47 protein-coding genes (1 of these 47 only partly in view) are annotated in these 57,213 nt (G+C 63.0%); 28 read left to right on the top strand and 19 right to left on the bottom strand.

The genetic code is table 11. The features are described 5' to 3' along the window. The 4 genes from UB48_RS25880 to UB48_RS25865 all read left to right on the top strand — a co-directional run. On the top strand, positions 1-96 hold the final stretch of the coding sequence (locus UB48_RS25880) for a class I SAM-dependent methyltransferase (RefSeq protein WP_045202108.1). The gene continues 663 nt to the left of window position 1, outside the view; the window shows 96 of its 759 coding nt (coding positions 664-759); its start codon lies off the left edge, out of view; it ends in the stop codon at positions 94-96. A gap of 51 nt (positions 97-147) precedes the next feature. Further along, positions 148-594, top strand: a complete 447-nt coding sequence (rnhA, locus tag UB48_RS25875) for a ribonuclease HI (protein ID WP_045202106.1) — start codon at positions 148-150, stop codon at positions 592-594. 88 nt (positions 595-682) lie between these two features. Continuing rightward, positions 683-1,429, top strand: a complete 747-nt coding sequence (dnaQ, locus tag UB48_RS25870; protein WP_256326779.1) for a DNA polymerase III subunit epsilon — start codon at positions 683-685, stop codon at positions 1,427-1,429. 78 nt (positions 1,430-1,507) lie between these two features. Next, positions 1,508-3,763 (top strand): Orn/Lys/Arg decarboxylase N-terminal domain-containing protein, encoded by a 2,256-nt coding sequence (locus UB48_RS25865; protein ID WP_045202104.1) that lies wholly within the window; start codon positions 1,508-1,510, stop codon positions 3,761-3,763. 6 nt (positions 3,764-3,769) lie between these two features. Here the strand turns inward: UB48_RS25865 and UB48_RS25860 are convergent, their stop codons facing one another. Then, positions 3,770-3,988: a hypothetical protein gene (locus UB48_RS25860; protein WP_038996154.1), complete on the bottom strand. Its 219-nt coding sequence runs from the start codon at positions 3,986-3,988 to the stop codon at positions 3,770-3,772. Between the two features lie 150 nt (positions 3,989-4,138). On the opposite strand from UB48_RS25860, the gene UB48_RS25855 reads away from it, so the two are divergent. After that, positions 4,139-4,693, top strand: a complete 555-nt coding sequence (locus UB48_RS25855; RefSeq protein ID WP_045202102.1) for an NADPH-dependent FMN reductase — start codon at positions 4,139-4,141, stop codon at positions 4,691-4,693. A gap of 49 nt (positions 4,694-4,742) precedes the next feature. Here the strand turns inward: UB48_RS25855 and UB48_RS25850 are convergent, their stop codons facing one another. The 3 genes from UB48_RS25850 to UB48_RS25840 all read right to left on the bottom strand — a co-directional run bounded on the left by UB48_RS25850 (position 4,743) and on the right by UB48_RS25840 (position 12,849). After that, on the bottom strand, positions 4,743-10,502 hold the full coding sequence (locus UB48_RS25850; protein WP_177329193.1) for an NEL-type E3 ubiquitin ligase domain-containing protein: 5,760 nt from the start codon (positions 10,500-10,502) through the stop codon (positions 4,743-4,745). 356 nt (positions 10,503-10,858) lie between these two features. Continuing rightward, positions 10,859-11,686, bottom strand: a complete 828-nt coding sequence (gene phnX / locus UB48_RS25845) for a phosphonoacetaldehyde hydrolase (RefSeq protein ID WP_045202100.1) — start codon at positions 11,684-11,686, stop codon at positions 10,859-10,861. 56 nt (positions 11,687-11,742) lie between these two features. Beyond that, positions 11,743-12,849, bottom strand: a complete 1,107-nt coding sequence (locus tag UB48_RS25840) for a 2-aminoethylphosphonate--pyruvate transaminase (RefSeq protein ID WP_045202098.1) — start codon at positions 12,847-12,849, stop codon at positions 11,743-11,745. A 112-nt stretch (positions 12,850-12,961) separates the two neighbouring features. Here UB48_RS25840 and UB48_RS25835 point away from each other — a divergent pair, with 112 nt between their 5' ends. From UB48_RS25835 to UB48_RS25800, 8 genes are all read left to right on the top strand, one after another. Then, positions 12,962-13,825, top strand: coding sequence for a LysR substrate-binding domain-containing protein (locus UB48_RS25835; protein WP_045202095.1), 864 nt, complete (start codon positions 12,962-12,964; stop codon positions 13,823-13,825). Positions 13,826-13,898: 73 nt separating this feature from the next. Next, positions 13,899-14,936 carry an AraC family transcriptional regulator gene (locus tag UB48_RS25830; RefSeq protein WP_045202212.1) on the top strand — a complete coding sequence of 346 codons (1,038 nt, stop codon included), beginning with the start codon at positions 13,899-13,901 and terminating at the stop codon, positions 14,934-14,936. A gap of 44 nt (positions 14,937-14,980) precedes the next feature. After that, on the top strand, positions 14,981-19,357 hold the full coding sequence (locus UB48_RS25825) for an NEL-type E3 ubiquitin ligase domain-containing protein (protein ID WP_156160252.1): 4,377 nt from the start codon (positions 14,981-14,983) through the stop codon (positions 19,355-19,357). A 133-nt stretch (positions 19,358-19,490) separates the two neighbouring features. Beyond that, positions 19,491-21,143: an AMP-binding protein gene (locus tag UB48_RS25820; protein WP_045202091.1), complete on the top strand. Its 1,653-nt coding sequence runs from the start codon at positions 19,491-19,493 to the stop codon at positions 21,141-21,143. 12 nt (positions 21,144-21,155) lie between these two features. After that, on the top strand, positions 21,156-21,923 hold the full coding sequence (locus UB48_RS25815) for an SDR family NAD(P)-dependent oxidoreductase (RefSeq protein WP_045202089.1): 768 nt from the start codon (positions 21,156-21,158) through the stop codon (positions 21,921-21,923). A gap of 18 nt (positions 21,924-21,941) precedes the next feature. Next, a complete protein-coding gene (locus tag UB48_RS25810; RefSeq protein WP_045202087.1) occupies positions 21,942-23,135 on the top strand; it encodes an acetyl-CoA C-acyltransferase in 1,194 nt (397 codons plus the stop codon). Positions 23,136-23,143: 8 nt separating this feature from the next. Then, the gene (locus UB48_RS25805; RefSeq protein ID WP_045202085.1) at positions 23,144-24,271 is read left to right on the top strand and encodes an acyl-CoA dehydrogenase; all 1,128 of its coding nucleotides are present in this window, start codon (positions 23,144-23,146) and stop codon (positions 24,269-24,271) included. 14 nt (positions 24,272-24,285) lie between these two features. Next, complete coding sequence (locus tag UB48_RS25800; RefSeq protein ID WP_010224326.1) at positions 24,286-25,059, top strand: enoyl-CoA hydratase; 774 nt, start codon at positions 24,286-24,288, stop codon at positions 25,057-25,059. Positions 25,060-25,100: 41 nt separating this feature from the next. On the opposite strand, the gene UB48_RS25795 is transcribed toward UB48_RS25800, so the two are convergent. Next, entirely contained in the window at positions 25,101-29,612 is a 4,512-nt protein-coding gene (locus UB48_RS25795) for a hypothetical protein (RefSeq protein ID WP_045202084.1), read from the bottom strand. Positions 29,613-29,814: 202 nt separating this feature from the next. Here UB48_RS25795 and UB48_RS25790 point away from each other — a divergent pair, with 202 nt between their 5' ends. From UB48_RS25790 to UB48_RS25765, 7 genes are all read left to right on the top strand, one after another. Next, complete coding sequence (locus tag UB48_RS25790; protein ID WP_045202082.1) at positions 29,815-31,335, top strand: aldehyde dehydrogenase family protein; 1,521 nt, start codon at positions 29,815-29,817, stop codon at positions 31,333-31,335. Positions 31,336-31,445: 110 nt separating this feature from the next. Then, positions 31,446-31,517 (top strand): pyrroloquinoline quinone precursor peptide PqqA, encoded by a 72-nt coding sequence (pqqA, locus tag UB48_RS27550; RefSeq protein ID WP_009394664.1) that lies wholly within the window; start codon positions 31,446-31,448, stop codon positions 31,515-31,517. A gap of 124 nt (positions 31,518-31,641) precedes the next feature. Then, entirely contained in the window at positions 31,642-32,805 is a 1,164-nt protein-coding gene (gene ercA, locus UB48_RS25785) for an alcohol dehydrogenase-like regulatory protein ErcA (protein ID WP_045202081.1), read from the top strand. After that, positions 32,789-34,456, top strand: coding sequence for a hybrid sensor histidine kinase/response regulator (locus tag UB48_RS25780; protein ID WP_045202079.1), 1,668 nt, complete (start codon positions 32,789-32,791; stop codon positions 34,454-34,456). Before ercA ends, UB48_RS25780 begins: the two co-directional genes overlap by 17 nt. Positions 34,457-34,739: 283 nt before the next feature. Continuing rightward, entirely contained in the window at positions 34,740-35,144 is a 405-nt protein-coding gene (locus UB48_RS25775) for a TraR/DksA C4-type zinc finger protein (RefSeq protein WP_045202077.1), read from the top strand. 165 nt (positions 35,145-35,309) lie between these two features. Next, a complete protein-coding gene (locus UB48_RS25770) occupies positions 35,310-36,908 on the top strand; it encodes a methyl-accepting chemotaxis protein (protein ID WP_045202075.1) in 1,599 nt (532 codons plus the stop codon). A gap of 114 nt (positions 36,909-37,022) precedes the next feature. Beyond that, positions 37,023-37,238, top strand: coding sequence for a hypothetical protein (locus tag UB48_RS25765; RefSeq protein ID WP_045202073.1), 216 nt, complete (start codon positions 37,023-37,025; stop codon positions 37,236-37,238). A gap of 12 nt (positions 37,239-37,250) precedes the next feature. Here the strand turns inward: UB48_RS25765 and UB48_RS27860 are convergent, their stop codons facing one another. After that, positions 37,251-37,460 carry a hypothetical protein gene (locus UB48_RS27860; RefSeq protein WP_045202071.1) on the bottom strand — a complete coding sequence of 70 codons (210 nt, stop codon included), beginning with the start codon at positions 37,458-37,460 and terminating at the stop codon, positions 37,251-37,253. Between the two features lie 319 nt (positions 37,461-37,779). Between UB48_RS27860 and UB48_RS25755 the strand changes: the two genes are divergently transcribed. Together UB48_RS25755 and UB48_RS25750 are read left to right on the top strand one after the other, a co-directional pair. After that, positions 37,780-38,250 carry a hypothetical protein gene (locus UB48_RS25755; RefSeq protein ID WP_045202070.1) on the top strand — a complete coding sequence of 157 codons (471 nt, stop codon included), beginning with the start codon at positions 37,780-37,782 and terminating at the stop codon, positions 38,248-38,250. Next, positions 38,247-38,453, top strand: a complete 207-nt coding sequence (locus tag UB48_RS25750; RefSeq protein WP_045202068.1) for a hypothetical protein — start codon at positions 38,247-38,249, stop codon at positions 38,451-38,453. Before UB48_RS25755 ends, UB48_RS25750 begins: the two co-directional genes overlap by 4 nt. A gap of 2 nt (positions 38,454-38,455) precedes the next feature. Here the strand turns inward: UB48_RS25750 and UB48_RS25745 are convergent, their stop codons facing one another. From UB48_RS25745 to UB48_RS25715, 7 genes are all read right to left on the bottom strand, one after another. Beyond that, entirely contained in the window at positions 38,456-38,821 is a 366-nt protein-coding gene (locus UB48_RS25745) for a Na+/H+ antiporter subunit G (protein ID WP_045202065.1), read from the bottom strand. Next, positions 38,818-39,096, bottom strand: a complete 279-nt coding sequence (locus tag UB48_RS25740) for a K+/H+ antiporter subunit F (protein WP_038996132.1) — start codon at positions 39,094-39,096, stop codon at positions 38,818-38,820. The genes UB48_RS25745 and UB48_RS25740 overlap by 4 nt, the downstream gene beginning before the upstream one ends. After that, complete coding sequence (locus tag UB48_RS25735; protein WP_045202063.1) at positions 39,093-39,581, bottom strand: Na+/H+ antiporter subunit E; 489 nt, start codon at positions 39,579-39,581, stop codon at positions 39,093-39,095. The genes UB48_RS25740 and UB48_RS25735 overlap by 4 nt, the downstream gene beginning before the upstream one ends. Continuing rightward, complete coding sequence (locus UB48_RS25730; RefSeq protein WP_045202061.1) at positions 39,578-41,263, bottom strand: monovalent cation/H+ antiporter subunit D; 1,686 nt, start codon at positions 41,261-41,263, stop codon at positions 39,578-39,580. The genes UB48_RS25735 and UB48_RS25730 overlap by 4 nt, the downstream gene beginning before the upstream one ends. Next, on the bottom strand, positions 41,260-41,604 hold the full coding sequence (locus tag UB48_RS25725) for a Na+/H+ antiporter subunit C (protein ID WP_010224297.1): 345 nt from the start codon (positions 41,602-41,604) through the stop codon (positions 41,260-41,262). The genes UB48_RS25730 and UB48_RS25725 overlap by 4 nt, the downstream gene beginning before the upstream one ends. Next, positions 41,604-44,519 carry a monovalent cation/H+ antiporter subunit A gene (locus UB48_RS25720; protein ID WP_045202059.1) on the bottom strand — a complete coding sequence of 972 codons (2,916 nt, stop codon included), beginning with the start codon at positions 44,517-44,519 and terminating at the stop codon, positions 41,604-41,606. Before UB48_RS25720 ends, UB48_RS25725 begins: the two co-directional genes overlap by 1 nt. Positions 44,520-44,668: 149 nt before the next feature. Further along, a complete protein-coding gene (locus UB48_RS25715) occupies positions 44,669-45,616 on the bottom strand; it encodes a DMT family transporter (RefSeq protein ID WP_045202057.1) in 948 nt (315 codons plus the stop codon). An 84-nt stretch (positions 45,617-45,700) separates the two neighbouring features. Here UB48_RS25715 and UB48_RS25710 point away from each other — a divergent pair, with 84 nt between their 5' ends. Continuing rightward, positions 45,701-46,264 carry a helix-turn-helix domain-containing protein gene (locus UB48_RS25710; RefSeq protein WP_045202055.1) on the top strand — a complete coding sequence of 188 codons (564 nt, stop codon included), beginning with the start codon at positions 45,701-45,703 and terminating at the stop codon, positions 46,262-46,264. A gap of 21 nt (positions 46,265-46,285) precedes the next feature. Here the strand turns inward: UB48_RS25710 and UB48_RS25705 are convergent, their stop codons facing one another. Beyond that, positions 46,286-46,843 (bottom strand): cysteine hydrolase family protein, encoded by a 558-nt coding sequence (locus UB48_RS25705; RefSeq protein WP_045202053.1) that lies wholly within the window; start codon positions 46,841-46,843, stop codon positions 46,286-46,288. A 107-nt stretch (positions 46,844-46,950) separates the two neighbouring features. Here UB48_RS25705 and UB48_RS25700 point away from each other — a divergent pair, with 107 nt between their 5' ends. Together UB48_RS25700 and UB48_RS25695 are read left to right on the top strand one after the other, a co-directional pair. Continuing rightward, positions 46,951-47,931, top strand: a complete 981-nt coding sequence (locus UB48_RS25700) for a GlxA family transcriptional regulator (RefSeq protein WP_045202051.1) — start codon at positions 46,951-46,953, stop codon at positions 47,929-47,931. A gap of 78 nt (positions 47,932-48,009) precedes the next feature. After that, positions 48,010-49,434 carry an FAD/NAD(P)-binding protein gene (locus UB48_RS25695; protein WP_045202049.1) on the top strand — a complete coding sequence of 475 codons (1,425 nt, stop codon included), beginning with the start codon at positions 48,010-48,012 and terminating at the stop codon, positions 49,432-49,434. On the opposite strand, the gene soxR is transcribed toward UB48_RS25695, so the two are convergent. After that, positions 49,431-49,895 (bottom strand): redox-sensitive transcriptional activator SoxR, encoded by a 465-nt coding sequence (soxR, locus tag UB48_RS25690; protein WP_045202047.1) that lies wholly within the window; start codon positions 49,893-49,895, stop codon positions 49,431-49,433. The two genes, UB48_RS25695 and soxR, sit on opposite strands and share 4 nt — an antisense overlap. A gap of 88 nt (positions 49,896-49,983) precedes the next feature. Between soxR and UB48_RS25685 the strand changes: the two genes are divergently transcribed. After that, positions 49,984-50,361, top strand: coding sequence for an antibiotic biosynthesis monooxygenase (locus UB48_RS25685; protein WP_045202045.1), 378 nt, complete (start codon positions 49,984-49,986; stop codon positions 50,359-50,361). On the opposite strand, the gene UB48_RS25680 is transcribed toward UB48_RS25685, so the two are convergent. Both UB48_RS25680 and UB48_RS25675 read right to left on the bottom strand, forming a co-directional pair. Next, positions 50,344-51,114, bottom strand: coding sequence for a S9 family peptidase (locus tag UB48_RS25680; protein ID WP_045202044.1), 771 nt, complete (start codon positions 51,112-51,114; stop codon positions 50,344-50,346). The genes UB48_RS25685 and UB48_RS25680 overlap by 18 nt on opposite strands. Next, entirely contained in the window at positions 51,101-52,210 is a 1,110-nt protein-coding gene (locus UB48_RS25675; protein WP_082075523.1) for a DUF3182 family protein, read from the bottom strand. The genes UB48_RS25680 and UB48_RS25675 overlap by 14 nt, the downstream gene beginning before the upstream one ends. A 220-nt stretch (positions 52,211-52,430) precedes the next feature. Between UB48_RS25675 and UB48_RS25670 the strand changes: the two genes are divergently transcribed. Next, positions 52,431-53,591 carry a cysteine desulfurase family protein gene (locus tag UB48_RS25670; protein WP_045202041.1) on the top strand — a complete coding sequence of 387 codons (1,161 nt, stop codon included), beginning with the start codon at positions 52,431-52,433 and terminating at the stop codon, positions 53,589-53,591. A 56-nt stretch (positions 53,592-53,647) separates the two neighbouring features. Beyond that, entirely contained in the window at positions 53,648-55,459 is a 1,812-nt protein-coding gene (locus UB48_RS25665) for an aminopeptidase P family protein (RefSeq protein WP_045202038.1), read from the top strand. A gap of 59 nt (positions 55,460-55,518) precedes the next feature. Here UB48_RS25665 and UB48_RS25660 read toward each other — a convergent pair whose 3' ends face one another. Together UB48_RS25660 and rhtA are read right to left on the bottom strand one after the other, a co-directional pair. Next, the gene (locus tag UB48_RS25660; protein ID WP_045202036.1) at positions 55,519-55,800 is read right to left on the bottom strand and encodes a hypothetical protein; all 282 of its coding nucleotides are present in this window, start codon (positions 55,798-55,800) and stop codon (positions 55,519-55,521) included. 185 nt (positions 55,801-55,985) lie between these two features. Further along, positions 55,986-56,873, bottom strand: a complete 888-nt coding sequence (gene rhtA / locus UB48_RS25655) for a threonine/homoserine exporter RhtA (RefSeq protein ID WP_045202035.1) — start codon at positions 56,871-56,873, stop codon at positions 55,986-55,988. Positions 56,874-57,213: the final 340 nt, after the last annotated feature.

Genomic DNA, 57,213 nt, shown 5'->3' with positions numbered 1-57,213 from the left:
GGCCTGCGGCCCCTGCGCCTGGAGCGCCGCGAGCCGATGGGCAAACTGCTGCCGCTGCCGATGGCCAAGGTCAACCGGCGCCATTCCGAACCCTGAGTTCCGGGCCCCAAGGGCGCGGGGCCAAATCATTGATGAAAAAGGCTGTAAATGAGCGATAGCGTCGAAATCTTCACCGATGGTGCCTGTAAGGGCAACCCCGGCCCGGGCGGCTGGGGTGTGCTGATGGTGTGCAAGGGCGTCGAAAAGGAGCTGTGGGGCGGCGAACGCGAGACCACCAACAACCGTATGGAACTGATGGCGGCGATCAAGGGCCTGGAAGCGCTCAAGCGCGAGTGCGAAGTGCTGCTGGTCACCGACTCCCAGTACGTGATGAAAGGCATCACCGAGTGGATGGTCAACTGGAAAAAACGCGGCTGGAAAACCGCCGCCAAAGAACCGGTAAAGAACGCCGACCTCTGGCAGTTGCTCGATGAACAGGTGGGCCGGCACAAAGTGACCTGGAAATGGGTCCGCGGGCATATTGGCCATCATGGCAACGAGCGTGCCGATCAACTGGCTAACCGCGGTGTTGACGAGGTCCGTGGTTTGCGTTGACTACACCGGCCGCCACTCGCCCTTGAGCTGAGGTAGAATGGCCGGCTTTTCACCAGACTGTACGCGGCAGGAGACCATCGGCGTGGAGATTCAGAACAACAGGTCGGTCGTCCTCGACACCGAAACCACCGGTATGCCGGTGACTGACGGCCACCGGGTCATCGAGATCGGTTGTGTCGAGCTGATGGGCCGGCGCCTGACCGGGCGCCATTTCCACGTCTACCTGCAGCCGGACCGCGAGAGTGACGAGGGCGCCATTGGCGTCCACGGCATCACTGACTCCTTCCTGCTCGACAAGCCGCGCTTTGCTGAAGTCGCCGATGAATTCTTCGAGTTCATTCAGGGCGCCCAGCTGATCATCCACAACGCGGCGTTCGACGTTGGCTTCATCAACAACGAATTCGCTTTGCTCGGCCAGCACGATCGCGCCGACATCTCCCAGCATTGCACTATCCTCGACACCCTGATGATGGCCCGCTCGCGTCATCCGGGGCAGCGCAACAGCCTCGATGCGTTGTGCAAACGCTATGGTGTCGACAACTCCGGCCGTGAGCTGCACGGCGCACTGCTCGACTCCGAGCTGCTGGCCGACGTCTACCTGAGCATGACCGGTGGCCAGACCAGCCTGTCGCTGGCCGGCCACGGTGCCGATGGCGAAGAGGAGGGCGACGACAACCGCGGCAGCGAAATTCGCCGCCTGCCTGCCAGTCGCCAGCCGGGGCGGATCATTCGCGCCAGCGAGCAGGAGCTCGAGCTGCACATGGCGCGTCTGGAAGCCATCGCCAAGTCCGCCGGTGGCCCGGCGCTGTGGCAGCAGTTGTCCGAAGCAAACTGAGGCAATTTGCCGCGCAGGGGCGCTGGCGACCTTCTACCCTGAGGTGACAGAGCTGTCACCCGGAGGAAGCGCCCGCCCATGTACAAGGACCTCAAGTTCCCCGTCCTCATCGTGCATCGCGACATCAAGGCCGATACGGTCGCTGGCGAGCGTGTTCGCGCAATTGCCCAGGAGCTGGCCCAGGACGGCTTCACCATCCTGCCGGCCGTCGATTACGCCGAAGGCCGCCTGGTCGCCGCCACCCATCACGGCCTGGCGTGCATGCTGATTGCTGCCGAAGGCGCTGGGGAAAACACTCACCTTTTACAGAACATGGTCGAACTGATTCGCCTGGCCCGGGTGCGTGCACCGCACCTGCCGATCTTCGCCCTGGGCGAGCAGGTGACCCTGGAGAATGCCCCTGCCGATGTCATGAGCGAGCTGAACCAGCTGCGCGGCATTCTCTACCTGTTCGAAGACACCGTGCCGTTTCTCGCCCGCCAGGTGGCGCGGGCCGCGCACAGTTATCTGGATGGCTTGCTGCCGCCCTTTTTCAAGGCGCTGGTGCAGCACACCGCGCAATCGAACTACTCATGGCACACCCCCGGCCATGGCGGTGGCGTGGCCTATCGCAAAAGCCCGGTCGGCCAGGCCTTTCACCAGTTCTTCGGCGAGAACACCCTGCGTTCGGACCTGTCGGTGTCGGTCCCTGAGCTGGGCTCGCTGCTCGATCACACCGGGCCGCTGGCGGCCGCCGAGGCGCGGGCGGCAAAGAATTTCGGTGCCGACCATACCTTTTTTGTGATCAATGGCACTTCGACCGCCAACAAGATTGTCTGGCACTCGATGGTCGGTCGAGATGACCTGGTGCTGGTCGACCGCAACTGCCACAAGTCGGTGGTCCACGCGATCATCATGACCGGGGCCATCCCTTTGTACCTGTGCCCGGAGCGCAACGGGCTGGGGATCATCGGGCCGATCCCGCTGAGCGAATTCAGCCAGGCCTCGATTGCCGCCAAGATCAGCGCCAACCCCCTGGCCCGGGGCCGGCCGCCCAAGGTCAAGCTGGCGGTGGTGACCAACTCCACCTATGACGGCTTGTGCTACAACGCCGAGCTGATCAAGCAGGAACTGGGCAACAGTGTCGAGGTGTTGCATTTTGATGAGGCCTGGTATGCCTACGCGGCGTTTCACGAGTTCTTCCGCGGGCGTTACGCCATGGGCACTTCGCGCAGTGCCGACAGCCCGCTGGTGTTCAGCACTCACTCGACCCACAAGCTGCTGGCTGCCTTCAGCCAGGCGTCGATGATCCATGTGCAGGACGGCGGCGCCCGCCAGCTGGACCGCGACCGCTTCAACGAAGCCTTCATGATGCATATTTCCACCTCGCCGCAGTACAGCATCCTCGCCTCGCTGGATGTCTCTTCGGCGATGATGGAAGGCCCGGCCGGGCGCTCCTTGCTGCAGGAAATGTTCGATGAGGCGCTGAGCTTTCGCCGGGCCATGGCCAACCTGCGTGAGCACATGGCCGCTGATGACTGGTGGTTCAGCATCTGGCAGCCGCCGCTGGCGGACGGTGCACGGCGGCTCGCCACCGAAGACTGGCTGTTGCAGCCACAGGCCGACTGGCACGGTTTCGTTGATGTCAGTGACGATTACGTGCTGCTCGACCCGATCAAGGTCACCCTGGTGATGCCCGGGCTCAGTGCCGGCGGCGCCTTGAGCGAGCATGGCATCCCGGCCGCGGTGGTCAGCAAGTTTCTCTGGGAGCGCGGCCTGGTGGTGGAAAAGACCGGGCTCTACACCTTCCTGGTGTTGTTCTCGATGGGCATCACCAAGGGCAAATGGAGCACGCTGCTGACCGAGTTGCTCGAGTTCAAGCGCAACTACGATGCCAACACCCGCCTGCTCGAATGCCTGCCCTGCGTCGCCCAGCTCGATCCAGTGCGTTACCAGGGCCTGGGCTTGCGCGACCTGTGTGACCAGTTGCACGCCTGCTACCGCAGCAATGCCACGGCCAAGCAACTCAAGCGCCTGTTCACGCGTTTGCCGGAAGTGGTGATGAAACCTGCCGATGCCTATGACCGGATGGTGCGCGGGGAGGTCGAGGCGGTGCCGATCGAGCAGTTGCTCGGGCGCATCGCTGCGGTGATGCTGGTGCCCTATCCGCCGGGCATTCCGTTGATCATGCCGGGGGAGCGCTTTACCGAGGCGACCCGTTCGATCATCGACTACCTGGCCTTTGCTGCTGCCTTCGACAGCGGCTTTCCCGGTTTTGTCGCCGATGTCCATGGGTTGCAGCATGAAACCACAGCGCAGGGACGGGTCTATACCGTCGATTGCATCAAGGCCTGAGCGGGCTCAAGGAATACGGATGATTTCCACGCCACTCTGGACCAGCTCAAAACGGTCTTCACCCAGGTGGTTGACCCGGTCACCGATTGCCAGCTTGTAGGTGGTAATGGGCAGGGATGCGGCGCTTCCGTCGGCCTGCAGGGTGGCTTCCTGGAACTCATGAACGGGATAGATGCGGCCCTCGGCGTCCCGTGCATGAAACTGTCCGACCAGTACTGCTGTCATTTACCGTACAACCTCTGAAGAAATAAGTATCTGTCAGGCATAGACCACTGTTTTGCCTGGTAAGTTTTGCCTGTATGGAAAAAAACTTCAGGGCCGTGCCGGATCATCTATACCTACAACTCCCTTTGTTCATCACATCAGGAATTTGCCATGAGCCAGGTGTATTCAGTCGCCGTCGTCGTCGGCAGCTTGCGCAAGGAATCCCTCAACCGCAAAGTTGCCCGCGCGCTGGCCGAGCTTGCGCCATCCAGCCTCAAGCTGCACATCGTCGAAATTGGCGAGCTGGCCTTGTACAACGAGGATATCGACGTCAATCCGCCGCAGGCCTACAAAACGTTTCGCGAGCAGATTCGCGGCAGTGATGCGCTGCTGTTTGTCACCCCCGAGTACAACCGCTCGGTGCCGGGAGTGTTGAAGAATGCCATCGATGTGGGCTCGCGGCCCTATGGCCAGAGCGCCTGGAGTGGCAAGCCCGGGGCGGTGATCAGTGTGTCGCCGGGGGCGGTGGGCGGCTTTGGTGCCAACCACCACCTGCGCCAGTCGCTGGTGTTCCTTGATGTGCCGTGCATGCAGCAACCTGAAGCGTACATCGGTGGGGCGGGAACGCTGTTTGACGACAACGGCAAGCTGTCGGAGAAGCCCCGGCCGTTCCTGCAGACCTTTATCGACAAGTTTGCCGTATGGGTCGCGCGCCACCAGAATTGAGGCACTGCACCGGCCACCTTGTTCAAGGCTGGCCGGTGCAAAGGCAGGTTCAGCGCTGCTGTTGCCCTGCCAGGTTGGTCAGCGCCTCAATCAGGTTGCTCTCATTGCGCTTGAACTGTTGCTCAAGCAAGGTGATACGAGCGGCAGTCTGGTCGGGGTTGTCATCCGGATACAGGTCGTACAGCTCCAGTACCTCGGCCTCGTAGGCAGACTTGAGCGCCATGAAACGATCGGCGTGGCTCTCGCGCAGGTAATCCACCCAGAAGTCCCGCCCCCTGGCGAAGTCGAGAAAGGCCTGGCCGCCTTCGCCCTGGCGCACCTGGCTCAACGCAGCATCCAGTTCTCCGGGGCGAATGTTGGCGGCCGTTCGGTACAGCATGTTGCTCGGCGGCACCGGCAGGTCCAGCTCACGGGCCCATTGCAGGCGATAGGCCAGGCGCACTTCGGCTTCGTCGCGGCTACCGGCCTGTTCGCGGGCAGCGTTGTCCAGCGCCTCCAGTCGGTACAGGCGGCGGGTGAGGGCGTACAGGGAACTGCCCCGCTGTTCGTCGGCAACGCCCTGCAGCGATTGGCGAATGAACACCTGGATTTCCATCTGGTTGAATGCCAGGCGTATGCCGTCAGGGCAGGTGTCGCGCTGCCTGATCTGCTGCAGGGGTTCGGCACCCATGCCGTTGAGGACCAGGCGCAGTTCTGCGTCATTGGCGGCTACCTCGAGCACGCCCCAAACCCGTTCGGTAAGGCCGCTGCGACTACCAGCATCGCGATAGTCGGCGCTGTGCTCCAGATGGCCGACAACCCCCAGCAGGTCGCTGGCGTCTGCGCCCTCTTCGATCTGTTGCCAGATACCTCGGCGTGTCGCTCTGCGGTCTTCTGCACCGCTTAGCCAGACATCCGCAGCGGATTCGGCTTCTTCAGGGGAAGAGGGGGAAGAGGGGGAAGACTCGCTTGAATAGTGTCGCGCACGCTCCAGGGCACGGATGTCGGGGGGCAAGTCCATATAGAAGTCGTAAGCGCGATTGTAGCCTTCGGACAGATGAGCGGTGCGCATGGTTTCATCGGTCAGCGGGTTGCCGGTCAGGGAAATTTCAGTGTGATGTTCTTCAGTGCGTGGGTTGGCGAGAATATGCTCGGGCAATTCGCGCAACTGGTTGCCAATCAGTGATAAGCGTTGCATGGGTCCCGGCAGCAGCGTGTCCAGCCATTGCGGCCAGGCTTGCAGGCCGACATTGTTGAGGCTCAACTGCTCGATGTTACGCAAGGTAGAGGCATCGGTAATCTCGCCGATAACATTTGCGTCAAGTTGCAGCTCCGTCAGCCCTGGCATGAGTTGCAGCGTTGCCAGTGTTGACTGATCGATACTCAGGCCCTGATCGATCAGGCTCAGGTGTTCCAGCATCCGCAATTGCGGCAAAGCCGTGTTCAATCTGCCCAGCGGGGTGACATGCCCTTCGATGTGCAAACTGTCCAGGTAAGGAAAGTCACTGAGAAACCGATGCAATTCACTGGCGTTGGTGCCCACGCGCAGAAGGTGCAGCCTGCGCAGGCGATGATAGAAAAACGCCGGCAATCGTCTGGGGAAGTCGTTCAAGGCAATTGCCTCGAGACGCAAGGTTCCAACGTGGCCATGGGTTGGTTCGTGGCTCCATAAGTCGTGGACCAAGCGGCCCAGGCGGCGCCTGGAGGCAATCTGTTCATCGTGTAGCGGTGCGCCTGAGTGGGACGCCTCGGCCCACTGCGCAAAGGCTTCATCTAGCGCGGCGCGTTCCTGGGTCATGACATCCAGGATGTCGCGAAGATTCTCTGCAATGGTCAGTTCAAAGCTGAAACGCCTGCCTTCACCTTCACTCAGGCGCATGCGGATGAGTGTGTCTCGCGACAGCTCATTGCCGAGTAACGAAATTCGGGTGTGATGACCGCTGCCGACGGGGTTTTCCAACACGCTGGCGGGTACCGTGTTGATTTGGTTGTCGGCCAGCGATATTTCAGCTATGCCGTTCATGTTGGCGCTGTTGAGCCACCGTGGCCATCCGTAAAGTCTGGTGCGGTTCAGCCCCAGGTACTCCAGGTTAAAGCCGCTGAGGTCGATGTCGGTAAAAGTACTGAAGGCGTTGCCGCTTAGGTCCAGGCGTTGAAGCTGACTGAAACCCTGAAAGAGGTCGATTTGGTCCTGGCCGATGTATAGCCGGGTATCGATCAGACTCAGTTCGCGCAGTTGTGGGTAATGTTCCAGTGCAGTCTGGCCGACAAAGTAATGGCCGGGTTGGCCACGACTCTGGCCATAGACCAATGACCTCACCTGGGGAAAGCGCTCGAAGAACCGGCCGAGGCCGTTACTCTCGTTGTTCGGGTTGATGAACGGATCGACCGGCGTTTCGTCATAGTTCGCGTTCAACAGTTCCAGGCCCTGCACGCGCTGCTCGATGAAGTCGGGCAATTGCGCTGGGAAGTCGATCAGGTAAACGTCTGCCAGTTGCAACGGGGTGGTGGCTTGACTCAGGTCGGGCAGGTTGTTGGCGCGCCAGTGACGCCACAACGCCTCGGCGATGCGTGTGCGGCTGTTCATGCGCGCGGCGCTCAAGGGCGGCATCGAACTGGCGGCATCCGTCCAGCTGGAAAGGTGATCGCGCAGCCTCTGTTGCTCTACAAGCAGTTGATCCAGGCGCTGGTCGATGTCGGCACGGCTCCACTGCGCGTCGTAGAACATCTGCAGGATCTGCTCGGGAAAGGCGTGCTCGAATTCAAGCAGACGGATCTTGTCCAGCAGCGTCTCTTCGAGGATGAAGCCCGGCAGCCTGCCGCGTCCGCTCAAGGCAAAACCAAGCCTGCCATCGGCCAGGCGCATGGGGGAGCGGGCGCCGGGCTTGAGCGCTTGCATCTTCAGCACGGCTCTCAAGCTGTGCCGGGCCAGTAGCGGTTGCGACCGTACTGCCTGTTTGAGCGCTGCGTGCTGGCTGACGTCGGCAAAGCCCAGGGCGCTGCGTTGGGCGTCCGGCAGCGCGTGCAGGACTGCGGCATAAAGGTTGTCACGGCCATGCAATTGGCGTCCGTCGGCATCGTAGCTTTGGTAGGTGGTGCCATCGCTGACCAGGACCTTGCGAATCGGCGCATCGCTGTTGCCGATGCTGTCGAGTAGCGCCCCCTGGATTGAACCCTCGCGTACCTCCAGGCGCACGTCGGTGGACCAGCCGTGCAGGGTGCTCAGGGTATGCAGCACCAGGCGCTCGCTGTCGGGACTGCTGCCAGCGTCCAGATACAGCCCTTCATACGCACGATTCAGACGCAGCTTATGCTGGTAGGCACGGGCTTCTTCGCCAATTCGTACGGGAATGCGCGCATTGACACGCAATTGTTCAAGTTCTGCCGGGCTGGCGTGGCGCAGCAGTTCCTCGATCACCACCGTGGGCAGGCTGCTGAAGGCTTGCTGGATCTGCAGCACCGGGCCAGCGTCGGTTTTTTGCAGTGCCTGGTAGCGTTCATTGAACAGTCGGGGTTTGTGTGTTTTTACCTCAGTCGCCAGTTGTTGCTGTAACTGGCGTTTCGCTGTGGTGAAGTTGGGCTCGCCTGAACCCAGCGGGTGTTGCAGCAGTCCTTCGAGCTCTGGTTTGCTCATTTGCCGCATCAGCGCTTCGAGGGCGTCACCACCACCGAGCCTTACCTGCAGGGGGCGGGACAGCGCATTGCCACTCTGGCTGTGATACTGCGCAAGCACCTTACCCTGCTCATCGAGCACGGTCAGCGCTCGACCGTTCGGCCAGCCTGGCGCCTCGGCCAGTAGTTGCAGTTGCAGGGCCGGTTCGGCGCGCTGATCGCCGGCCTCCAGTAACTGGGTGAAGCGGTCAAGCTCATATTCCAGATGGAAGCGGTGTAGCGTGTCGCTGAACAGGGCGGGCGGGCGCAGGCCTTCGCTCAATGTGTGACGCAGTTGTGCCTGATGGGTTTCGCTGACGCGCATGATGGTGCTGGCGACTTCGTCGGAGAACTCGGCGCCGGCATGTCCGAGCCGTCGGAACAGGCGGATGCCTTCCCACTCAAGCGGCTGGTCGGTGACCTGTAGCCAGGCGCCCGCCTGGTTATGGCGCAAGGGCGGCTCGTAGGCGCTCACGCGCCGCGGGTGTTCGAGCCGATACGGCATGTTGCCTGCAGGCGGCTTGACCGCGTAGGTGCGGCCTTCGAGCACCAGCCATTGTCGCCCTTGGTAGTCGTAGAGCCCGGAGGCATTGGGTTGCAACTCGGCGGGTAGCCTGATGTGTTGGGCGAATGGCTGCAGGTCGGGCTTCCACAGGCGCGTACTGCCATCGGCCAGTTGCACGCTCTGCATCTGCCTGACCAGCTCAGGGGCTTGTACCGCAGCGCCGCCCCCTGCCGCCGAGAGGCCTCCCAGGGCGGCAATCATTGCCAGGTTTTCGACCACATCCATCAGGTAGCCCCAGGCTTGCTGGCTCTCGCCCCTGGCCAGGCTCTCGATGCTTTCATAGACTTCGTTGCACAGTTGTACGGCGGTGACGGCCAGCATCACCTCGCCGAGCACCGGCACCACGAACGCGGCAATATTCAGCACGTTGAATGTGGTCTGGACAAAGTACAGCAGCTTGTCTTGCAGCGACTTGTGGTCCTCGGCGGCCGTGGGTACGCCGTGAAACAGCGCATCATCCTTGAGCTGGGCAATTTTTTGCTGGTTCAGCGCATTGAGCAGGTTGACGAAGAACGTGCCTTCGCGCAGGTGCAGGCTGGCGTTGCTGTCGAGTTTTTCTTCGTAATAGCCAGCGGCACTGTTCCAGACTTTGGGGTAGAAGGCCTGGCGCAGGCGAGCAAAAAGCTGAGCCCGGTGGCGTGCAGGAATGAATCGGGCAAAAAACTGCTGATAACCCGGCTTCAGAAGACTTTCGCGCAGGGACGCGAAAAAGTGCGCAAGCGAAGGGTATTCCCTGAGTGGGTCGTAAGGATCATCGGGAATGTAAACCACGACCTTTTCGCTGTGCTGGCTGGCACTGCGGTCTTTTCCGAAGACAACGATGGCGCTGAGTTCGACATCCCAGAGTTTGAGAAAGTTACGGGTTATCGTTACACCGTCCAGTGTTGCCGGTTTGTTTCGAGCGATATCCAGCAATACGCCATGCATCTGCGGGCTGATGGTTTTTCTCAACCGCGCAATGTGCGTGTGCAGGAGGAACGTCGATTGCTCGAGCTGTTTGAAGTCGGCGCGCACGTTGGCGCTGGCGGCGTCGGCAGCGTCACCCGTAGCGGACACCGGGTTGAGTACGCGCTGTATCAACTGTTGGTAGGTACCGCCCAGGTCAAGTTCGCGGCATAGGGCGGCAAACTGTTCAGGAACGATATTCAGCGACGACTCGTCGGGGTAGCGCCCGGGCCGGTTGAGTGCCGGGTCGGAGTAATAAATGCGCGAGGCGATCGATGTTCGCCCGCGATCGTCAGTCATGGCGCCCGGCACGGCTTCCCAGGCTTCGAAGTTCTGCAGGGCACAGGCCAGCAGCGACTGGGTGGCGGCTTTGATCGCGGCGCCAGCCTTGACCGCCGGATCCTGCGACAACGTCAGGAATGAGCCGTCGATGACCACGCGCCGGGCATGGAACAGATAACTGTTGCGCACATCGACATCCAGGCCGAATCGCTCCTGCAGCTTGGCTTTCAACAAGGGTTCGGCGTAGGTCTCGATGGCCGGGAGGGCGGCAAGTATCTCGTGGACCCGCTGCTCGTAGCGGCGATGGCGGATATACACCCTTTGCAGCTGTTCCAGTGTCTGCGCATCGGTATGCCGTGCATCAGCCAGCCAGGGCAATGTTCGCACGTCTACCTTGCGCAGCGCAGCATGAGTGGCGGCGGGGGCGCTGATAAGCCAAGCGGGTAGCTTGCTTGAGATGGGTGTGAGATCGGTTGGTCGGGTGGGGGAACTGAGGTCAACAGACATGAATTAAAACCTTCTTCCTTGAGGTGTAGGCATTGAGCGTACGGTGTAAAGCTCAAGGGAAAAAGTTTGAATGTTGGTTGGGAAAGTCGGTGAAAAGATCGTGATTTTGCGGCAATAACGACTATATCTAACACCTTCTGTCATTTGCCCGGGGCGGCACGAACAAACAGGCAGGTCAAGTTGGGTAACTTGTCCTGCCTGTTCAGATTGCTGGGTCAATCAGCTGTGCAACGTGCTTACACGGCTTGCGGCATTTCCCCACGAGCCAGGCGCTTGTTGATATCAGCGATCACCTCTGGCAGTTCGTTGATGGTGTCGATCAGGTAGTGCGGGCGCGAGCCTGCGAACAACGCATGAATGCGCTTGCGCTCGCTGTCGAGGGTGTCCGAGGCCAGGGCGCGGTAGCCTTCGTAGGTCAGGCCCAGGGCGTTGCCCGAGCACACCAGCGCTACCGTCCACATGCCGGCGCGCCGGCCTTCGAGGATGCCTGGCACGGTGTCGTCGACCTTGACGCAGGCGGCGACATCATCGATGCCCAGGGCAATCACGTTGGCCAGGGCCTGGGCCGGCCAGGGGCGGCCATTCGGGGTTTCGTCGGTGGCCACCACGTGATCGGCGACGTAGCCGTTCTGCGCGGCCAGTGCCACCACCTTGTCCATCACCACTTTCGGATAGCCCGAGCACGAGCCGATCTTCAGACCGTCTTGGCGCAGCCCGGTGAGGGTGTCGAGGGCGCCGGGGATCAGCGCCGAGTGCACGGCGATCTTCTCGATCTGCAGTGGCATGAAGCGCTCATAGATGGCGGTGACGTCCGCGTCGGTCGGCGTGCGGCCGAACACCTTGCGGTAGCGCTCGGCGATCAGCGGCTGGTCACACAGGGTGCGGATATGGTCCCACTTGCCCATGCCCATCGGCCCGCGGGCTTCCTCGATAGACACTTCGACGTCGAACTCGGCGAACGCCTCGACAAAGATCTGGGTTGGGGCAAAGGAGCCAAAATCGACCACGGTGCCGGCCCAGTCGAGGATCGCGGCTTGCAATTGCGTCGGGTTGTTGTAGTTCATGTTCAGGGTTCCTTGAGCGGGTGGTTGCGCTGATCGGGTAAAAAGGCTTCGGGGTATCAGATGTCCAGCACTTCCATTTCCCGCAGCACCTGAGCCACGGCATCGACCGCGGCCTGCATGCCGTCCGGGCCGACGCAGCCGATGCAGCCGACGCGGAAGGTTTCGACCTGGGTCAACTTGCCCGGGTAGAGGATGAAACCCTTGGCCTTGACCCGCTCGTAGAAGTCCTTGAACTGGTAGCGCGGATCGTTCGGGGCATGGAAGGTGACGATGATCGGCGCCTGAATCTCGGCGGGCAGGAAGCTGCGCAGGCCAATGGCGGCCATGCCGTCGAGCAGGGTCTTGCAGTTGCTGGCATAGCGCTGGTGGCGGGCGGGCAGGCCGCCTTGTTCGTTGTACTGCAGCAAGGCCTCGTGCAGCGCCGCCACCACATGGGTTGGCGGGGTGAAGCGCCACTGGCCGGTCTTGGCCATGTAGGCGTGCTGGTCATGCAGGTCCATGGCCAGCGACGGCGAGTTGCCTTCGGCGGCGGCCAGCGACTGTTTGTTGGCAAAGACGAAGCCCATGCCAGGCACGCCTTCCAGGCATTTACCGGAGGCGGCGATGAGGGCATCGAACGGCACCTGGCGGGCATCGATCGGCAAGGCGCCGAACGAGCTCATGGCATCGATGATCAGGCGTTTGCCGTGGCCGGCGATAACCGCGGCAATCTCGGCCAGCGGGTTGAGAATGCCGGTGCTGGTTTCGCAGTGAATCAGTGCCACGTGGGTAATGCTGCTGTCGGCGCTCAGCAGACGGTCGACGTCAGCGGCAGTGGTCGGCTGGTCTTCGGCGGTTTCGAAGGTGCTGCAGGCGCGGCCCAGCACCTTGCAGATTTTTGCCAGGCGCTGGCCGTAGGCGCCGTTGATCAGTACCAGGACCTTGCCGTCGCGGGGCACCAGGGTGCCGATGGCCGCTTCCACGGCAAAGGTGCCGCTGCCTTGCAGGGGCACGCAATGGTGGCTGTCGGCACCGTTGACGATGGCCAGCAGTTGCTCGCAGAGGCTGGCGGTGAGCTGGTTGAAGTCGCGGTCCCATGAACCCCAGTCGACCATCATCGCTTGGCGGGTACGGGCCGAGGTGCTCAGGGGGCCAGGGGTCAGCAGGATAGGGGCGTTACTCATTCCGGTAGTCCTCGCAAGCGGTGGGCTGAATCTACGGGGCCTACGTTGCAATTCCGTGCCTTATCAATCAAATTGTTTGTTGTTATGCCAGCCATAAGTCAGGCCGATAGATATGAACCTGTTCCAGCTCCGCGCCTTCGATGCCGTGGCCCGTGAGGGCAGTTTTACCCGCGCCGCCGCCCGTCTGTTCATCAGCCAGCCGGCGGTGACCGGGCATGTCAAGGCGCTTGAGGAGCACTACCAGATCACCTTGCTGCGCCGCACGGCGCGACGTGTCGAGCTGACCGAGGAGGGCATTCGCCTGGCGGCGATCACCCGCGCGATGTTTGGCCTTGCCGAAGAAGCCCAGGCGATGCTCGAGGCCAACCGCCAGTTGCTCACCGGGCGCCTGGAAGTGGCCGCCGACGGCCCGCACCGGGTCATGCCGATGCTCGCGCAGCTGCGCGCGCGGTATCCGGGGATCACCGTCAACCTGCGTCTGGGCAACGCCCAGGAAACCCTGGCGGCGCTGCTCAGCGAGCATGCCGATGTCGCGGTGATGACCGAGGTCGAGTCGCGCAAGGGCCTGCACCTGCAAAGCCTGGGCGATTCACGGATCTGCGCCTTGCTGCCGGCCGGGCATGCCTGGGCGGCCAGCGCCGAGGAATTGCCCCTTGGCGAGCTGGACCGGCAGATCATGGTACTGCGCGAACCCAGTTCGATTACCCGCCGCACCTTCGATCAGGCCTGCCGCGATGCCCAGGTGCAGCCGCGCGTGCTGCTGGAGCTCGACAGCCGCGAGGCGGTGACTGAAGCGGTAGCGGCCGAGCTGGGCATCGGTATCGTTTCGTCGCTGGAGATCAGCCATGACCCGCGGGTGGTGGCGCGGCCCATCGGCGCAGCGGGGCTGATCAACCAGCACATGATCGGCTGCCTGGAGCGACGCCGCGAACTGCGCCTGATCCAGGCGTTTCTCAGCCTGGCGGCAGCGGTATGAGGCGGGGCTGGTTTTTTCCCGGCGGGCCCCTAAGATGGCGGGCAAACACTACAGGCAAGGCGAACGACTGCTGATGGCGGAGAAAGACACCATCTCCATGCAACTGGTGCGCGAGGCGCTGCTGCAAAGCTGCGCCCCCGGCGCCGCGAGCCAGGCCCTGCTCAGTCGTGTGGGGATCGACCCTGAACAGTTGCAGCAGGCCGATGCGCGGGTGCCCGCCGGGGCCTACGCGCAGCTCTGGCGGCTGCTGGCTCGTCGTTGCCACGATGAGTTCTTCTGCATGGACCCGCGTGGCCTGCGCACGGGCAGCCTGGCCTTTGTGTGCCGCTCGTCCATGGCCCAGCCGACGTTGGGCGCCGGGCTTGAAAGCGCCCTGGCGTTTCTCGGGCTGATGCTCGAGCACCTGCAGCCGGCGCTGGTGCGCCAGCAAAGCCTGGCGGAGATCGTCATCGGCGAGCCCCGGGATGAGCCGCGCCGGGCCTTCACCTACTTCACCTTCTGGATGATTGTGCATGGCGTCGCCTGCTGGCTGGCCGGGCGGCGCATCCCGATCCTGGCCATTGAGCTGCGGTGCGCCGAGCCGCCGTTTTGCGACGATTACCGGGTGATGTTCTCGGAGAACCTGCAGTTTGACCGGCCACGCACGCGGATGATCTTTGCCGCCGATTGCCTGGACCTGCCGCTCAAGCGCACGCCTGAAGAGTTGCAGCGCTTTCTGGCCGAGGCGCCGGCCAATATTCTGGTCAAGTACCGCGATCCGTCGAGCCTGGCGCGGCGGATCAAGGAATCGCTGCGCCAGCTTCCCGCCGGTGATTGGCCGGAAACCGAGGCCCAGGCCCAGCAACTGTGCATATCGGCCTCGACCCTGCGTCGACGCCTGGCTGAGGAGGGCGCCACCTACCAGGGCCTCAAGGACAGTGTACGCAAGGAGCTGGCAATCGCCTGGCTGGCCCAGGAGCAGATAAGCTTCGCCGAAATCGCCGAGCGCCTGGGGTTTGCTGACAGCAGCTCGTTCTACAAGGCCTTTCGCAAGTGGTATGGCTGCAATCCGGGCCATTATCGGGCATTGATCGGCCAGGGTGAAACGCCTCTCGCTGCCAGTGATGGTTAAGCGTTTCTAGGCTGGAGGATTGCCATTCCCCCAGGACCTTGAACGTGCCTAACCCTGCCGCCCGATCCCCAGCCACACCGGCTGCGATCACCCAGCCCGGGGTGACCGATGAATTCATCGGTCATATCCTGCCTGACTGGCTTAGAACCGCCTCCGTCGAGCAGATCAATGATTTGCGCGATGATTTCGCAAGGCTTCGGCACAGCCAGCAAGCCGTCCACGCAACCCTGGATGAACTCCAGGCGATTGATGCTTTCGCCCAGCCGTTGCTGGCAGACGCACTGCACGACAAGCTCAACTACCAGGGCAATCTCGATAGCGACCAGTGGCGTGAAGTACTGCGCGACTTCAAGCCTAGCCAGGGTATCGGGCTGCCTAGTGATGATACGATTCTGCTCACCCAGCCCTTGATGCAACGCCTGCTGCAAGGTTTTGGCGCTCGCCAGACAGCCGCCAGCAGCTACTATGCCGGGACAGCGATCGTCACTGCGGGCGAACTCGAGACAGTTTTGCTCGATGCGCCCGAAAAAGTGGCCAGCGTCTGCCGTGAGTTGGATGTGGGCAGGCGTTTCCAGCAGCATCTGGAGGATGTCTTCGCGCCGGCTGAGCAGGACCTGGCCGAGGAAAAGCGCCTGGCCCTGCAAGTGGCTGCGCGCCTCGCTCATTTGCGCGGGCAGATCGATGCGCTGGCCTACCAGATGCTCGAGCAAGTCGTCTCGGGCGCATCCCAGGTCAGCCATGGCGGGTTGGAAGTACGTATTTATCAACTGAGTGCGCTGAACTGCCAGGTCAGTGGCGCGGTGGTATTCGAAGTGCGCGGCGAACCGCCGCAAGGGGCTTTGCGCTGGACCGAGGCCAGCCTGATTCGCGGGTTGTTGGTGTATTTGCCGACCGATCGGCAGCAGCCTTTGCGCAGTTACCGCTCCTGGTTTGCCTTCAACGTGGCACTGGCTGAGTCGCTCAAGGGGTCCGAGTCGTATCGCGCCTACTTCAGTGCGCTGATCGGTTTGCAGCAACGTGCCGGTTTTGCCCTGTTGCTGGCAACCAGAATCACCGACTCAAGCGTTGACCTGGACCTGGCGGGCACGCTCCTGCGTGGTGATCTGTTCACCGGTCTCTGTCAATTGCAACTGGCACGGATCAAAGCCGATGCCCGGGTACTGGCGGTGCCGACCGCCGATGTCGACAGTGCGGCGACCCGAGCGTGGCGTTCTGATCTGGCTGCGGCCGGTTGGACGGCACTCAACCTGGTCGGCCTGTTCGTTCCCGCTGTGGGTGGGTTGTTGCTCGGGCATCTTGCACTGCAGACCTTGAGCGAGGTGTTCGAAGGGGCCGAAGACTGGCTGCGCGGGCATCGCGGCGAAGCACTCGAGCATCTGCTCGGTGTTGCCCAGACTGTGGCGGTGACGGTAGCGCTGGGGGCGGGTATCCATAGTGTCGGCAGAGCGTTCAAGCGCAGCGATTTTGTCCAGTCACTGTTACCGGTCACCCTCGAAAGCAATCAGCCGCGCTTATGGCGCCGGGATCTGCGCCTTTACCAGCTGGGGCGCATTCCCGCCGGCTCGCGCTTGACCGATAGCGGCCTGCACCTGGCCGACGGGCGCAGTTACCTGCCGCTACGCGGGGCGGTCTACGAAGTCCGTCGGGTACCGCAGCAAGGTCCGTGGCGCCTGGTTCATCAGCAACGTGCCGGCGCGTACGGGCCGGTCGTCGAGTTCAACGGCGAACGCGCCTGGCGCTTGCGTGATGAGTGGCCGCTGGCCTGGCAGGGCCAGTCGCATCTGCTCGAACGCCTGTGGCCCGCTGCCGGGCTGATGAGCGTGAGCGAGGTGAGTGCGCTGTTGCAGGTGGCGGCTATCGATGAAGATGAGCTGCGCGGGTTACTGGTGGAAAACCGCCGGATGCCGATAGGCCTGCGCGACACCCTTGAGCGCTTCGCCCAGCACCAGCACGGCGTGTCGCTTTCTACACGGTACTTGCCTGACGACCCGCTGCTGGCAACGCTCCAGCGGGACTTCCCCACCTTACCCGACGCCTATGGCCTGGCCTTGCTTGCACAGGCCAGCGATGAAGCGCGCGCACTGCTGGCAGCCGAGGCGCGCGTACCCCTGGGGCTGGCGGAACAAGCGCGGATGCTGGCTCGGGTGGCGCAGCTGACTCGCGCCCGTGAAGGTCTATATCTTGGCTACGGCGGTTCGCTGGACAGCGCTCACCTGGTGTTCTATGCACTCCGGCGTTTGCCGGGGTGGCCGCAAGAGGTGAACCTGGCGTTGCATGACCGCTTTCCCTACAGCCGTTTGCTCGACCGGCTGAAGCCCGAAGACAGCCCTGGGCTGCTCAGGGTCATCGTCCACCAGCAAGGCGTTTACCAGCTCTACGGCGATCAGCCAGATGGCGCTGAGGACGTCGAACTGAGCGGGGGATTGCTACAGGTGATTGCCGCTTCGTTGAATGATGCCCAGCGTGAAGGCCTGGGATGGCAAGGGCCGCATGCGCTTGGGCAAATGCGCGCGGACCTGATTGCCCAGCTGCCGGTCGCTGCCAGCGAACTGGAAGGGGTTCTGGGCCTGGTGCCGATCCGGCGCTGGTTCAACCCGGGACATCGCCTGGCAGATGGCCGCGTAGGGTATCTGCTGAGTGGCCGAGGGGCTGCGCAGGCGATGGCGCAAAGCATCAACAACCGCTTGTGTGCCTTGTTTCCCGGCCTTGATGCCGAGCAGCGCGAAGCCTTTATCGCCCGTCTGCGCGAAAGTGGCTCTTCAGTGCTGCTGGCGTTGCAGCGGCTCGAGCAGGAGTATCAGGTGCTCGATCAGACGCTGAGCACCTGGGAGGCCGTAGCGCCTGCGCAAGCCAGTGGTAGCGCTACGGTGTTGTTGTCGCCACGTAATCGCGTGGCCGAAGCGCTGCGCCACTGCTGGCGTCGTCAAAGCGAGCCGATCATTGACGCGAACGGGATTCTCCAGGGTTATCGCCTGAGCATTGTTGGCCGGCATATCCCGACCTTTCCCAATCTGCCGGGCGAGATCAGCTTTGCTCATGTGGTCGATGTGGTCATGGTCGGCATGCGTATGCGCAGGCTGCCTGCGTCGTTTTTCCGGGCGTTTTCGAACACTCGCTGGCTGAACCTGAGCAACAACTTTTTTGACCAGTTGCCGTCCGGACTTGAGCACATGTCGGCGTTGCGCACCCTCAGGCTGGAACATAACCACATCGCCCTGCAGGCCATGGATGTCGATGCACTGGCCCGGTTGAACCAACTGCGCATGCTGGTGCTGGACAACAACCCGCTGCGGCGCAACCTCAACCTGCGGCCCTTGCACCGTTTGCGCGAACTGAGCTTGCGCAACACCGGCATGCAAGCCTTGCCGCGCGGGTTGCTCAGCCGACCGTTCCTGGAGCAGGCCGACTTGCGCAACAATCTGATCGCCACCTTGCCCGAGCGCTTTTTCCATACCCCTGGGGTGATCCGTGACGCCATTTACTTGCAGGGCAATCCCCTGGCACAGGCGACCTGGCAACGCCTGGCCGAGCTCGATGGCATGCAGTTGCCAGAAGAGGATGAGCACGAGTTGCCGGTCGATGCTCGTGCGTTTTGGCTGGCCACCCTGGATGAGCGGGTGTACGAAGTGCGTGCAGGGCAATGGGATGATCTCGCACGGTCAGAGGACAGCGCAGGTTTTCTGCGTCTGCTCGGCGAGCTGACCGGCACTGCAGACTACCGGATGAACCGCGAGGACCTGAGCCGGCGGGTCTGGGCCCTTGTCGAAGAGGCGGTAGACAGCCAGACACTGCGTTCGACTCTGTTCAAGCTGGCCTCGGCACCGAGGACCTGCGTCGACAGCGTTTCGGATTGCTTCAGTAACCTCGAAGTGGGTTACTTCTTGTGGCAAGCCGAGCAGCAGCCTGGCTCGGAGAACCAGGCCAGCCGCTTGCTTGGGGTGGCCAGGCGCTTGTTTCGCCTTGAGCGTGTCGAGCAGGTTGCCCGGGAGGATATCCATGCGCGTCAGGCCAGCGGCCTGGGCGTCGACGAGGTGGAGGTCAGCCTGGCCTATCGGGTTGGTCTGGCCGAGCCCCTGGACCTGCCCGGCCAGCCACGTTACATGCAGTTTGGCGGGGTGGCGGGGGTAACCTCGCGTCAGCTCGACGACGCGGCCAGGACAGTACGCACAGCTGAAGCCGGAGATGAACTGCTGGACTTCATCGCTTCCCGGGATTTTTGGGTCAATTACCTGCGTGACACTTATCCGCAATCGTTCGCGGAGGTTGAAGAGCCCTTCGTCGATCGGCTGCAGGAACTGACCGACATGGCGGGGGACGACGACGCTGCTGTGGATGTGCTGGCGGTCGAGCGCGCCGAGAAGGTACAGGCCTTGATTGTGGCGTTGACCAAGCCCTTGCTTGTCACAAAAGCCGAGAGTTAGTGGTCGCGTCAGGGCCAGCGGCCAAACCAGTCATCCACTTTGACAGCTTTGGCCATTGTCCCGCGCCAGCTCTGGCGCGACTATCTTCAGACCAATCGTTTTATTCCAACAATAACAAACGAGGAGTCTGGCGATGCGTGATTACCGCGCCGCGGCGCAAGGGTTCGACTACCTGCACACCGCTGCGGCTGCCCTGCAGGGCAACCTTGAGGCACTCAATGCCTGCGTCGAGTGCTGCGACCGGCATGTCGGCGGCAATCGTATTGCCCTGAACTGGGAAGGCCGCGACGGCAGCAGCGCGCGCTACAGCTTCGAGCAACTGCAACATTCTGCCGCGCGCCTGGCCAATGTGCTCAGGGCCCAGGGTGTGGGCGTCGGCGACCGGGTTGCCGGGTTGATGCCGCGTACGGCCGAGCTGCTGATCACGGTACTGGCCACCTGGCGCCTGGGGGCGGTGTATCAGCCGCTGTTTACCGCATTCGGGCCCAAGGCCATCGAGCACCGGCTGGAGCAGTCCGCAGCCAAGGTAGTCGTCACTGAACCGCATAATCGCAGCAAGCTCGACGACGTGCATAGCTGCCCGACGGTCATCTGCGTGGGCGCTGCGCCAGGCTCCGGCGATATCGACTTTCACAGCGCACTGGCGCTGGCCAGTGATCACTGCGAGCCGGTGCTGCTGGGGGCCGAGGCACCGTTCCTGCTGATGTTCACCTCCGGCACCACCGGCCCGGCCAAGCCGCTGGAAGTGCCGCTGCGGGCCATCGTCGCCTTCCAGGGCTACATGCGCGATGCCATCGACCTGCGCCCTGAAGACAGCTTCTGGAACCTCGCCGATCCGGGCTGGGCCTACGGGCTTTATTACGCCGTGACCGGTCCGCTTGCCCTGGGCCATGCCACCACGTTTTTCGATGGGCCGTTCAGCGTCGAGAGCACCTGCCGGGTCATCAACAAGTACGCCATCAGCAACCTGGCCGGCTCGCCGACGGCCTACCGCCTGCTGATCGCCGCTGGTAGCGAGTTCAGCGCGCCGATCAAGGGCCGCCTGCGGGTGCTCAGCAGCGCCGGCGAGCCACTTAACCCGCAGGTGATCCGCTGGTTTGCCGACGAGCTGGGCGTGACCATTCACGACCATTACGGGCAGACCGAACTGGGCATGGTCCTGTGCAACCACCATGGGCTGCAGCACCCGGTGCACCTGGGCTCTGCCGGCTTCGCCATCCCCGGTCACCGCATCGTCGTGCTCGATGAACAACACAACGAACTGCCGCCGGGGCAGCCGGGCATTCTCGCTGTCGACCGCGAGCAGTCGCCGCTGTGCTGGTTTGCCGGCTACCAGGGTTTGCCGACCAAGGCGTTCGTCGGCAAGTACTACCTGAGCGGCGACACCGTCGAGCTCAACGACGACGGCAGCATCAGCTTTGTCGGCCGCAGCGATGACGTGATCACCACCTCCGGCTACCGGGTCGGCCCGTTCGATGTCGAGAGCGCGCTGATCGAACACCCGGCGGTGATCGAAGCCGCGGTGGTGGGCAAGCCGGACCCGGAGCGGACCGAGCTGATCAAGGCATTCGTGGTGCTGGCCAAAGGCCAAGAGCCGAGCGAAGCACTGGCCGAGGCCCTCAAGCAGCACGTGCGTCAGCGCCTGTATGCCCACGCCTACCCACGGGAAATCGAATTTGTCAGCGAGCTGCCCAAGACGCCGAGCGGCAAGCTGCAACGTTTCATCCTGCGCAACCAGGAAATAGCCAAACAACAGGCCGCGCTGGCGTCGACCGCCAGCGCCTGAGGAACCAACATCATGCAGATTGCCAATAACAACTTCATCGTCAGCGGCGCCGCTTCCGGGCTAGGCGCTGCCACCGCGCAGATGCTCATCGAGGCCGGTGCCCAGGTCATGCTGGTTGACCTCAATGCCGAAGCGGTCGCCGCCAAAGCCCGCGAGCTGGGCTCCAGGGCGCACTTCGCGGTGGCCGACATCAGCCAGGAAGCCGCCGCCCAGGCCGCGATCGATGCGGCGGTTGCCGCCTTCGGCAAAATCCACGGGCTGATCAACTGCGCCGGTATCGTCGGCGCCGAGAAGGTCCTGGGCAAGAACGGCCCGCATGGCCTGGAAAGCTTCAGCCGGGTGATCAACGTCAACCTGATCGGCAGCTTCAACCTGCTGCGCCTGGCCGCTGCGGCCATGGCCGAAGGCGAGGCGGGCGCTGACGGTGAACGCGGGGTGATCATCAACACCGCCTCGATTGCCGCCTATGACGGCCAGATCGGCCAGGCCGCCTATGCCGCCTCCAAGGGCGCGATTGCCAGCCTGACCTTGCCGGCGGCCCGTGAGCTGGCGCGCTTCGGCATCCGCGTGATGACCATCGCCCCGGGCATTTTCGAAACCCCGATGATGGCCGGTATGACCCAGGAAGTGCGCGACTCGCTGGCCGCCGGCGTGCCGTTCCCGCCACGCCTGGGGCGCCCGCAGGAGTACGCCGCGCTGGCCCGCCACATCATTGAAAACAGCATGCTCAACGGTGAGGTGATCCGTCTCGACGGCGCCTTGCGCATGGCCGCCAAGTAATTTCAGGAGCACTCAAACATGACCCTCGCCAATGATCCGATCGTAATCGTCAGCGCCGTGCGCACGCCCATGGGCGGCCTGCAGGGCGAGCTGAAAAGCCTCACCGCACCGCAACTGGGCGCTGCCGCCATTCGCGCCGCCGTCGAGCGCGCAGGTGTTGCCCCCGACAGCGTCGAACAAGTGCTGTTCGGCTGCGTGCTGCCGGCAGGCCTGGGCCAGGCCCCGGCGCGCCAGGCGGCGTTGGGCGCCGGCCTGAACAAGGGCACCACCTGCACCACCCTCAACAAGATGTGCGGCTCGGGCATGCAGGCGGCGATCATGGCCCACGACCTGCTGCTGGCCGGCAGCGCCGAGGTGGTGGTGGCCGGCGGCATGGAGAGCATGTCCAACGCCCCTTACCTGCTGGACAAAGCCCGCAGCGGTTATCGCATGGGCCATGGCAAGATCATCGACCACATGTTCTTCGACGGTCTGGAAGACGCCTACGACAAGGGCCGGCTGATGGGCACCTTTGCCGAGGACTGCGCCGAAAGCAATGGCTTTACCCGCCAGCAGCAGGACGATTTCGCCATCGCCTCGCTGACCCGTGCCCAGCAAGCGATCAAGGACGGCAGCTTCGCCAGCGAGATCGTCCCGGTCGAAGTGACCGAGGGCAAGACCCAGCGCCTGGTCAGCGACGACGAGCAGCCGCCCAAGGCCCGTCTGGACAAGATCCCACAGCTCAAGCCGGCCTTTCGCGAAGGCGGCACGGTGACTGCGGCCAACTCCAGCTCCATCTCCGATGGCGCGGCGGCGCTGGTGCTGATGCGCCGCTCCCAGGCCGAGAAGCAAGGCTTGAAACCGCTGGCGGTGATCCATGGCCACGCGGCGTTCGCCGACACCCCGGCGCTGTTCCCCAGCGCCCCGATCGGCGCTATCGACAAACTGATCAAACGCACCGGCTGGAACCTGGCTGAGGTCGATCTGTTCGAAATCAACGAAGCCTTTGCCGTGGTCACCCTGGCGGCGATGAAGCACCTGGACCTGCCCCACGACAAGGTCAACGTGCATGGCGGCGCCTGCGCCCTGGGCCACCCGATCGGCGCTTCCGGCGCGCGCATCCTGGTCACCTTGCTGGCGGCCCTGCGCCAGAAAGGCCTGCATCGCGGCATTGCCGCCATCTGCATCGGCGGCGGTGAAGCCACGGCCATGGCCGTCGAGTGTCTGTACTGAGGTGCACCATGCTAATCAATGACGAACAACAGCAAATCAGCGACGCGGTGCGTCAGTTCGCCCAGGAGCGCCTGCGCCCGTTTGCCGAGCAGTGGGACCGCGAGCACCGCTTCCCCAAAGAAGCCATCCAGGAGATGGCCGAACTGGGCCTGTTCGGCATGCTGGTGCCGGAACAGTGGGGCGGCAGCGATACCGGCTACGTGGCCTACGCCATGGCCCTGGAAGAAATTGCCGCAGGCGATGGCGCCTGCTCGACGATCATGAGCGTGCACAACTCGGTGGGTTGCGTGCCGATTCTCAAGTTCGGCAGCGAGCAGCAGAAGCAGCAGTTCCTCACCCCGCTGGCCAGCGGCGCCATGCTTGGCGCCTTCGCCCTGACCGAGCCGCAAGCCGGCTCCGATGCCAGCAGCCTGAAGACTCGCGCCCGCCGCGATGGCGATCACTACGTGCTCAACGGCTGCAAGCAGTTCATCACCTCCGGGCAGAACGCCGGGGTGGTGATAGTGTTTGCGGTAACCGACCCCGAGGCCGGCAAGCGCGGCATCAGTGCCTTCATCGTGCCCACCGACTCGCCGGGTTACCAGGTGGCACGGGTTGAGGACAAACTCGGCCAGCACGCCTCCGACACCTGCCAGATCGTCTTTGAAAATCTGCGCGTGCCGGTGGCCAACCGCCTCGGCGAGGAGGGCGAAGGCTACAAGATCGCCCTGGCCAACCTTGAAGGCGGGCGTATCGGCATTGCTTCGCAGTCGGTGGGCATGGCCCGCGCCGCTTTCGAAGTGGCCCGTGACTATGCGCGCGAGCGCGAAAGCTTCGGCAAGCCATTGATCGAACACCAGGCCGTGGCTTTTCGTCTGGCTGACATGGCCACCCGCGTTGCCGTGGCCCGGCAGATGGTGCTGCATGCCGCGGCGCTGCGCGATGCCGGGCGTCCGGCGCTGGTCGAAGCGTCGATGGCCAAGCTTTTCGCCTCGGAAATGGCCGAAAAGGTCTGTTCGGATGCCTTGCAGACCCTTGGCGGTTATGGCTATCTGAGCGACTTTCCGCTGGAGCGCATCTACCGCGATGTGCGGGTCTGCCAGATCTACGAAGGCACCAGCGATATTCAGCGCATGGTCATTGCGCGCAATCTTTGAAGGGAGCAGCTTGCATGTCATTTGAAACCATTCTGTTGGACATCCACGGTAAGGTCGGCCTGATCACCCTCAACCGACCGCAGGCGCTCAATGCCCTGAACGCGCAGATCGTCGGCGAGATCAACCAGGCCCTGGACCAGCTCGAAGCCGACCCGAACATCGGTTGCGTGGTGCTGACAGGCTCCGCCAAGGCCTTCGCCGCTGGCGCCGACATCAAGGAAATGGCCGACCTGCGCTACCCGCAGATCTACGTCGATGACCTGTTCAGCGACGCAGACCGCATTGCCAACCGGCGCAAGCCGATCATTGCCGCGGTGTCGGGTTTTGCCCTGGGCGGCGGCTGCGAGCTGGCGATGATGTGCGACTTCATCCTCGCCGCCGACAACGCCAAGTTCGGCCAGCCGGAAATCAATCTCGGTGTGCTGCCGGGCATGGGCGGTACCCAGCGCCTGACCCGCGCCGTGGGCAAGGCCAAGGCCATGGAACTGTGCCTGAGCGGGCGTCTGATGGGCGCCGAGGAAGCCGAGCGTGCCGGACTGGTGGCGCGTGTGGTGCCGCAAGCCGAGCTGCTGGAAGAAGCGCTGAAGGTGGCGGCGACCATCGCCAGCAAGTCGATCCCGATGACCATGATGGTCAAGGAAAGCGTTAACCGCGCGTTCGAGGTCAACCTGGCCGAGGGCGTGCGCTTCGAGCGCCGGGTATTCCATGCAGCCTTCGCCACCGAAGACCAGAAGGAAGGCATGGCGGCGTTCATCGCCAAACGTGAGGCGCAGTTCAAGGATCGCTGAGATTGATCGGGCGCTGTTGCCAGCGCCCGTTTTTTACTGCATCACTCCTTGAAGAACCATTGCCGGGCCGCCGCCAGGCTTATCGGCCCGCGGTGCACCAGCTTGTTGCTTTCGACGAACTGCCCGCGGTCATAGCGCTGACTGGCAAGCTTCAGGTGTGCGGCCTTGAAGTCGTCGATTGCGGTGTTTTCGGCCGCGTAGTGAAAGTGCGCATACCACAAGGGGTTGTTGGCGTGCAGCACCACGTATTCATCCAGGTAATCCTGAGCCCAGTCCCGGGTGCTGGCCAGCGGCTTGCGCCTGACCAGGCGCTTGAGTTTCACCTGGCCCTTGCCCAGCAGGTACTCCAGTTCGCGCATGCTCGGCGCTTGCGCCAGGGCCGCCTCTGTCCTCAGTTGCGCGCCGGTCTGCAACAGTTCATTGGCGACGTCATCCAGCAACTTGATCTGCAAGGCAGCATCGGTGTTGTCGGCGGCCTGATCGGTCTGGTTGCTTTGGGTCAGGGCGCGTTCGATGGCTTGACGCTGAGCGAGCAGTGACCGTTGTCGGCGTTCGGCGATCTCCTCAATCTCGACCGGCAGGTAGGTGCTTTTACCCTGGCGCTTGAGGCGCTGGATGTCTTGCCTGGCGAGTGCCGCAAGGCGCATGCCTTCCCTCAGCAAAGCGCTCAGCTCGGCGTCTGCGACCTGTGGCAGTAGCGCTTGTTCGACAGCCAAGGGCTCCCAGCTACCTGTCTGCGGGTCTTCTCGGTAGGACGCGCGGACGCTGTCATCCTGCGGGTTGTGAATGTCGACGATACCTTCACTGTTGCGCCGCTGTTGCCCCAGCAGCACGCCTTCATCGCGGGTTTCGATCAGCCCCGGCACTTGCCGGTGCAATTGACGCAGGCTGCTGCGCTCAAGCAGTGGCTGCGGGTATTCGGCAAGGTCGGCGCGGGTTTCCTTGAGCATCAGTGCCATGTCGGTTTCGAGCCTGGACACCAGGCTGTTGGCGGCTTGCTGCCCGGGCAGCAAACGCTTCAGGTTACCCAGCTGGCGCAGCGCGGTATCGAAGTGGCGCTGGATGTTGTCCAGCACCCGGGCATGAACTTCTATCTCCTCGCGGCTCAGTGCCAGCAAGTTCATGCGTTGCAGCATGCCCTGCTCGATATTGCGCCAACTGTGCTCGAGCCAGTAATCGCTTTCGCTGGAGTCTTCGTCTGTCTCCACCAGCCGCAAGCGATTACTCAGCACTTCGCTGCGCAGGGTGTACCAATACAGCCGCGATGCGGGGCGGATGGCTGGTTCGTCGAGGCTCAGTTCCATCACCTGGATTGTGGGTTGGCGAATGCTGGACAGCTTGTGCAGGTGCTCGCGGGTAGCGGCCAGGGTTTGGTGATGGTCGATCAACTTGCCGATCAAGGGATCAACCTGGTCGAGCAGGCTGGTTTGCAATGAATGTTCGTGCGTACCTGCATCAGGCAAGGCGCCTTCGGCGTCTTTCACCGTCTGGACAAAGCGCTGGCGCAACGGTTTGTACAGTTTGCCCAGGGTCGCAATCACGGACAGTTCGCAACGCGCCCGTTCAAACAGGGCTTTTGCCCGCAGGGTTTTGTATTGATTGAGCGGGCGCTTTTCATTGCGCTCGTGCAGTGTCCGCAGGTGTTGTTCAAAGTCCTGTGACAGCGCTTCCATCTTGTCCAGGTAGCCTTGCAGGATGCGCGGGTCAGTGTCGTCGCTGATCTGCCGGGCAAAATTGTGCAGCCGCTGTTGGCTGGCCAGGGCGGCGCTTTGCTGGGTGCGTAATGTCTCATCCAGGGTGTCGATCGCCTGCTGCAGGTCGGCAGACGTGAGGCGATTGCGCAGCGGCTGGCCACCGCGCAGGCGCAAACGCAGATCGAGCGTCCAGTGCCGGGCTTCGTCTCTTCTCAGCCATGGTCCGCTAACGATGCGAGGCTGCTTGACGCCGGCATCGTATTGCACGGGGTAGGCGTGAGTACCCTGGGCGAAGTACAGTTGCTCGTTGTGCAGGTAAAGGCCCTGCAGTGCGCCAGTGGCAATGGGGCTACCGAGCATGGAGGGTGCCAGCGGGCTGGCCAGGCGCTCAAGCTGGAGTTTTTGTTGCGTCGTCAGCTGGTGGTCGGGACGTGCCCAACTGAAGTTCAGTTCGGCCTGTGGCGCCGGCAGTACCTGGGTGCTGGGAACGCTGACCGGCTCTGGCCCATCGCCAGGCTGCGCCGGCGTCTCGGGTTTGATGCCCAGGCGGCGGGTGGCGTGCACGAAAAGGACCATGGCGATGTTGACCAGCAAGTCGGCGAACGCTTGGCGATGCTTGCCGGGGCTGGCCTTTTCATCGCTCTCGAGCAGGCGCTTGGCACTGTCGATGACCTGGATCATCCAGGCAACCTTGGCGACGCCACCCTCGAACAAGGGCAGTAAGGTGTTGAACATCAACCATCCCAGTTGCTTCCAGGCGTCCCAGCGCGACTGTGCGCTGCTGGTCGAGTGGCGCCTGGCCCGTTCGACCAGCTCCCGGGCGCTGGCCTGGTAGATCAGCTGGTGTACTGCGCCTTTGGCCAGGGCCATATCCAGACGGGCAGGTGCCGGTGTCTGCAGCCGTTCGAACTCGGCGCCGGGAACAAAGCGGTGGATATGCGGTTCACGCAGGCCGCCATTGGCATAGATCGGGCGCGTATGTTCGGGCAGGCGCTCGAGCAGGTCATCCTGCAATGGGCCGCTGCTGGCGAAGGCATCGAACAGAGCAATCCGGTCGTGAAACTCCAGCAACGGTTCGCTATGCAATGGCCGATAAAGCACGCAGGGGCCCTGCCTGACGTCACTCGTTTCGATCAGCCAGGCATTGAGCAATGTATCGCCCTTAGCACCGGTTGAGCGCAACAGGGCCAGCGGGCGCAGCACCCAAATGCCCGGCTCTGCCAGGCCAAACAGCGCATCCACCGCCTGGCACGCGGCCAGGCTCAGACGCTTGTCACGCAGATGCAGCTCCAGCGCCAGCAGCGGTAGCTGGGTTTTTAGCTGTGTGCAGAACAGCGTTTGCCTGGTTTGAAACTGCGCAGGTTCATCCAGAAGCTGCTGTTGCAAGGTCTGCGGATACATCGCACCCATATCCAGTTCACGTACCAGGGATCGAACATAGTGCTCGTTCATCCACTCCGGCAGTTGGGCACCGTTGACCAGGTGCACGCGCACGGTGCCTGCTGCCAACACGCCGAGGTTGTCGATGGCCAGCTGTGCAAGGGAAAAGCTGACGACCTTGATGGCGCCATCGGTGATCAGGCTGCCCTGCCCGGGGATGGCGCTGGCGATGACCTGGCGATTGCTGATCAACACGTCCTCGGCGTTAAAGCCTGCGCCGGGGTGATCCTGCGCGATCCTCGCGTCCAGCGCCTTGCAGGCGAATGTCTCGGCGGTATCGATTTCATCACGCCAGGTTTTGCCGCCGGCCTCTTTGTTGGCTTGGGCCTGATTGATCAACAAGGTGCTGTAGCGAATAGCCAGTTCACTGTCGAGCAGCCAGGCCGGCAACAGGAGCGCGATCTTGCTCTGGCGTTCCAGTTCCTCGGCCGTACACAGGTCCAGCATCGAGGTGGAGCGATCAAGGGTGGCATTGAGTGCTTGCGCTTGCTCATGGGTTCTTGAAGCCAGGGCGATGATTTCGATCAAGCGCAATTGTTGCTTGAGAAATCCGCCTGCCTGAACTTCGAACGCCGAGGTGCTTGTCGGGGTGAATTGCGTGGGTGGCGCTGCGCCAAGCAACGATCGTGGCCAGCTTCTGGCGAGCATGTCGAGCAAGCCCTGGGGGGACTCGAAGGGCGCCAGCGCACCCACCAGGGTAAACAGGATCGTCACTTGAGGCTTTGGTGGGTCGGGGAAATCCTCGATCAGTAAAGCGCTGGACAGGTCGGCATCAATGACCTGGGCCGAGGTCAGGTCGACTGTCAGTTGCTGGACGCTGTAGCCCTGCAGGTTGGCGTAGCTGCTGCGTTGTTGCGCAGTTGGAAACGCGGTAACGACCCCGGCGCTCGCCGCTTGGTCGGCGCTCAGCGTGCCGGCGCTCAGGGCTATCTCGATAGCGTCTTTCATCAGCCTTTGCAGGTAGCCGGCATACCAGCCCCAGGGTGTTTCACCGCGCTCGTCACTCTGGCTCCAGAATTCGACCAGCGCCTGCAGGAAGGCTTCAAGGATCAACGGGCCACACTCGTTGATCAGCAGCTCAAGGGCGTGCAGGTCGACATCGAGCAGTGCGTCGTGGCCTTGTTGAGGATAGCGGCTCAGACAATCTTCGTTGCTGTCCAGGTTCAAGGTACTGCCCAGGCAATAGCGCTCGATCAGCACTTGCGGCAACTGGCGGATATGCACCTGCGCGCCGTGCTGGCTGATCAGATAAAGCGTCAGCGGGTTGTGCTGCAGTGACAGCCCCCGCTGGTCCCAATGCTCAAGCAGGAGCTGCCCGGCGACTTCGAGCAGGGCGGGGCGCTTGACGAAACGCTTGGCTACCGCGCAGCTCAAGGTGGCCTGTTCGGCGATGGACTGATGGGGGGACGAGGCGGTCATCTGGCGAGGCTTCCAAAAAAAGGGAGGCTCCATATGACGTGCGCACACGCATGAGCGGGCGGTATTCGGGTAGCACCCAGGCGTTACTACCAATTGACGAGACGGTACCTGCCAAGGGCCGATTCGCGCCTGCCGTGCGCCTGCTTACCATCGAGCCAGCTGCCTGTCATGCCGACAGGCCCGCACCGCACATGAGGTTCCGATGATCTACGCAGCCCCTGGCACCGCTGATGCCCTGATCAGCTTCAAGGCCGTTTACGGTAACTACATCGGCGGTGAATTCGTCGCGCCGCTGACCGGCCAGTACTTCAGCAACGGTTCGCCGGTCAATGGCCAGACGATTGCAGAGTTCCCGCGCTCGGGCGCGGCCGACATCGACCTGGCGCTGGACGCCGCCCATGGCGCCGCCGCCGCCTGGGGCCGCACCTCGGTGCAGGAACGTTCGCGCATCCTGTTGAAAATCGCCGATCGCATCGAGCAGCACCTCGAAGTGCTGGCCCTGAGTGAAACCTGGGACAACGGCAAGGCCATCCGCGAAACCCTGAATGCCGACGTGCCACTGGCCGCCGACCACTTCCGTTACTTCGCCGGCTGCATCCGCGCCCAGGAAGGCAGTGCCGCCGAGATCAACGAGCACACCGCGGCCTACCATTTTCATGAGCCGCTCGGGGTCGTCGGGCAGATCATTCCATGGAACTTCCCGCTGCTGATGGCCGCCTGGAAACTCGCCCCGGCTCTGGCTGCCGGCAACTGCGTGGTGCTCAAGCCGGCCGAGCAGACGCCGCTGTCGATTACCGTGTTCGCCGAACTGGTCGGTGACCTGCTGCCGGCAGGCGTACTTAACATCGTTCATGGCTTTGGCCGCGAAGCCGGTGAAGCCCTGGCCACCAGCAAACGCATTGCCAAGATCGCCTTCACCGGCTCCACCCCGGTCGGTTCGCACATTATGAAGTGCGCTGCCGAGAACATCATTCCGTCGACCGTCGAGCTGGGCGGCAAGTCGCCGAACATCTTCTTCGAAGACATCATGCAGGCCGAGCCGGCCTTCATCGAGAAAGCCGCCGAAGGCCTGGTGCTGGCGTTCTTCAACCAGGGCGAAGTGTGCACCTGCCCGTCGCGGGCGTTGATCCAGGAGTCGATCTACGAGCCGTTCATGGCCCAGGTCCTGAAAAAGATCAGCCAGATCAAGCGCGGCAACCCGCTGGACACCGAGACCATGGTCGGCGCCCAGGCATCCGAGCAGCAATACGACAAGATTCTCTCCTACCTGCAGATCGCCCGCGAAGAGGGCGCCCAGGTGCTGACCGGCGGTGACTGTGAGCGCCTGGGTGGCGACCTTGCCAGCGGCTATTACATCCAGCCGACCCTGCTCAAGGGCCACAACCAGATGCGTGTATTCCAGGAAGAAATCTTCGGCCCGGTGGTCGGCGTGACCACCTTCAAGGACGAAGCCGAGGCATTGGCAATTGCCAACGACACCGAGTTCGGCCTGGGCGCCGGGGTCTGGACCCGCGACATCAACCGCGCCTACCGCATGGGCCGGGGTATCAAGGCCGGGCGTGTGTGGACCAACTGCTACCACCTGTACCCGGCCCACGCCGCGTTCGGTGGCTACAAGAAATCCGGGGTCGGCCGCGAGACCCACAAGATGATGCTCGACCACTACCAGCAGACCAAAAACCTGCTGGTCAGTTACGACGTCAACCCGCTGGGGTTCTTCTGAGGGCCCGGATAGGCTGAAAGAAACGCTTCCAAAGTAGCATTCGACCCGCACCGGCAACGGTGTATTAATAGGTGCACCGCAATCCTGTGGTGCCAGAAGAGGATGGACCTATGTGGAAAAAGCCTGCGTTCACTGATCTGCGTATCGGTTTTGAAGTGACCATGTACTTCGCCAATCGCTGATCCCTCTTGCGCCGGTCGCTGCTTGCAGCGGTCGGCGCTCCTGTTTCTGCCCGCCGATGGTCTGATTGCAATCGATGCGGGATGCTTTAGGCTGGCGCTATTACAACAAGAACAGAGGCGTCCCATGAGCCCGAAGCTGAGCCAGTTGCGCAAGTTCGTCTCCCCGGAAATCATCTTCGGCGCCGGTTGCCGGCATCATGTCGCCAACTACGCCAAGACCTTCGGCGCGCGCAAGGTCCTGCTGGTCAGTGACCCCGGCGTGATCGCCGCCGGCTGGGTCGGCGATATCGAAGCCAGCCTGCAGGGCCTGGGCATCGATTACTGCCTGTACACCGAGGTATCCCCCAACCCGCGGGTTGAAGAGGTAATGGCCGGAGCCGAGCGCTACCGCAGCGAACAGTGCGACGTGATCGTCGCCGTCGGTGGCGGCAGCCCGATGGATTGCGCCAAGGGCATCGGCATCGTGGTTGCCCATGGCCGGCACATTCTCGAGTTCGAAGGGGTCGACACCATTCGTGTGCCAAGCCCGCCGCTGATCCTGATCCCGACCACCGCCGGTACCTCCGCCGACGTTTCCCAGTTCGTGATCATCTCCAACCAGCAGGAACGCATGAAGTTTTCCATCGTCAGCAAGGCGGTGGTGCCGGATGTGTCGTTGATCGATCCTGAGACCACCCTGAGCATGGACCCGTTCCTCTCCGCCTGTACCGGCATCGATGCCCTGGTGCATGCCATCGAGGCGTTCGTCTCGACCGGCCACGGGCCGCTGACCGACCCCCATGCGCTGGAGGCCATGCGCCTGATCGACGGCAACCTGGTACAGATGATCGCCAACCCCGACGACATCGCCCTGCGCGAGAAGATCATGCTCGGCAGCATGCAGGCGGGGCTGGCGTTCTCTAACGCGATTCTCGGTGCCGTGCATGCCATGTCCCACAGCCTGGGTGGCTTTCTCGACTTGCCCCATGGGCTGTGCAATGCGGTGCTGGTCGAGCATGTGGTGGCGTTCAACTACAGCGCCGCGCCAGAGCGGTTCAAGGTGATTGCGCAAACCCTGGGCATCGATTGCCGGGGCCTGAGCCACAAGCAGATCAGCCAGCGTCTGGTCGAGCACCTGATCGCCCTCAAGCGCGCCGTGGGCTTTCATGAAACCCTCGGCCTGCATGGCGTTGGCCTCAGTGATATTCCATTCCTGTCCCAGCACGCCATGGATGACCCGTGCATCCTCACCAACCCGCGCAGCTCCAGCCAGCGCGACGTCGAGGTGGTGTATGGCGAGGCCCTCTGAACCGGCGGGCGATGCCCTGGCCGGGCTGCTGGGGCTGAGCAACCACACCGTACGCAAAAGTCATTACCCGGAACTGGCGGTGCGCCTGGAAGAGCTGGAAGCCGAGCGCAATCGCTACAAGTGGCTGTTCGAGCACGCCGTGCACGGTATCTTCCAGGCCAGCCTCGAAGATGGCATGCGCGCCGCCAACCCGGCGCTGGCGCGCATGCTCGGGTATGTCGACGCCCAGGCCCTGGTGCTGTCGCGCAACGACCTGGCCAGCCATCTGTTCGCCGGCGGCCAGGATGAACTGCTGGCCATCGCCCAGGTACTGCAGCGCGAGCAGGCGCTGATCGGCTATGAGACCCAGCTACGCCGGCGAGATGGCAGCCATATCGACGTGCTGATGAACCTGCTGCTGCGGCCCGACGAAGAGGGCGTGGTCGAAGGCTTTGTCGCCGACATCACCGAACGCAAGCAGGCCCAGGCGCGCCTGCAGCAACTTAACGACCAGCTCGAGCAGCGGGTCACCGAGCGCACCAATGAGCTGATCGAGGCGCGCGACGCCGCTCAGGCGGCCAATCGCAGCAAGGACAAGTACCTGGCGGCGGCCAGCCACGACCTGCTGCAACCGCTCAATGCCGCCCGGCTGCTGATCTCGACCTTGCGCGAGCGATCGCTAGCGAAGAGTGAACAGCAACTGGTCGAGCGTGCCCACCAGGCCCTGGAAGGCGCGGAGGACCTGCTCACCGACCTGCTGGATATCTCGCGGCTGGACCAGGCGGCGATCAAGCCCGACCTCGACCTGTATCGCCTGGATGAAGTGCTGGCGCCGCTGGCCTCGGAGTTCCAGCCCGTGGCCGAGGCCGCCGGGCTCAGCCTGCGCCTGCGCAGCGCGCGCCTGGCGGTACGCACCGACCTGCGCCTGCTCACACGGATCCTGCGCAACTTCCTCAGCAATGCCTGCCGCTACACCGAGCACGGAAGCATCCTGCTCGGCGCGCGGCGCCGGGGCGAGTACCTGCGTCTGGAAGTCTGGGACAGCGGCCGTGGCATTGCCGCCGATCGATTGCAGTCGATCTTTCTTGAATTCAACCAGCTGGATGTTGGCCGCGCCGCTGATCGCAAAGGCGTCGGGCTGGGGCTGGCGATTGTCGAGCGGATCGCGCGCATTCTTGATTACCCGGTGCAGGTCCGCTCATGGCCGGGACGCGGCTCGGTGTTCAGCATCGATGTGCCATTGTCGAGTGAGCAGCCCAGTGAGTTGCCGCCATCGACGCTGGTGCTGCCCAGTGTTGGCGACCCGTTGCCGGGACGCCGGTTGCTGGTGCTGGACAATGAACTGAGCATCCAGCAAAGCATGGCTGCGCTGCTGCAGCAATGGGGCTGCGAGGTGCTTACCGCCAGCGACTATGCCAGCGCCCTGGTGGTGCTCGACGGCCGGGCGCCGGAGCTGATCCTGGCAGATTTCCATCTGGACCACGGCGTAACCGGTTGCGAGGTGGTGCGCGATTTGCGTCGCCATTTCGCCTGCAGCATCTTTGCCGTGATGATCACCGCTGACCGCAGCGACCAGAGCCGCCGGGCCATGCAGCGCCTGGGCGCACCCTTGCTGAACAAGCCGGTGAAGCCTGGCAAGTTGCGCGCGGTGTTGAGCCAGTTGCTCGGTTGAGGGGATCTTTGTTACAAGGTTTTTGTCGGAGAATGACCGTTTGTCCCCGGGAAAGCGCCTGCGCCGCGGTTTTTTTGTTATAAACCAGCGCCGGGGGAGGGCCTGCAGGGCCTTTTCGGTCATTTGCACCGTCATTTCTGTTGCCCAGTGTGAATCTCGGCCTTAGACTGCCGCCCCCTGTAAATTGAGTGCCGGATGGTGCTTGAAGAATTCCGCTGCTGGCGAGCTGTTCGCCAGGAGCACCCGATTCGCCTTAATGCACGTATTTTTTATAGAGAAATCAATGACAAAGGAAAAGTTGCTGGCCATGCCGGCCGATGACTACATGAACGCTGAGCAACTGGCTTTCTTCACCTCGCTGCTGCAGCAGATGAAGGTCGAAATCCATGAGCGCATCGAGCAAAGCCGTGTAACCATCGAAAGCCTGGACACGCCTGCCGATCCTGCCGATGCCGCCTCGGTCGAAGAAGAGCGCCATTGGTTGGTCAATACCATCGACCGTGACCAGCGCCTGCTGCCGCAGCTGGAAATGGCCCTGGGCCGCATTGCTGACGAGAGCTTCGGCTGGTGCGACGACAGCGGCGAGCCGATCGGCCTCAAGCGCCTGCTGATCAGCCCGACCACCAAGTACTGCATCGAAGCTCAAGAGCGTCACGAGCAGATCGACAAGCACCAGCGCCAGGCCTGACCCGCGCAGGTGTCACCGCAAACCCCCGCAGAGCGATCTTCGGGGGTTTTGCTTTTCTTGCCCTGTATCAAGGGCACCGATCTTACACCCAAGGAAGCATGGCTAATGGCCTAATAGTGGCGTTTAATGGCCGCACAACAAGACGTGCTGCGATGGAGCCAAAACATGATGCGAGAAGGATCTCTGCCTGGCGCCGTGGTTGAAGGGCAAGCTGCGCCGTTCGCCGTTGCGCCGTGGTCAGATACGGTTTTGCAAAGCCTGGTGCTGGCAGGGTTGCTGGCAGCTATGGCGTTTGCCGGGCTTTCGTTCTATATCGGCCTGCCGCTGGCCTTGCTGGCGCTGTGGCTACCGCGCTTGCGCAAGGCGACGATTGTCGTGCAGCAAACCCGCGAGCCCCTGGCCGAGCTGACCCGCGACCTGGCCCGAACCACCAGCGACAATGCACTGTCGGCGGCCGGAGTGGCGTTCTCGGTGCAACAGTTGGCCGGCAAGCTGCAATCGCAACTGGATGCCGCTGCGCAGATTGTCAGCAGCGCCGAAGTGATGATCGGCACCGAGAAGGCCACCTCGCAGTTGAGCCAACAGGCCCTGGTCGCTGCCCGCAGTGCTCATGAAAGCAGCGCCGCCGGGCGCACGGTGCTGGCCGAGTCGATCCAGCGCATGCATCACCTGAGCGAGCGGGCTACCGCCAGCCGTGAACTGATCGAGGCGCTGCACCAGCGCAGCGAGGACATTGCCCGGGTTACCCTGGTCATCCAGACCATCGCCAGCCAGACCAACCTGCTGGCCCTCAACGCTGCCATCGAAGCCGCCCGGGCGGGTGACCATGGGCGTGGCTTTGCCGTGGTCGCCGACGAGGTCCGCGGCCTGGCCGGGCGAACCGCCAGCGCTACCGAAGAGGTCGGGCAGATGGTCGCCGATATTCAGCAGCGTACGGCGCAGGTGGTCGAGCAGATTCGCGAACTGTCCGATGACCTGCACAGCGGGGTCTACCAGGTCGAACATACCGGCGAGCAACTGGACAGCATTGCCGGGCTGGCTGCCGGGGTCGAGCAGCAGATCGGCGAGATCGCCGAGGGCACCGAGACCAACCGCCTGCAACTGGACAGCCTGTTCGAGGCCGTGGAGCGCATGCGCAGCGACCTGCAGGTCAGCGACCAGCAGACTCAGCGCCTGGCCCAGGCTGCAGTGCAGCTGGAAGGGCAGGCTGAAAGCATCAGCGAGCGTCTTGCCGAAGTGGGGCTGGATGACTATCACCAGCGTGTTTACGACCTCGCCCGCCAAGGTGCGCAGCGAATTGGCGAACAGTTCGAGAACGATATTGCCCAAGGGCGCATCAGTCTCGAGGACTTGTTCGACCGCCACTACCAGCAAATCCCCGGCACGTCGCCGGCCCGTTTTCGCACCCGCTTTGATCACTATACCGACCAGGTCCTGCCGGCAATCCAGGAGCCGTTGCTCAAGCTGCATGAGGGCCTGGTGTTTGCTATCGCCTGTACCCAGCAGGGCTATGTGCCCACCCACAACACTGCCTTCAATCAGCCGTTGACCGGCGACCCGGCCCTGGATACCGCGCACAATCGCAGCAAGCGCAAGTTCGACGACCGTACCGGCATTCGCTGCGGCAGCCATCAACAGCCGGTGTTGTTGCAAACCTATACCCGCGATACCGGTGAACTGATGCACGACCTGTCGGTACCGATCCTGGTGCAGGGCAGGCATTGGGGAGGCTTGCGTCTGGGCTACCGGCCGCAGCAGGGTTGAGCGGTTTTGTTACCTGCAATGTAAAACAGCTATGCCGGGGATAGCTTTTTCCCTGAGCGCCCAGGTCTTATCATACGCATATCGTTAGGTTGCTAATAAATTCCGGAGGGAATGATGAATAGCCAAGTCGATGTTGCAGTGATGATTGGCAGCGGCGTACCTGCGTCGCTACAGGCGCTGGGCAAGCGCGTGTGCTGGGTGGTGCTGGTCAACGGTGAACGACGAGGCACGGCTTTCGCCAGCCGCAATGAAGCCCAGGAATGTCAGGCGGCCTGGCTGCAGCAGTTGCACGGGGATGACCGGCCCGCCGTTGCGCGTCAGGCCGGTTGAGCCAGGCGCCGGTCAGTTTTCCAGGTGACGGGCCAGGGCACAGGCTTCGGTATGCTCGCGGCGAAAGCCCCTGACGCGTCCGGTGGCCTGTTCGGTGATGTGAAAGAAGCCGATGCCGGCCGGTACTACCACGAAGCGCGGGGTGCTGTTATGTGAGTGAACAGCATATTCTCTGTAGGAAACGCCTTTAGGCTCTCGACGGAATTCGGTGTTTTCGTGCATATTCGCTTCCCTGTGTTCTGTGGATGATTTCCAGGAGCCCGTCCTGCTAAAGGGCTTGCTCTCATCTATCGCACTTTTGTTGCGGTAGTGCTGTCAGAAAAAGCGTCTCCGTTTAAGGAAATCTGCTGAAAATCTGCAAACTGACTAAAGCTTGCAGTAATGGGTAAACATTCCTGCGGGTTGCTTTGCCAGTCTGCACAGACTTTTCATGCACAAATCCACTAGTCTTTCAGACTTCGAATTGAAGTACCGTTGCCTTGCGGCTGCCTCACGGCCTGCGGGGGGAGCGGCGTGTAATCGGTTTTTGAGGAATTCTTCTTTGGCAGTCAGCAATCTTGATACACATGCCCTGTTTGTTTTGGGCGACCTCAGGGCGAAACTGGTCAAACAGTTTCAATCGCGTTTTGTTTACGTCACCGAACAAAACGCGGAAGGTCTGTACATGGCCGAGATCGATACTGAAACCGCATTGGTGGTGGATGACAAGCAGCGTCTGGAGCTCAAGGTTGGCGATCATTTTCGCGCCGCAGTGTTGCCCAGCCGCGAAGGTGGCAAGCTGGAAATCCGTTTTCGCGAAATCAAACTGACGGTGTATGGCCTGGGTGACTATGCCTTTGTCTCGGTGCCTGAAGGCGAAGGTATTGTCTTCAAGGAAGGCCAGGGCGTGGTGTTGGTGTTCGCCGCCCACGAGCAGTTGCAGGAAGGCTTGAGCAAGACCCTCAAGGCCGTGACCCGCAAGGTTGCCAAATGGCAGAAGGGTGAGCTGACCACTTTCAAGGCCAGCGAGTGAGCGCATCCGCCGAGCGCACCAGCCGCGCCGACTTTCATGCCCGGCACCAGGCCCAGGCCCGTGCCCTGGCCGAACAGTGGCTGTCGCAGCGCCCGCAGTTGCAAGGCGCCTGGTTTGCCTGGGTCGCCACTCAGCTCTACCAGTTGAGCCCGCCCGAGTACGCCGCCATGGTCCGCCGCGAGCTGCAGCAGCTCAGCGGCTGAGTTCAGTTGCCGCGGTCGCGGCCACTGCTGACTTCTTCAGGTACATCATGCCCGGCCATGCGCTTGCGAAACAATGCAGCGCGCGCCAGCAGCAGGGTGGTGACCGGCACGGTGATCGACAGCAGGACCGGAATCAGCCAGGCATGCAGCACCGGTGACTCCTTGAGCATCGAGAAGTACAGGATCGAGGCCAGGGCCACGCACCAGGCGCCCAGGGTCGAGGCCAGTGCTGGCGGGTGCATGCGCTGGAAGAAGTCCTTCAGGCGAATCAGGCCGACCGCACCGCTCAGGGCGAACAGGCTGCTGAGCAGCAGCAACACGGCCACCAGCACCTCGACCCACAACGGCAGTTCATTGGCATTGATCATTCGATCACCTCGCCACGCAGAAGGAATTTAGCCAGGGCGAAGGAGCCGACAAAGCCGAACAGCGCGATCAGCAGTGCCCCTTCGAAATAGGTGTCGCTGGCGTAGCGGATACCCAGCACCAGCATCATCAGCATGGCCAGGATATACAGGTAGTCCAGTGCCAGGACCCGGTCCTGCGCCGAAGGTCCGCGAAACAGCCGCCACAGGGTCAGGGCCATGGCCAGGGCGAAGATGAACAGGCTGGCGAGAATGGCATTGGCAAGCAGGCCAGTCATTCGAAGATCTCCATCAGCGGGCGTTCATAGGTGTGCTTGAAGTGCTCGATGAACTGCGCCTCGTCATCCAGATCGAACACATGCAGCAAAAGCACGCTGCGATCCAGTGCCAGCTCCGACCAGATGGTCCCTGGGACCACCGTGGTGATCATCGACAAAGCGGCCAGGCCGTGGGCGTCACGCAGTTCCAGGGGAATGTGCACGAAGCGCGAGCGCGGCGGACGGCGCTTGGCCGACCACACGCCGCGGGCGACCTGCAGGTTGGACACCAGCACATCGACGCCGACCCGCAGGATCAGGCGCACGATGGTGCCCGGGCGGCGAATGCGTACCTGCAGCGGGCGCAGCGGCGCCATCAGCAGTGGCGCAACAACGCCGAGCAGGGCGCCCAGCAGCAGGTTGCCCGGGCTTACCGAGAGGTTCAGCAGCAGCCACAGCAGGCACAGCGACAGCGACAGCAGAGGGGCAGGGAACAGGCGCTTCATGGCTGCACCTCGGTGCTGGCGGCCAGGCTGGTCGGCCCCGGAATCGGTCGGGTGCCGAGCACGGCGCTGACGTATTGCTCGGGGTCCTGCAGGCTGGCGGCGGTGTCCTGGGTATAACGCAGCAACGGCTCGGCGCGCAGGCTGAGCAGCACGCACAAGCCCAGCAGCACCACGATGGGGATGCACTCAAAGCGGCGCAGCAGCGGCGAAGGGCGCTCCTGCGGGGTCCAGAAACGCTGGATGCCAACGCGGGTCATGGCGATCAGCGAAGCCATGCCGGAGAGCACCAGCAACGCCACCAACATCCAGCCGGCGACACTCAACGGCTGCTCCGGCGCCACACCCAGCCCTTGCGGGTTGAACAGTGCGCTGATCAGGCTGAGCTTGCCGATAAAGCCCGAAAGCGGCGGCATGCCGATGATCAGCAGGGCGCAGGCGATAAAGCTCAAGCCGAGGAAGGCCATGGTCCAGGGGATCACCTGGCCGATCACCGCTTTCTGTTCGTCATCGAGGTTGATGCCTTTGGGTGGGTGCAGCGACTCGACGGGCGAGGGCAGGCCGTCGCCTTCATCATCCAGGGGAATCTCGTTGGCCGAGCGCGAGCGCTCGATCAGCTCAGCCAGCAAAAACAGCGCGCACAGCGCCAGGGTCGAGCTGACCAGGTAGAACAGCGCGGCGGCGGTCAGGGTTGCCTGGCCGAAGCCGATGGCCGCCAGCAAGGTGCCGGCCGAGACCAGGATGCTCAGGCTGGCCATGCGCTCCAGGCGCTGCGCGGCCAGTATCGATACCGCCGCGCAGCCCAGGGTGGCGAGGCCGCCGTAGATCAGCCAGTCGCCACCAAAGAACGCCGAAGCACCGGCCTGTCCGGAAAACAGCAAGGTCCACAGGCGCAGTACGGTATAGAAGCCGACCTTGGTCATGATCGCGAACAGCGCGGCCACCGGTGCGCTGGCCGACGAATATGCCGGCACCAGCCAGAAGTTCAGTGGCCAGATCCCGGCCTTGGCCAGGAACGCCGTGGCCAGGATCGCCGCGCCGGCGTGTAGCAGGCCGCGATCGGCCTCTGGTACCAGCGGGATTTTCAGGGCCAGGTCGGCCATGTTCAGGGTGCCCGTTACGCCGTAGAGCATCGCCGCACCGATCAAAAACAGTGACGAGGCCAGCAGGTTGATGGCGATGTAGTGCAGGCCGGCCTTGACCCGCGCGCGCCCCGAGCCATGCAGCATCAGGCCGTAGGAGGCTGCCAGCAACACTTCAAAGAACACGAACAGGTTGAACAGGTCGGCGGTCAGGAAGGCGCCATACAGGCCCATCAGCTGGATCTGGAACAGCGCGTGGAAGCTGGCGCCGGCGCGGTCCCAGCGGGCCATGGCGAACACCAGGGCGCTGACCCCGACGATGCCGGTGAGTACCAGCATCAGGGCCGATAGACGGTCGACCACCAGCACGATGCCGAACGGCGCCGGCCAGTTGCCGGGCAAGTAGACGCCAATCGAGCTGGCCTGGCCCTGACCCTGCACCCATAGCAACAGGGTGATGGCGATACCCAGGCCGAGCAGGCTGGAGATCAGGTTGATGCGCGCCTTGAGCGGCCGGCGTTTTTCCCCGAGCAGCAGCATCAGCGCTGCGGTCAGCAACGGCAGCAGGATGGGTGCGGCGATCAGTTGGTTCATCGCACTCATTCGTTAGGCTCCCGGCCATCGACATGGTCGGTCCCGGTCAGGCCGCGCGAAGCCAGCAGCACCACCAGGAACAGTGCGGTCATGGCGAAGCTGATGACGATCGCGGTGAGCACCAGGGCCTGGGGCAGCGGGTCGGTGTAGTTGAGCAGATCCTGGGGCACGCCGTCCTTGATGATCGGCTCCTTGCCGATGAACAGGCTGCCCATGCTGAAGATGAACAGGTTGACCCCGTACGACAGCAGGCACAGGCCCATGACCACCTGGAAGGTCCGTGGCCGCAGGATCAGCCAGACCCCGGAGGCGGCGAGCACGCCAATGGCGATTGCAATGACTTCTTCCATCAGGCGGCTCCTGCTTGAGTGGGTTTCTGTTGGCTGCCCGGGCGATGACCACGCACCGACTGGTGAGCCAGCGCGGTGAGGATCAGCAGGGTCGAACCGACCACCACGGTGAACACGCCGATATCGAAGAACAGCGCACTGGCCAGGTGGGTGTCACCCAGCAGCGGCAGGTGCAGGTGCGCGGTATGGGTGGTCAGGAACGGGTAGCCGAGCAGCATCGCGCCGACCCCGGTCAGGGTGGCGCAGAGCAGCCCGGTGCCCATCCAGCGCAGCGGTCGCAGGCTCATCTGTGCCTCGACCCACTGGGTGCCGGCCACCATGTACTGGAGGATGAACGCCACCGACATCACCAGGCCGGCAGCAAACCCGCCACCCGGTTGGTTGTGGCCGCGCATGAACAGGTACATCGACACCACCAGGGCGATCGGCAGCAGCAGGCGTACCAGCGCAGCCGGCACCATCATGAAACCCAGCGCGGTGTCGGCCGCGTGGCGCGGGTTGACCAGGTCGGTGACCACGTCCGGGGCCAGCAGGCGCTGCTGCGCCGGCAACTGCATGCTCTCCTTGGGCGGGCGGAAGCGTCGCAGCAGGGCGAACACCGCCAGGGCCACGGCCACCAGCACGGTGATCTCGCCGAGGGTATCGAAGCCGCGGAAGTCCACCAGCATGACGTTGACCACGTTGCTGCCGCCACCTTCGGGCAAGGCCCGGCTCAGGTAGAACGAGGAGATGTCGTTGGGGGTCGGGCGGGTCAGCATGGCATAGGACAGCAGCGCCATGCCGCCACCGACGCCGACCGCCAGCAGCAGGTCGCGCAGGCGGCGCAGGCGTGCGCGCTCCTGGGTGCCCGGCAGCGGCGAGACGCCTTCTATCCGCCGTGGCAGCCAGCGCAGGCCGAGCAGGATCAGCACCGTGGTGACCACCTCGACCACCAGTTGGGTCAGGGCCAGGTCCGGGGCCGAGAACCAGACGAAGGTAATGCAGGTCATCAGGCCGCAGACACTGACCATGGTCAGCGCCGCCAGACGGTGGTACTTGGCCTGCCAGGCAGCGCCCAGGGCGCAGGCAATGGCGATCAGCCAGAGCATGACGAACACACCCGAGCCCGGGATCTTCGGCCGGTCACCCCAGCTCAGGCCGCTGTGCAGCATCGGCAGCAGGCCGGCCAGCAGGGCGATCAGCACCAGCATGAACAGCTGCTTCTGCAGGCGCCGGGTGGTGAACACCCGTTCGAAACGCCGGGCGGTGCGCATGATCAGCACCTGGCCATGTTCGAACAGGCGCTTGCCGTTGAAGCGCTCGATCAGCGGCGGCGACGGGAAACGCCCGAGCTTGAGCTGGTTGCGCAGCAGCAGGTAAAGGATGATGCCGCCGCTCATGGCGATCAGGCTCATGATCAGCGGCGCGTTCCAGCCGTGCCAGATCGCCAGGCTGTACTCGGGCAGGGTGCCGCCCACCACCGGCAAAGCGGCAGCGGCCAGCAGCGGGCCGACCGATTGCGCCGGGAAGATGCCGACCACCAGGCAGGTCATCACCAGCAATTCGACCGGCGCGCGCATCCAGCGCGGCGGCTCGTGGGGCGTGTGCGGCAGGTCGGCGGCCGGCGGGCCGAAGAACACGTCGACGGTAAAGCGCAAGGCATAGGCAACGCTGAAGGTACCGGCGAGGGTGGCGATGACCGGCAAGGCCGCTTCGACCCAGGCGGTGGAGCTGATGAATACGGTTTCGGCGAAGAACATCTCTTTGGACAGGAAGCCGTTCATCAACGGCACCCCGGCCATCGCGGCGCTGGCGACCATGGCCAGGGTTGCGGTGAACGGAATGAGCCGGAACAGACCGCTGAGGCGGCGGATGTCGCGGGTGCCGCTTTCGTGGTCGATGATCCCTGCGGCCATGAACAGCGAGGCCTTGAAGGTGGCATGGTTGAGGATGTGAAACACCGCGGCGACCGCTGCCAGCGGGCTGTTCAGGCCCAGCAGCAGGGTGATCAGGCCCAGGTGGCTGATGGTCGAATAGGCCAGCAGGCCCTTGAGGTCGTTCTGGAACATCGCCGCAAAGGCGCCGAGCACCAGGGTGGCGGCGCCGGCGCCGCTGACGATCCAGAACCATTCCTCGGTGCCGGAGAGCGCCGGCCACAGCCGCGCCAGCAGGAATACCCCGGCCTTGACCATGGTCGCCGAGTGCAGGTAGGCCGAGACCGGGGTGGGCGCCGCCATGGCATGGGGCAGCCAGAAGTGGAAGGGGAATTGCGCGCTTTTGCTCAACGCGCCGAGCAGGATCAGGGGTAACAGGACGGGATACAGGGCATGGTTGCGAATCTGCTCACCGGCAGCGAGGACCTTGTCCAGGTCGTAGCTGCCGACCACATGGCCGAGCAGCAGTACCCCCGCCAGCAGGCATAGGCCACCCGCGCCGGTGACCATCAGGGCCATGTAGGCACCGCGGCGGGCGTCGGCGCGATGGTGCCAGTATCCGATCAACAGGAACGAGAACAGGCTGGTCAGTTCCCAGAAGAATACAATCTGGATCAGGTTGCCGGAAATCACCAGGCCGAGCATGGCACCCATGAACGCCAGGAAAAAGGCAAAGAAGCGCGGTACCGGGTCTTGCGGCGACATGTAGTAGCGCGCGTACAGCGACACCAGGGTACCGATGCCCAGCACCAGCAAGGAGAACAGCCAGGCGAAGCCGTCCATGCGCAGGACCAGGTTCAGGCCCAGGCTCGGCAGCCACAGGAATTCTTCACGGATCACGCCGCCATGGGCGATCTGCGGGTACATCAAAGCGACCTGGACAGTGCCCACCAGGGCGACCAGTCCGGCCAGCAGCGATTCGCTGTTGCGTGCGTTGTGCGGCAAGACAGCCGCCAGGCAGCTGCCGACGAACGGCAGAAGCAGTAGCACTATCAAGGACATAGATTTCTAATCTGCAGGAGTTTGTAAGGGATCATACGTGGCGACTGGTCGATCACCAACCCGCAAGCTGTCGCAGAATCCTACAAGAGCGCTGTATCAATCCTTTTTTTTATAACAGTTTTTTTCAAAGGATAGCCTGCATTTGTCGATCACAGACCCGGTTCGCGTTCTTCGGCGTGGGCCTCGAGAGTCGTCTGCTCTTGGTTACGGCGGCGAAACTTCAGCTCGCTGACCACCACGGCGACGACGATCAGCAAACCGCCAAGCAGGGCCACGCCTGGCAGGCGCTCGCCGGCAATGCGCCCGACGATGCCGGCCCACACCGGTTCACCGGCATAAATCAGCGTGGCACGGGTTGGCGAGACCGATTTTTGTGCCCAGTTCATCGCCACCTGGATCACCGCGCTCATCGCCCCCAGGCCCACGGCGCTGAGCAGCAACAGCCAGGAGAAGTCCGGCAGGCGCTCCTGGGTCGGTACCACCATCATGAACGACAGCGCCGAGGCGGTGGCCAGTTGCACGACGGTTACCCGGCGAACATCCACCTGGCCGGCGTAGCGGCTGATCAGGATGATTTCTGCGGCAATGGCTACGGCGCTGACCAGGGTGGCGATTTCCCCCGGACTGAACTGCAGCGAACCACCACCGGGGCCTGCCAGCAGCATCAGGCCGGCAAACGCCAGGCAGATACCCAGGCTTGGCATCAGGCCCGGGCGGCGGCCCAGCACCAGCCATTGCAGCAAGGGCACGAAGGGTACGTACAAGGCGGTGATGAATGCCGACTGGCTGCTGCTGATGGTTTGCAGGCCAACGGTCTGCAGGCCGTAGCCAAGCATGATCGATACACCGATCAACACCCCGGCCTTGAGTTCGGTAGCGGTCAGGCCCGGCAGCGAGCGGGCCGTCACCAGACCGACGAACAAGGCCGCGGCGGCAAAGCGCAAACCGACGAAGAACATCGGCCCGCTGACCGTCATCACGTTATGCACCAGCAAAAAGGTGCCGCCCCAGAGCATAGTGATAAACACCAGCACCAGTTCGGCCTTGCTCAGCCGGAAGGAAACGGAAGGGCGTTCAGCGGGGTTCGTTGGGGTCATGGCCTTGCACACGGAAGAGGGTCGACGCACAATTGCGGCGAAAGTGGGCAGTATACTGCGCAACCCCTATTGATGAGCAATATAGTGCACAAAGATTCCCCTCAACGCGCCTCGGTGCTTCAGCACGTCAGCCAGAACATTCGTCGCCTGCGCCATGCTGCCCAATTGAGCCAGAGTGCCCTGGCGCAAAAGTCCGGGGTCAGCCGGCGCATGCTGGTGGCCATCGAGGCCGGCGAAAAGAATGTCAGTCTGACTACTCTCGATCTGATCGCCGAAGCCCTGCAAGTTGCCTTCAGTGACTTGATCAAGGCGCCGGATAACCGCGACCCGAGCCGCATCAACGAACTGGCCTGGGCCGGTGTGCATCCCGGCAGCAAGGCCGTGCTGCTGGCAAGCTCCGCCGCCACCCGGGAGGTCGAACTCTGGGAGTGGCGCCTGGAACCCGGTGAGGTCTACCCCTGCGAGCCCGATGCCGATGGCTGGAGCGAGCAGTTGTTTGTGTTCGAAGGCTGCCTGACCCTGGAGGTCGAAGGGCAGCAACAGCGGTTCAATGCTGGCGAGTTCTTCACCTTTGCCAGCAATCGCCGCTATGCCTATCGCAATGACGGCGAGGTGGCGACCCGCTTCGTGCGCAATGTGGTGATCTGAGCACGCGGCGGGTCACGGCACTCAGCGCTTGGTGTCGGTCAGGTAGTGTTCGGTGGAAATCACCTGGGCGTAGGCGAAGGCCAGCGATGCCATAAAGGCTGCATGCACCTGCGCCGCCGGCACATTGATGCCGTTGAACTCCAGGGCGCGGGTCGCGCAGGCATCGTGAACCACGGTGACGCCATAGCCGTAATCGGCCGCCGCGCGGCAGACGGCATCGATGCACATGTGGCTCATGCTGCCGATCACCGTGAGTTCGCTGACGTTCTGCTCATCCAGCAACTGCTTGAGCCCGGTACCCAGGAACGAATTGACCCTGTGCTTGAGCAGCACCGGCTCGCCTGCGCGGCTGGCGGCCTTGGGGTGAATCTGCGCACCTTGCGAGCCCGGGGTGAAGAACGGCGCGTCTTCGGACTCGAACTCGTGACGTACATGCACCACCAGGTCGCCACGGGCGCGGGCGGCCTCAAGGATGCTGGCGGCGTTGTCGGCTGCCGCATCGGCACCATCCAGAGTCCATTTGCCGCCGGGGAAGTAATCGTTCTGGATATCGATGACGATCAGTGCCTGCTTGCTCATGTCAAAAGCCTCGTGTTGGGGAGTGGTTGTGGCGTGGTGATAGTTATAGGCTTGGACGATGCGCTTGCGGATTGGCGCGAACGACAAATTGGCGGGAAAAACTGACAATGGCAGCGGCGCAGGACACTCTGGAAATTGGCCTGCTGGTTTATCCCGGCGCGCAACTGGCCGCCGTGCATGGCCTGACCGATCTGTTTGCCGTGGCCAACCGCCTGCGCCTGGAGTTGGGGGCGCTGGAGCGGCCCGCATTGCGCGTCAGCCATTGGAGCGAGGGGCCTGATCAGCAACTGCAGGTAACCTTCGACACGCACCCAGGCAGCCTGCACCCGCTGCGGGCCATGATCATCCCGCCGAGCCTGACCCAGGCGCCCTCGCCCGAACTGCTCGATCGCTACTGTGCCAGCCTGCGTCAATGGCATGCGGACGGCGCATTGCTGGTGTCGGTTTGCGTCGGGGTGTTCTTCATCGCCGCCAGCGGCCTGCTTGACGGGCGCCCGGCGACCACCCACTGGAATTTCGCGCAATCACTGGCCGAGCGCTTTGCGCAGGTGCAGGTCGAAGCCAACCTGCCGCTGCTCGATGACGGCGACATCATCACCTCGGCCGGGTTGATGGCCTGGACCGATCTGGGCCTGAAACTGGTCGAGCGTTTCCTGGGCGAAACCCTGGCGGCGGAGACTGCGCGGTTCCTGGCGGTCGAACGGGTCAGCGGCGGGCAGCACCCCGGCAGCGTCTTCAGCCCTCGGCTGGACCACGGCGACGAGGCGGTGCTCAAGGTCCAGCACTGGTTGCAGGGCAGTGGCGCGCGTGAGGTGTCGCTGGCGGCCATGGCCGCGTGTGCCGGCCTTGAGCAGCGCACTTTCCTGCGCCGCTTTCGCAGCGCCACGGGCCTTAAACCCACCGAGTACTGCCAGCAGGTCAGGGTCGGGCGGGCTTGCCGCATGCTTGAGTTCACCAACCGCTCAATCGACCAGATCGCCTGGGGTGTCGGCTATCAGGACCCGGGCGCGTTTCGCAAAGTGTTCTTCAAGGTCACCGGCCTTGCCCCCAGCGACTACCGGCGCCGACTCACCGCTGTGGTGGCTTGATCCTACTTTGGTACAGGCCGGGCTGCGCACTTGGCGTTTTGTTGCCTATTATCCGTTGCAAACAAGACGGAGAACGCCATGAGCGCCCCTGAACAAGCCGAGAGCCCGCCTGCCGATGTGCTGATCATCGGCGGCGGCCTGAGCGCAGCCCTGCTGGCCGCGCAGCTGTTACGCCAAGCCGGCCAGCGCCGTGTACTGGTCGTCGAGCCACGCGATGAACTGGGGCGCGGCGAAGCCTACAGCGCCACGCACCTGGGGCACACCCTCAACGGCAATGCCGCGCGCATGAGTGTCGACCCGGACAACGCCGATGACCTGAGCCAGTGGCTGGGCCAGCACATTGCTGCCGGAGGCTGGCCAGAGTCGGCCGCGCAAGGGGTACCGGTGGCGGAGCTGTTTGCGCCTCGCGGGCTGTTTGGCGAGTATGTCCGTCAGCGCCTGGCCGAGGCGCAGGCGGTGGGTGCGCAGCAGGGCTCGTGCCTTGAGCATGTTCAGGCCGAGGCGCTGGACCTGGCGGTGGATGAACTGGGGCTCAGTGTAAGCCTGGCCGACGGTCGGACCTTGCGCGCCAGCCGGGCCGTCCTGGCCACCGGCATGTTTGCCGCCGCGCGTACTCCCCAGCGCGGCGACAATGCTTTCAACAGCGCCTGTGTGGACCCCTGGGATATCCAGGCCATGCGGTCGATCAACCCAGACGGCCGGGTGGTCATTATCGGTTCCGGGTTGACCATGGTCGACGCGGTGGTGTCGCTGCAGGCAGCCGGCCATCGCGGCCCGATCGAGGTGTTTTCCCGCCACGGGCTGCTGCCTCATGTACGTCGTCAACCGCCGGCATGGGAAGATTTTCTCGCTGCGGACCTGTCACTGCGCAGTCCATTGCAACTGCTGCGGGCCTTGCGCAATCAGTGCCGCCTGGCCCAGCAGCAGGGCATCGACTGGCAGGCGCCCCTGGACACCGTGCGCGTGCATATCGGCAGGCTCTGGAGCCAGGCCAGCGAGCGTCACAAGCGCCAGTTCGTGCGCCATGTGCGGCCCTGGTGGGAGAGCCATCATCATCGATCGCCACCGCCGGGAGCGGCATTGCTGGCGCAGTTGATCGAAGCAGGGCGATTGCGGATTCATGCGGCGTCGTTGCAAGGGGTCGAAACCGGCGCCGACCGCCTGCCGGTGGTCAAGCTGCGCTTTCGCGGGCAAACGCAGGTCGAGCGGATCAGCGCCGACGCCCTGATCAATTCCACCGGTATTGAGTACGACTGGCGCAGGGTGGCCCGGCCCTTGCCGCAGAATTTGCTGCAACGCCGGCTGATCCAGCCGGGGCCGCTGGCCCTGGGCATCGCCGCAAACGCCCAGGGCGCGGTGCAGGATGGCGAGGGCCGCTACAGTTCGCAGCTGTTTGCCATGGGCCCGCCGCTGCGCGGGTTGTGGTGGGAGAGCACATCGGTGACCGACGTGGCCTTGCAGGCCAAGGCGCTGGCGCAGCTTCTGGCCGGCACGGGCCGTTAGTCGTTGGGTTCGGCGCCAGGCTCCAGCAGTTGCGGCCCAGGGCCCTGTTCGCCGAGCTGGTCGTCACAGTTGCGCAGCGGACAGCTTTGCAGCGACATGCAGCCGCAGCCGATGCAGCCGTCGAGCTGGTCGCGCAGCACCATCAGCTTGTCGATGCGCCGGGTCAGGTCCTGGCGCCATTGCTCCGATAGCCGTTGCCAGTCCTTCACGCTCGGTGCACGGCCCACCGGCAGCGTTTGCAACGCGGCATGAATGGTGGCCAAGGGAATACCCAGGCGTTGCGCCATCTTGATCACCGCCACCCGACGCAGGGTTTCGCGCGGGTAGCGGCGCTGGTTGCCGGCGCTGCGGGTGCTGTAGATCAGGCCTTTGCTTTCGTAGAAATGCAGGGCGGTCACGGCCACGCCGCTGCGCGCCGACAGTTGGCCGACGCTGAGGGCACTCTGGGCGGTATCGGGCATGACAGGATTTCTCTTGACCTCTAGTTAACTCGAGGTTTTACCCTGCCTGCCATCGCACCGCAAGTGCAAAGGCAGAGGGAGTAGCTTCATGCTGGTTTCAGACAACAGCCTGTGTTTTACCCAGATGATCGAGTTCGAGGTGGCGCCGGATCGTCAACACGCGCTGGCCCAGGCGCTGGTGCTGCGCAGCGAGTACCTTGCCGTGCAGCACAACGGCCTGGTCGCTGCCAGTATCCAGGCCAGCGATGATGGCAGCCGGGTATTGCAATACCTGCAGTGGCGGTCACGTACTGCCTGGGAGGCTGCTGTCAGCAGTTTCGAGCATGAGCCGTTCCTGCAACTGATTCGCCAGCACCAGGCCAGAAGCGTGAACTTCAATGCCTTCCAGACCCTCAGCAGCCTGGCCCGTACAGCCGAGCACGGGCTGCACTGCCAACTGCCTATGGACTCAGGAGTACCAGGGTGAATGATGCGGGTAGCGGTCAAGTCTTGCGCCAATGACCATTTCGCTGATCCAGGCACTGAGAATAGAGCTGTAGGCCTTCTGGCTGCGGTCGCTGGACAGTGCGTGGTCGGCGCCGTCGACGATCCGGTGGGTCAGCGAATGGGCACTGACGAAGGCTGAGCGGTAACTCATCAAGGTGCTGTGTGGCACGAAGTCGTCCTGTTCCGACTCCACCAGCAGCACATCGCCGGCAAACTCTGCGCAGGCGCCCAGTGCACGGTTGTCTGCCGGCGCGAGCGGGCGCTGACGGTAGTCGCTCAGACGCTGGCGGTCGAGGGCTTGTTTGGGCAGCTTCCATTCCTCATCCCAGTACAGCGCCGGCACCCGTAATGCCAGCCATTTGACCGGGCGCAAGGCTGTAAGCAAGGTCGCCAGGTAGCCGCCGTAGCTGCTGCCGATCAGGGCGATGGCGCTGCTGTCGACTGCCGGATGACTGACCAGCCGATCGTAGGCGCCAACCAGGTCAGCGAGGTTCTGCTCGCGGGTAACGCTCAGGCGCTGGCTTTCGGTCTTCTCGTGGCCACGCAGGTCGAAGGTCATGCACACGCAGCCAAGGCCGGTGATCTGCTTGGCCCTGGCCAGGTCGCGTTGCTGGCTGCCACCCCAGCCGTGCACAAAGAGGATGGCGGGCACCTTGGCACTGGGGCTGACGATGGTTCCGGCGATGCTTTCGCCATCGACCGGAATCTCGATCGCTTCGCTATGGATGGTCATAGTCGCGGATCCGTGCGTATTTGCAGACTCGTCCGAGTTCACTGTCGTCCCCCTGATAGAAAATCGTCGCATCGGCGGGCAGCTCAGGCGCGTCGAAGGCTTCATGGGTGGAGGCGCGCACGCGCATCAGCGCCGGGTCAGCGGCAAACGCCTGCAGCGCCAGTACCTCGGCACTGCTGGCACCACCGATGCGCCAGGATTGTTCGAGCACGCCGCTGCGCAGCTTGCCCTGGCTGTTAAGGCCGCGTGCCACGTCATAGTTGCGCCGTGAGGCAATAAACCCAGGGAAGCTCTGCAGCGCGGCCTGTTCGTAGGTCCTGGCCTGGGTAATGGCCAGGCGCAGGTGATCTTCCAGTTGCAGTTGCAGCAGGTCGTCGTAGTCACCGCGCACCAGCACCAGGTCCGACCCGCCGTAGATCTCCTCGCCCTGATGGTCGCGGGTCAACTGTTGGGTGCCGTAGTAGCTGCAGAGGATGCCGGCGACCAGGGCCTGGCCGACGCTGAAGGTCTGCACCTGGCTGAGGTTCTCCTCCAGGGTCAGGCCCCAGAGGGCTATTTCCTGTTCATCCATGGCGCCCAGTGCCTGTTCCAGGCCTTTCATGTCGTCGATCACGCATTGCCCGCGGCCTGCGGTGGCGCGCACCGGCTTGAGGCGCAGGGGCCCCTCGCGCAACAGCAATTGTGCGGCGCGCAGGGCATCGTCGAGGCTAAAGACGCTGTAGCCACGAAGCAGCGCATCCTGGGCCAACCGGGCGAAATCATTGCTCCAGCCCAGCGGAAAACGCGCATCGGCCGCAATCGGGTGGGAAATCGCCTTGGTGGCCATAAACGGCTGGCTGACCAGGCCGCCAAACAGATCGGTCGGTGCGCCAATGCCCATTGCCCGATAGCGTTCGGCACCGATCAGGGTTTCAGTGGGCAGGTAGTAGAAGTTCTGTTTTGCCGTCGGCGGCTGGGCAGGGCTGACCACCTCGGTGTGGAACAACTGCGCGAGCCGTTCGGCGAGCTTGAGGTGCACACTGTGTTCGTGTTCGGGTGTACTTTGACGGGTATCCAGCAGCACCACGCCTTGCTTGCGGTCTGTCGATCGGAGCATGGGCAGATCCTCCCTTGCCGGGCTGTACTGAATGTGAAGTCCATGAGTGGCAGAAGTTCAGGGTGAGTGACTGAAGGATGGTTTTTTAGGTTATATAAATATGAAAATTGATAATTTATAGTTCTATTGGTGGCTGGTGCACTATGGCGTTGCACTTTCCCTACACGGATTTAGGCAACGTCTGCTTTGCATGGCGACGACAACCAGAGAGCCTGCTGTCATGAATGATCTTCCGCTGTATTTCGACTACGCCGCCACGACACCGGTCGACGAGCGAGTCATCCAGGCCATGGTCAGCTGTCTGGGTGCCTCGGGCAATTTTGGCAATCCGGCCTCCAGCTCCCATTGCTACGGGCAGAACGCGCGCACGGCCGTGGAGAATGCCCGTGCCCAGGTTGCCGGGCTGGTGGGTGCGCAGGCCGGGCAGATCGTCTGGACCTCGGGGGCGACCGAATCGAACAACCTGGCGCTCAAGGGCCTCGCCCAGGGGCGCCAGGGTGGTCACATCATTACCAGCCAGATCGAACACAAGGCGGTGCTCGATACCGTTCGCCAGCTTGAGCAAAACGGATTCGAGCTGACCTTGCTCGCGCCCGACGCCCAGGGCCTGATCACAACCGAAGCGCTGCGCGCAGCCCTGCGCGAAGATACTTTCCTGGTTTCACTGATGCTGGTGAATAACGAGCTGGGGACCGTCAACGATATCCCGGCGCTGGCCGAGGTTGTACGCCAGCATGGCGCCTTGCTGCATGTGGACGCGGCGCAAGGGGCGGGCAAGCTGTCGATCGACCTGGCCCGCTGGCCGGTCGACTTGATGTCCTTTTCCGCGCACAAGGTCTATGGGCCCAAAGGCATTGGCGCCTTGTATGTAGGAGAGCGCGCCAGGCCCTTGCTGCAAGCGCAGATCCACGGCGGCGGGCACGAAGGCGGGCTGCGCTCCGGGACGCTGGCAACGCACCAGATCGTCGGCATGGGCGAGGCGTTTGCCGTGGCCCAGGCGCTGCTTGAAGACGAAACCCGGCGCATCGCTCATCTGCAGCAGCGCTTGCTCGATCAGTTGCTGAGCGTGCCCGGAGTGAAGCTCAACGGCAGTGCCGGGCAACGCATCGCGCATACCCTGAGTCTTACCTTCGGCGCTGACGTTCCCGATTTTTCGACGTTGGCCCAGACCTTGGCATTTTCTTCGACCTCAGCCTGCAATTCGGCGAGCAATGCAGCGTCCCACGTGCTTCTTGCGCTGGGGCTCGAGCCGCAGGCCGCGCGCCAGACCCTTCGCCTGAGCCTGGGCCGCTACACCCGGGCAGAAGACATCGACCAGGCAATCCGCGCGATAAAGGCCTCGTTACAATCACAACCCTTCTGGGCGGTTGCCCAGGGCTGAAGCCTGTTCCATTATCAGCGCCTATAACAATGGATGCCGTGGTAGCAGGAGTCAGCATGAACACTCAGTCTTCAACGCAGGAAGCGGTGAATACGCGCCTGGAACGTATTCGTGAAGTGATGCAGCGCGAAGGCGTCGATGCCCTGTTGGTGCCTTCGGCCGACCCGCACCTTTCCGAATACCTGCCCGGTTATTGGCAGGCCAGGCAATGGTTGTCCGGGTTCCATGGCTCGGTCGGCACCTTGATCGTCAGCGCCGACTTCGCCGGCCTGTGGGCGGACAGCCGCTATTGGGAACAGGCAGAAAAGGAACTGGCGGGCACTACCATCGAACTGGTGAAGTTGCTGCCAGGCAAGCCCGGTCCGCTGGACTGGCTGGCCGAGCAGGCCCCTGAAGGCGGCGTGGTTGCGGTCGACGGCGCGGTCATGGCCCTGGCATCTGCACGCCAGCTGGGCGAGCGGCTCAAGGCGCGCAACGTGCGTTTGTTAAGTGATAGGGATCTGCTCGGGCAAATCTGGGCTGACCGCCCGGCGCTGCCGGAAAACCCGGTGTACCAGCACCTGCCGCCCGAAGCCACGGTCAGTCGTGCCGAAAAGCTGGCCAACCTGCGTCAGGCCATGGGCGAGCGTGGCGCCGACTGGCACTTCATCGCCACTCTGGACGACATCGCCTGGCTGTTCAACCTGCGCGGCAGTGACGTTTCCTACAATCCGGTGTTCGTTTCCTTTGCCCTGATCAGCCAAGGTCAGGCCACCCTGTTCGTCGCCCTGAACAAGGTCGACGAACATTTGCGTCATGTGCTGGAAGTCGACGGCATCCGTTTGCGCGACTATGCCGAGGTTGCCTCGGCACTGGCCGCGATTCCCGCTGGCGCCAGCCTGCTGATCGACCCGGCGCGAGTTACCAGTGGCCTGTTGGCCAATGCCGCCAATGGCGTTCGCCTGGTAGAAGGGTTGAACCCGACCACGCTGGCCAAGTCGCAGAAAAGCGCAGCCGACCTTGCACATATCCGCAAGGCCATGGAGCAAGATGGCGCGGCGCTGTGCGAATTCTTCGCCTGGTTCGAGGCGGCCCAGGGGCGCGGCGAGCCGATCACCGAGCTAAGCGTGGATGAACAGCTCAGTGCTTCGCGTGCACGTCGCCCGGGGTTCGTCTCGCTGAGCTTCTCGACCATCGCCGCCTTCAATGCCAATGGCGCCATGCCGCATTACCGGGCAACCGACGAATCCCACGCGCGCATTGAAGGCGATGGTCTGTTGCTGATCGATTCCGGCGGACAGTACCTGGGCGGGACTACCGACATCACCCGGATGGTGCCGATAGGCAACCCCTCTGTTGAACAAAAACAGGACTGCACCCGGGTACTCAAAGGTGTCATTGCATTGTCCCGCGCGCGTTTCCCTCGCGGCATCCTGTCGCCACTGCTCGATGCCATAGCTCGTGCGCCCATCTGGGCGGAGCAGGTCGACTACGGTCATGGCACAGGGCATGGTGTCGGCTACTTCATGAATGTGCATGAAGGGCCGCAGGTGATTGCCTATCAGGCCGCCGCCGCGCCACAGACCGCCATGCAGGCGGGAATGATCACCTCGATCGAGCCCGGTACCTATCGTCCCGGCGAGTGGGGCGTGCGTATCGAGAATCTGGTGTTCAACCGTGAGGTGGGCAAAAGCGCGTTTGGCGACTTTCTCGAGTTTGAAACCCTGACGCTGTGTCCGATCGATACCCGCTGCCTGCTGACGCAGCGATTGAGTAGTGAGGAGCGTGACTGGCTCAATGGCTATCACGCAGAGGTACGCAAGCGCCTTTCGCCATTGTTGGAGGGGCCTGCGTTGCGTTGGTTGCAGGTTCGTACGGAATCGATCTGATATCTAGACGGCAGTGACAGCAAGGGCAGCCTGTGGGCTGCCCTTGTTTTTTGATCAGCTTACTTGCAGATGACGATCATGCTGCGGCTGGTGTAGCCAGCAGGGTTGAGGCCAAAAGGATAGTCACCGGGCTCGGCATCGCCGTCACCTGAACGGGCAATGACTTTATAGCCTTTGCTGCCGCAGGAGGCTTCGGCCTTGGCGTAGCATTTGTCCCAAGATGAAGACAGGCCAGAGCAGTTGATGTGCAGGCCTTTCTTGCCTCGTTTGACTTCGGTGCTCGCCGTCGCCGCACACCCCGCGATGGCCAAAATGGCTAGGATGAGCAAAATTCGTTTCATTCCTGTCCTTAATGCGTACCGGGTCTACCGCCCGTGTCTAATTTCCCGTGCTTCGTCCCTGATGCCTCTTCGCGTCCCTGTCTTGTCAATTAGATATCTTTAAGGTTGACGTTATATGACAGCTTAAAGATGGTGGAAGTCCGGCACAATGACCAGCGTCTATTTAAATGCAAATATTTCTCAAATCAGTCAGCGGCAACCAGCGCCGGGCGTTCCTTGCGCAGTGACAGGGTGGCGCCAACTGAGGCGGTAATGATTGCGGCAATAGCCAGCCATTGCGCTACGGTCAGCACTTCGCCCAGGAACAGCAAGCCTGATAGTGCGCCGAACGCGGGTTCGATACTCATCAAGGTGCCGAAGGTCCGGGCGGGCATGCGTGTCAGGGCGACCATTTCCAGGCTGTAGGGCAGGGCTGTGGAGAGTATCGCAACGCCCAGGGCGATAGGCAGCAGTGATGGGGTGAGCAGCGCGCTACCGGCATGGGCTATGCCGATGGGGGCGACGAACAGCGCGGCAATCATCACGCCCAGGGCGGCGGTCTGGATGCCGTTCTCGGCACCGGCCTTTTGCCCATATAGAATGTACAGCGCCCAGCACACGCCGGCGCCCAGTGCGTAGCCTGCGCCAACCAGGTCGATGCCGGCGCTGGTCTGGCCGATCGGAATCAACAGCAGCAAACCAATTACCGCCAGGCCGATCCAGAGAAAATCCACGACCCGTCGCGACGCGTACAGGGCGACGGCTAGCGGGCCGGTAAACTCCAAGGCGACGGCAATGCCCAGTGGCACGGTGCGCAGCGACATATAGAAGAGGAAATTCATCCCGCCCAGGGCCATACCGTAGATGATCACGGTGCGCAGGGTGCTGGCACTGAGCCTGGCGCGCCAGGGGCGCAGCAGCAACAGCATGATGATGCTGGCAAAGATCAGGCGCAGGGTGGTGGTGCCTTGTGCGCCCACTACCGGGAACATGCTCTTGGCCAGCGAGGCCCCGGACTGGATCGAGGCCATGGCGATCAGCAGCAAGCCAATAGGGAAGAGAGTGGCGGCCAGGCTGCGGGGTTGGCTATTCATTGCGGGAGGGCATTCCTTATATAGGTACTAGCGCGGGCAGACTATGATGCGCAAAGGCCCAAAAATGAGCAATATACTGCTCATTATTCTTTTGTTCGGGGTTTTCTGAATTAACCCTTGACGTCCGATTTAATCTCTCTATAATTCGCCCCACTTCCGGCGCAGTCGGAACTGAAAACTCCTTGAGTTTCAAAGGGTTAGCGGTTCCAGGGTCATCCGGAGGTGCTTCGATCGAAAGATCGGCAGCGGTGAAAAAAAGGCAGTTGACAGCGGTTTGAAACGCTGTAGAATTCGCCTCCCGCTACGAGAGATCGCAGCGAGTCAAGTGGTTGAAGTTGAA

This window comes from Pseudomonas sp. 2(2015) (assembly GCF_000955865.1).
Classification (GTDB): Bacteria; Pseudomonadota; Gammaproteobacteria; order Pseudomonadales; family Pseudomonadaceae; genus Aquipseudomonas.
This window is presented reverse-complemented; position numbering and strand designations above follow the sequence as displayed.

Excerpts from the sequence above, each read along its gene's own strand:
- UB48_RS25680 (WP_045202044.1), bottom strand. The coding sequence starts at position 51,114 with ATGACCATCCATAGCGAAGCGATCGAGATTCCGGTCGATGGCGAAAGC.
- UB48_RS27860 (WP_045202071.1), bottom strand. The coding sequence starts at position 37,460 with ATGCACGAAAACACCGAATTCCGTCGAGAGCCTAAAGGCGTTTCCTAC.
- UB48_RS25795 (WP_045202084.1), bottom strand. The coding sequence starts at position 29,612 with ATGACCGCCTCGTCCCCCCATCAGTCCATCGCCGAACAGGCCACCTTG.
- UB48_RS25780 (WP_045202079.1), top strand. The coding sequence starts at position 32,789 with ATGGCGAGGCCCTCTGAACCGGCGGGCGATGCCCTGGCCGGGCTGCTG.
- UB48_RS25725 (WP_010224297.1), bottom strand. The coding sequence starts at position 41,604 with ATGGAAGAAGTCATTGCAATCGCCATTGGCGTGCTCGCCGCCTCCGGG.
- UB48_RS25830 (WP_045202212.1), top strand. The coding sequence starts at position 13,899 with ATGGCGGAGAAAGACACCATCTCCATGCAACTGGTGCGCGAGGCGCTG.
- UB48_RS25800 (WP_010224326.1), top strand. The coding sequence starts at position 24,286 with ATGTCATTTGAAACCATTCTGTTGGACATCCACGGTAAGGTCGGCCTG.
- UB48_RS25835 (WP_045202095.1), top strand. The coding sequence starts at position 12,962 with ATGAACCTGTTCCAGCTCCGCGCCTTCGATGCCGTGGCCCGTGAGGGC.
- UB48_RS25730 (WP_045202061.1), bottom strand. The coding sequence starts at position 41,263 with ATGAGTGCGATGAACCAACTGATCGCCGCACCCATCCTGCTGCCGTTG.
- UB48_RS25855 (WP_045202102.1), top strand. The coding sequence starts at position 4,139 with ATGAGCCAGGTGTATTCAGTCGCCGTCGTCGTCGGCAGCTTGCGCAAG.
- phnX (WP_045202100.1), bottom strand. The coding sequence starts at position 11,686 with ATGAACTACAACAACCCGACGCAATTGCAAGCCGCGATCCTCGACTGG.
- UB48_RS25720 (WP_045202059.1), bottom strand. The coding sequence starts at position 44,519 with ATGTCCTTGATAGTGCTACTGCTTCTGCCGTTCGTCGGCAGCTGCCTG.
- UB48_RS25700 (WP_045202051.1), top strand. The coding sequence starts at position 46,951 with ATGGCAGCGGCGCAGGACACTCTGGAAATTGGCCTGCTGGTTTATCCC.
- UB48_RS25820 (WP_045202091.1), top strand. The coding sequence starts at position 19,491 with ATGCGTGATTACCGCGCCGCGGCGCAAGGGTTCGACTACCTGCACACC.
- rnhA (WP_045202106.1), top strand. The coding sequence starts at position 148 with ATGAGCGATAGCGTCGAAATCTTCACCGATGGTGCCTGTAAGGGCAAC.
- UB48_RS25665 (WP_045202038.1), top strand. The coding sequence starts at position 53,648 with ATGAACACTCAGTCTTCAACGCAGGAAGCGGTGAATACGCGCCTGGAA.
- rhtA (WP_045202035.1), bottom strand. The coding sequence starts at position 56,873 with ATGAATAGCCAACCCCGCAGCCTGGCCGCCACTCTCTTCCCTATTGGC.
- UB48_RS25810 (WP_045202087.1), top strand. The coding sequence starts at position 21,942 with ATGACCCTCGCCAATGATCCGATCGTAATCGTCAGCGCCGTGCGCACG.
- UB48_RS25775 (WP_045202077.1), top strand. The coding sequence starts at position 34,740 with ATGACAAAGGAAAAGTTGCTGGCCATGCCGGCCGATGACTACATGAAC.
- UB48_RS25790 (WP_045202082.1), top strand. The coding sequence starts at position 29,815 with ATGATCTACGCAGCCCCTGGCACCGCTGATGCCCTGATCAGCTTCAAG.
- UB48_RS25735 (WP_045202063.1), bottom strand. The coding sequence starts at position 39,581 with ATGAAGCGCCTGTTCCCTGCCCCTCTGCTGTCGCTGTCGCTGTGCCTG.
- UB48_RS25770 (WP_045202075.1), top strand. The coding sequence starts at position 35,310 with ATGATGCGAGAAGGATCTCTGCCTGGCGCCGTGGTTGAAGGGCAAGCT.
- UB48_RS25675 (WP_082075523.1), bottom strand. The coding sequence starts at position 52,210 with ATGCTCCGATCGACAGACCGCAAGCAAGGCGTGGTGCTGCTGGATACC.
- UB48_RS25660 (WP_045202036.1), bottom strand. The coding sequence starts at position 55,800 with ATGAAACGAATTTTGCTCATCCTAGCCATTTTGGCCATCGCGGGGTGT.
- UB48_RS25805 (WP_045202085.1), top strand. The coding sequence starts at position 23,144 with ATGCTAATCAATGACGAACAACAGCAAATCAGCGACGCGGTGCGTCAG.
- UB48_RS25740 (WP_038996132.1), bottom strand. The coding sequence starts at position 39,096 with ATGACTGGCCTGCTTGCCAATGCCATTCTCGCCAGCCTGTTCATCTTC.
- UB48_RS25815 (WP_045202089.1), top strand. The coding sequence starts at position 21,156 with ATGCAGATTGCCAATAACAACTTCATCGTCAGCGGCGCCGCTTCCGGG.
- UB48_RS25670 (WP_045202041.1), top strand. The coding sequence starts at position 52,431 with ATGAATGATCTTCCGCTGTATTTCGACTACGCCGCCACGACACCGGTC.
- UB48_RS25860 (WP_038996154.1), bottom strand. The coding sequence starts at position 3,988 with ATGACAGCAGTACTGGTCGGACAGTTTCATGCACGGGACGCCGAGGGC.
- UB48_RS25865 (WP_045202104.1), top strand. The coding sequence starts at position 1,508 with ATGTACAAGGACCTCAAGTTCCCCGTCCTCATCGTGCATCGCGACATC.
- UB48_RS25705 (WP_045202053.1), bottom strand. The coding sequence starts at position 46,843 with ATGAGCAAGCAGGCACTGATCGTCATCGATATCCAGAACGATTACTTC.
- UB48_RS25695 (WP_045202049.1), top strand. The coding sequence starts at position 48,010 with ATGAGCGCCCCTGAACAAGCCGAGAGCCCGCCTGCCGATGTGCTGATC.
- UB48_RS25715 (WP_045202057.1), bottom strand. The coding sequence starts at position 45,616 with ATGACCCCAACGAACCCCGCTGAACGCCCTTCCGTTTCCTTCCGGCTG.
- UB48_RS25765 (WP_045202073.1), top strand. The coding sequence starts at position 37,023 with ATGAATAGCCAAGTCGATGTTGCAGTGATGATTGGCAGCGGCGTACCT.
- soxR (WP_045202047.1), bottom strand. The coding sequence starts at position 49,895 with ATGCCCGATACCGCCCAGAGTGCCCTCAGCGTCGGCCAACTGTCGGCG.
- ercA (WP_045202081.1), top strand. The coding sequence starts at position 31,642 with ATGAGCCCGAAGCTGAGCCAGTTGCGCAAGTTCGTCTCCCCGGAAATC.
- UB48_RS25745 (WP_045202065.1), bottom strand. The coding sequence starts at position 38,821 with ATGATCAATGCCAATGAACTGCCGTTGTGGGTCGAGGTGCTGGTGGCC.
- UB48_RS25685 (WP_045202045.1), top strand. The coding sequence starts at position 49,984 with ATGCTGGTTTCAGACAACAGCCTGTGTTTTACCCAGATGATCGAGTTC.
- UB48_RS25840 (WP_045202098.1), bottom strand. The coding sequence starts at position 12,849 with ATGAGTAACGCCCCTATCCTGCTGACCCCTGGCCCCCTGAGCACCTCG.